This is a genomic window from Streptomyces sp. NPDC088124, assembly GCF_040685895.1.
Lineage (GTDB): Bacteria > Actinomycetota > Actinomycetes > Streptomycetales > Streptomycetaceae > Streptomyces.
The window spans coordinates 1-55513 of sequence record NZ_JBFBJB010000005.1 but is presented as its reverse complement, the minus strand read 5'-3'; the positions used below and the strand labels follow the sequence as shown (position 1 = coordinate 55513).

Genomic DNA, 55513 nt, shown 5'->3' with positions numbered 1-55513 from the left:
ACTGGTCGAGGCGGCCGGCCGGCGGCTCTCGGGCACGGGCCGGGACCCGCGCGAGGGGTTCGGCAAGCACCGCCGCTCGCACGAGGCGAAGCTGTCCGGGCAGGTCAGGGCGGCACGCGAGCGGCTGGAGCGGCTGCGCCGCGCCCCGGTCCCCGCGCCGCCGGAGCCCCTGCGGTTCACGGCCACGCTGCGCGCCGCGCCGCCGGTGGGCACGTCTCCCGACGATGCCACGGTCCCGGGTCCGGTGGCCGGACTGGACGACGTGGTGGTCGGTGACCGGCTCCGGGTGGCGGCCCTGAGCGTGAAGGCGGGCGACCGCCTCCTCGTCACCGGGCCCAACGGCGCCGGCAAGACGACCCTGCTCCGGCTGCTGGCGGGCGATCTGCGCCCGGACAGCGGTACGGTCACGGGCCCGCCCGGCGGCCCCGCCCGGATCGGCTACCTCCCGCAGGAGCTGCCCGCCGTACCGTCCCGGCGCCCGCTGCTGCACGCGTACGCGGCGGGCCGCCCGGGGCCGCCGGAGGAGCACGCGGACGAACTCCTCGCCCTCGGTCTCTTCCGGCGGGAGGATCTGGCGGTGCCGGTGGGCGCGCTCTCGGTCGGCCAGCGCCGCAGGCTGGAACTGGCCAGGCTGGCGGCCCGTCCCGCCGATCTGATCGTCCTGGACGAGCCGACGAACCACATCGCGCTCAGCCTGGTCGAGGAGTTGGAGGAGGCGCTGCGGGGCTACCCGGGCGCGGTCGTGGTGGTCTCGCACGACCGGCGCTTCCGGCGCGCGTTCGAGGGCGCGCGGCTGGAACTGCGCGCCGGGCGGGTGGTGCCGGAGGCGGACCGGGCACCGGAACCCCCGCCACGGGCCCGGGCCTGACGGCACCGGCCCCCACGACGACCGCCACCGGATCGTCGTGGGGGCCGACCCTCATGGGGGCCGAGCCTCATGAGGGCCGAGCCTCATGAGGGCCGAGCCTCATGGGGGCCGAGCCCCGTGGGGCCCCGAGGCGGATCCCCCGCCTCACGCCGCCTGGAGTGCCGGCGTCGGGGACAGGAGTGAGGCGCTAACCGCCGGGTACAGGCCCGCCACCGTACCGATCAGGAGCGTCGCCGCGAAGCCGCCGCCCACCGCCCACAGCGGGACCACCCACGGCAGCCCGCCCGTGTACGCGTAGACGGCCGTCGCCGCGCCGCCCAGCGCCACGCCCGCCAGGCCGCCACCGCCCGCGCGTGCGGCGCCTCCAGCACCGCCAGACGCCGCGACTTGGCGTGCCACTCCCGCCGCGAACGGTAACCGCCCGGCGCACGCCCGGTGCCCTTCTCACCGACCGGCGGCGTCTGACGGTCACGGTGTCGTTCCCGGCGCTCCTCTAGTCTGACCCGGTGCGGATGAGCGAGCGTACGGCGGCCGGGCGGAGCGGAGATATACCGACGGGACTGACGGGACCGCCCGCCCCGGAGGCGGTACGGGAGCCGGACCGCGAGCCGCGGCCGCCTCGGCAGCCGTGGTGGCGGGTGCCGCTGATCGCGACCGGGGCCGTCGTGCCGCTGTACGCCGTGTGGGTCGTCGTCCTCGCGACCGGCGGGGGCGATCTCGCGGCGCAGTTCGCCTGGGCCGGATTCATGGCCCGCCACCCGGGCTCCGCGTACAACCTCTCCTGGTACGGCGGTACGCACACCGCCAACTACAGCGTGCTGGCCCCTCCCCTGATGGCGTTCCTCGGCGTCCGGACGGTCTCCGTGCTGGCCGGGCTGGCCGGGAGCTGGGCGCTGGGCCTGCTGCTCGTGCGTACGGGGGTGCGGCGGGCGGTGTGGCCGGCGCTGCTCGGCTCGGTCGCGCTCTGGTGCAATGTCGCCTCCGGGCGGACGACGTTCGCGCTGGGGGCCGCGATCGGGCTGTGCGCCGTACTCGCCACGCTCGGGCCCCGCCCCTCCCTGCCCCGTACCTCCCTCCCCCGTACCGGCCGTTCGGTGTCCGCGCGGCTGCTCGTTCTCGCCTGGCTGCTCGCCGCTTCCGCCACCCTGGCCAGCCCCGTCGCCGGGCTCTTCCTCGTCGTCGTGGGGGCGGCGTATCTGCTGGACCGGCAGTGGGCACACGGGGCCGCGCTGGTCGTGCCGCCGTTCCTGGTCGTCGCGGCGACCACACTGCTCTTCCCCTTCGAGGGCGAGCAGCCGATGAGCCCCGGCAAGCTGTGGATGCCGCTGGTGACCTGCGCGGCGCTCTGTCTGGCGGCGCCGCGGAGCTGGCGTGTGGTGCGGTACGGGGCGTTCGTGTACGCGGCGGGGGTCGTGCTGACCTTCTCGGTCTCCTCGCCGATCGGCACGAACGTGGAGCGCCTGGTGGGCCTGGCCGGGCCACCCGTGCTGCTGGCGGCACTGCTGACCCGCGGGCCGGGGCCGCTCCGGGCGCTCCGGGCGCCCGCGCGCCCGTCAAGGGCGCCCGCGCGCCCGTCGAGGGCCGTCGTGCTTCCGCTCGTCCTCCTGGTGACCGTCTGCGTCAACACCTACTGGTTGCTCAGCAAGACGGAGGACGATCTCGTCGTGTCCACGACGGTGCCCGCCTGGGCGGCGCGCACCGAGGGCGTCGTCGCCGCGCTGGACCGGCTGGGCGCCGACCGCACCCGCGTCGAGGTCGTCCCCGCCCGCAACCACCGCGAGGCCGATGTCCTCGCCCCGTACGTCAACATGGCGCGCGGCTGGAACCGGCAGCTCGACGTCGAGCGCGGGCGTCTCTTCTACGACGGCCACGGCGGCGCCCGTACCCTCGACCCGGCCGCGTACCGCGCCTGGCTGGACCGCTGGGCCGTCGGCCTGGTGGTGCTGCCGCACGGAAAGCCCGACAGCCCGGCCGCCGCCGAGGCCGCGGTCGTCGCGGACGCGCCGGAATGGCTGACCCCGGTCTGGCGGGACAGCCACTGGACGGTCTACCGCGTACGGGACGCTGTCCCGCTGGTGACCGCGCCCGCCGAGGTCGTACGGAGCGATGCCGCGTCGATGACCGTCCGGATGGAGGCGGCGGGTGCGGTGACGGTACGGATCGCCTACTCGCCCTGGCTCAGGGCCCCCGGCGGCTGCGTGACGCGCGCGGGCGACTGGACCCGGCTGACGGTCCCGGCGGCGGGCGAGTACCGGCTGGACTCGGCGTACCGGCTGCCCGGGGCGGGGGCGTCCGGCTGCCGGGACTGAGGTGCCACGACCGCTACAGCTTGGTCCGGAACACCCCGGCCGGACGCTCACGGCGGTATCCGAGCGCCTCGTTGACGGCCAGCATGGGCCGGTTGTCGTCGGCGACGGTGGTGCTGATCTCCCGTATGCCGGGGCGGAGTTCGTGGAGCCGTTCCAGATGGTGGCGCTTGACGGCGCGGGCGAGGCCGCGGCCCCGGTGGGACGGGACGACCAGGGTGTCGTACTGGACCGCGCGGACGTCCGAGGGCGCGGGCAGGGCGACCTCCGTGTACGCGACGACCTCGTCGCCGTCGTTCGTGTCCAGGACCGCGGAGGTGAACAGCGTTCCGCCGCGCTCCTCGACCAGCCGGGCCGCGGCCCGTATCCGGTCGGTGTCCCAGCAGGGGGTCCGCTCGTCGAGCTGGCCCCGCTGGAGGTCGCTCAGCGGTGCGTGGGCGCGGGTGAAGGCCTCGGCCAGGCGGTCGGGGACGACGCCCTGCCAGTCGGTGAAGCGCAGCCCGTCGGGGAGCGCGGGGTGGGCGGGCAGCGGTATGCCCTCCAGGACCTGGCGGACCCGCTGGAGGTACCGGCCGAGGGGCAGGACGTTGGTGAAGCCGAGGCTGTCGACGAACGCCTCGCCCGCGCCGCCGAGTTCGAGGACGGTGGAGACGGAGGTCCGTCCGTCGGCGGCGAGTTCGGCGCGGAGGGCCGCCCAGAGCGTGGCGCCGATGCCGTGCCGCCGGGCGTCGGGGCGGACGATCAGGGTGTCGAGGAAGGCCGTGTGACGGTTGTTCCGCTCGGTGAACAGGACCAGGGAGGCGACGCCCTCGTACGCCCCGTCGGGAGCCACCGCCGCGAGATGCAGGCTCCGCCCGCCCACCGGCGGCACGCGCAGCTTCCCCTCGGTCTCGACCCGGCTGCGCTCGGGCACCGACGCGGGCAGATCACGGGCGTGCGCCGCGGCGACGACTCCGTACCAGGATTCAGTCTCGGCATCCGAGGGCGGACTTCCCAGAGTGATCAGCATGGACCGAACCTACGCGTGCGAGAGGGGCGACGCCCCCGTGTTAGGAGGACATCCGGGCGGACTGGCGAGTCGAGGAGGACACTTGCGCCCCGGGAGTCACAAGGACTCCCGGAGTCACAAGTGCCCCGAACGGCACTGTCGGCACTGCTGTACGGCACGGACCTGAGGCATGGGCGCACGGCATAGTCGCGCGCTTCAACCGCGGTTCTCTCAGACGGTTTTACTTCAGGAAGCGCCGCTTCGGAAGGCGTTGCCGGAGATGCGGCGGAAAGCGTCGCGTCAGGCGGCCGTGTTCTCGGTGACGGTGACCCGGCCCTTGCGGATCGTGGCGAGCCGTGGGGCGCGACGGGCGATCGAGCTGTCGTGCGTGACCATGACGAAGGTCAGGCCGTGCTCCTTCCAGAGGCCCTCCAGCAGCTCCATGATCTCGTCGCGCATCGACTCGTCGAGGTTCCCGGTGGGCTCGTCGGCGAGCAGCACCTTGGGCCGCTTCACGAGCGCGCGGGCGATGGCGACACGCTGCTGCTGACCTCCGGAGAGTTCGCCCGGCACATGCCCGAGGCGTTCCCCGAGCCCGACGGACTCCAGTGCCCGCGCCGCCCGTTCGCGCCGGGCGGCGCCCTTGAGGCCGAGGGGTACGAGGGCCGTCTCGACGTTCTCCTGCGCGGTGAGGGTGGGGATCAGGTTGAAGCTCTGGAAGACGAACCCGATGGACTCCGCCCGCACCTTGGTAAGTCGGGATTCGGACAGTCCGGCCAGATCCACCCCGTCGAATTCCACGCTTCCCTCGGTGGGCCGGTCGAGACCGCCGAGCATCTGGAGGAGGGTGGACTTACCGCCGCCGGTGGGTCCCTGGATGACCAGCCGGCCGCCGTCCTCGATGGTCAGATCGACGCCGGCGAGCGCGTCGACGGTCTGCTTGCCGCGCGCGTAGCGCTTGGTGACGCCTCTGAGCTGGTACACGGTTCAACTCCTGCTGTACGGAAGACGGAAGGCTGTACGGACCGCGGGGGCGGGGACCCGGGCGGGGGAGGAGGGGAGTGGGCTCCCGGCGCCCCGTCACTCGACGCGGCGCAGCGCGTCCGCCGGGCGCAGCCGCGAGGCGCGCCAGCCGCCGAAGCCGCCCGCGATCAGGCCGCCCGCGACGGCGAGCGCCACGGCGACACCGATGGTGGAGACGGAGACGGGCGCGGTCAGGGCGATGTCGAGCGCCTTGGAGGCCGCCTGCCGGCCCGGTCCGCCGCCGCCCATCGGGCCCCCGCCGAAGCCGCCGGCCAGGCCGCCCGCGCCGCCCGCTCCGCCCGTGGAGCCGAGTTCCGCGGTGAGGGTGGGGCTGATCGCGGTGACCAGGTAGGCGCCGCCGAGGCCCAGCGCGATGCCGAGCGCCCCGCCGAGCAGACCGTTGACCAGGGCCTCGCCGACGACCTGCCGGGTGACCCGGCCGCTCTTCCAGCCGAGCGCCTTCAGCGTGCCGAACTCCCGCACCCGGCGGCTGACGGCCGAGGAGGTGAGCAGTCCGGCGACCAGGAAGGCGGCGATCAGGACGGCGATGGAGAGCCACCTGCCGACGGTGGTGGCGAGGTCGGAAGCGGTGGAGAGGGAGCCGGAGACGGTGTCCGCGAGATCGGCGGAGGTGGTGACCGTCGTGTCCGGGATGTTCTTCTGGATGGCGGACTTGACGGAGTCGATCTGCTGCGAGTCGGCGGCCTTGACGTAGACCGTGGTCACCTTGTCCTTGGCGTCGGCCAGGGTCTGGGCCTTCTTCAGCGGGATGTAGAGGTTGGCGGCGGAGTCCCCGCTGTCGGCGGTCGCGATGCCGACGACCGTGAACATCACCGAGGAGATGGTGACGGTCCCGCCGACCGCGAGGCTCTTCTCCGTGGCGTACGCGCTGTCGACGACGGCGACCGCCGCGTCCGTCTCGGTGCTCTTGAAGGTACGGCCCTTGGTGATCTTGGAGGAGGTCAGCGGACCGAGCGCGGGTGAGGTGACGTCCGTACCGTAGACGGAGTACGAGTCGACGTCGAACGCGGCGCCACCGCCCGTCACCGTGCCCCCGGAGCCGCCCGAACCGCCGCCCGTGCCGCCCCCGCCGCCGCCCGTGGCGTCGCGCTGCTGCGGGGCGAACTCGCCGCGCCGGAACTCCCCGTTCACCTTGAGGACGTTGAGGCTGAGCCCGCCCACGGCCGTCGCGACGCCGTGCTGTTCGCCGACTTCGGTGACGGTCGAGGAGGCCAGGGTCTGGAAGCCCTGGACCATCACCCGGTCGCTGCTCTGCTCGGCGTCCTCGTCCGAATCCGAGCTGTCCCGCGCGTCGAACTCGAAGCGGCGGCGGTTGGTGTCCCCCTCGCCGGGCGGGGTGGCGGCCTTGGTGACCGTCATGTCCGTGCCGAGTCCGTACAGCGACTGCAGGACCTTGTCCTGGGCCCGGCCCATGCCGGCGGAGACCGAGCTGACGACGATCACCAGTGCGATGCCCAGGGCGAGCCCCGAGGCGACGACGAGCGCCGCCTTTCTGCGACGGCGCAACTCGCGCCGGAGGTAGGTGAAGAACATGGGCGTGAAGCTAGGCGCCCGTGGTGATGGCCGGATAAGTCCGGGGTGAGAGCGGGATGAGAACGCGGACGGCGGCGGCACCGGGAGGGTGCCGCCGCCGTCCGTGCGACAGATGAGGCGCGACGCGAGCGTGTGGCGCCTCGGCGCCTCAGCGCCTTACGTCAGCCGCGCCAACGGTGCGTCAGGCGTTCGAGCCGGCCTGCCACTCGGCCCAGTCCATGTTCCAGCCGTTGAGCCCGTTGTCCGGCTTGATGGTCTTGTCGTCCGAGTTCTTGACGATGACCACGTCACCGATGAGCGAGTTGTCGTAGAACCACGCGCCGGGCTGGTTGGGGTCTCCGGCACCCTTCACGTCCGCGAGGCCGACACAGCCGTGGCTGGTGTTGACGTTGCCGAAGACCGAGCGGGCGCCCCAGTAGTTCCCGTGGATGAAGGTGCCCGAGGTGGACAGCCGCATGGCGTGCGGGACGTCCTTGATGTCGTACTCGCCCTTGCCGTCGTCGTCCGTGAAGCCGACCGTCGCGCCGTTCATCCGGGTCTCCTTGAACTTCTCGGAGATCACCATCTGACCGTTGTACGTCGTGTTCTCGGGCGAGCCGGCCGAGATCGGGATGGTCTTGACCGTCTTGCCGTCACGGGTGATCGTCATCATCTTCGACTTGGCGTCGACGGTGCTGACCTGGTTACGGCCGATCTTGAAGGTGACGGTCTTCTGCTGGACGCCGGTGACCCCCTGGGCGCCCTCGACACCGTCCAGGGCGAGCTTCAGGGTGACCGTCGAGCCGCCCTGCCAGTACTGCTCGGGGCGGAAGTCGAGACGCTGCCCGCTGAACCAGTGGCCGACGACCTCCTGGCCGCTGCTGGACGTGACCGTGATCGCGTCCTGGACGGCCTTCTTGTTGGTGATCGCCTTGTCGAAGTTGATCGAGACCGGCATGCCGACGCCGACGGTGGAGCCGTCCTCGGGGGTGAAGTTCCCGATGAAGCTGTTGCTGGGCGAGACGGTGGTGAAGGAGACGTTCTCGTGGGCCTGGCGGCCCTTCGCGTCCTTCGCCGTCGCGGCGATCTTGTAAGCGGTGGAGCGGTCGAGCTGCGCGTCCGGCTTCCAGCTCTTGGCATCGGCTGCCAGCGTGCCCTTGACCTCGGTGCCGTCGGCGGTCGTCATCTTGACGTCCGTGAGCTCACCCTTGGTGACGGTGACCTTCGCGTCGTTGTTGATGCCGACATTCGTCGCGCCGTTCTTCGGCGCGACGGCTATCTGGGCCTCGGAGGTCTCTTTGGCAGCCGCTTCGTCCGCCTGGACCTGTGAAGAAGTCTTCGAGCTCTCGGCGCCGGTCTTCTCGCCGTCGCCGCCGCCGCTGCACGCAGAAAGCACCAGAACGCCGCCGAGCACCGCGGACGCGGCCGCGAGGACCTTGCGCCGCTTGCTGTCCTTCATCACACGCTTCTCCATCATCGCCGCTTACCCTGCCGATAACCCTTAAGAACGCCTGTATCCGTTCTTCCGGTTCCGGATCAGCCGGCAGTGTGGTGAACACCACGTCACGGCCGGGAAGCAGGCCGGCCCCGGTCCGCCGGCTGCTGCGGACCGAGGCCTACCAGGGTTGCACGCTCACGCGTCAGCGCCGACCAGCGGTGACCTCCCCACCGCCGATGACGCCTCCGACCTGCTCCGACGCCTCGTCATCCAGATCCTCGTCGTCCCCCGTGAGGTCCCATTCCACCGAGTCCGGGTCGTAGTCGATCAGCTCGCTGCTCCACGACGCCTGGGCGAGACCGACCCCGGGGATCTGCTCGATCAGGTCGTGGGGCTCGACGAGGTACGCCAGGGCCTCCGCCTCGTCGCCCCGCACCGCCGCCCGGGCCCGCGCCCGCTCGTCGTCGGGGACGGAGACGTCGCCGTCGATCCGGGCGAGGGCGGCGGAGCCGAGGCGCTCGGGGTCCTCGACCTCCAGCACCAATTCGACCGTTACCCGCACATACCGTGATGTTTCTGTAGTGGTCATACGACGGAGGGTACGGCTCCGGAGCCCAATACCGGCCGCACGGCACCGGCGAACCTGGCGGCGACAAAACGGGCTCCGTGCAATGACGGGCGAGAAGTTGGCTAGCATCTCCCCCACTCACCCAATTCGGCGCTGCCACAAGGGGGATCCATACGTGTCCGTCGCACGGCGACCGCTGCTGACGGCTACCGCGGCCGGAACGCTGCTCTGCGCTCTCTGGTTCGTCCCGTCCGCCAACGCCACCGGTGACCGGGGCGCCGCCCCGGCGCAGGGATCGGCGCCCTCCGCCCAGAGCCTGAGCGCCGACGGATCAGAGGTCTCCGAGGTCACGGACAGCACCGACAGCTCGGTGGGCCCGGCCGGACCGGCCGGGCCCCCGGCGTCCGCCGAGGCCACGCCCCTGGCCGACACCGGCTCCGGCTCCGGTGGGCCGAGGCTCGCGGACACCGGTGGCGTGGACACCACGCCGTACGTGCTCGGCGGGAGCGTGTCGCTCGCCATCGGCGTCTCGTTCGTCGCGTACTCGGTGCGCAGGAGCGCCCGCGAGTTCTGACGTACGCGGGGCGCTCCGGTCCACGGGTTCCGCGCACCGACTCCGCAGATCGTCCCCACGTACCGGCCCCGCGTACCGGCCCCGCGCCGCTCAGGCGAGCGGGCCCGTCACCGGCTCCACCGCCGCGATCAGCAGCCCCTCCCGTACGAAGGCGTCCGCCCCGGCCAGATCCGGGGAGAGGAAACGGTCCGGCCCCGGCCCCGCCACCCCCGCGGCCCGCAGCGCGTCGATCACCGCGCGGGAGGCGGGCGCGGGGGTCAGCCCGTCCCGCAGCTCGATGGCGCGGGTCGCCGCGTACAGCTCGACGGCGATGATCCGGGTCAGGCTGTCGACGGCGGTACGGAGCTTGCGCGCCGCCGACCAGCCCATCGAGACATGGTCCTCCTGCATCGCGGAGGACGGGATCGAGTCGACGGAGGCGGGGACCGCGAGCCGCTTCATCTCGCTGACCAGCGCGGCCTGCGTGTACTGGGCGATCATCAGCCCCGAGTCCACCCCGGGGTCGTCCGCGAGGAAGGCCGGCAGCCCGTGGGAGCGGTTCTTGTCGAGCAGCCGGTCGGTGCGGCGCTCCGCGATCGAGCCGAGGTCGGCGGCGACGATCGCGAGGAAGTCGAGGACGTACGCGACGGGGGCGCCGTGGAAGTTGCCGTTGGACTCCACACGCCCGTCGGGCAGCACGACCGGGTTGTCGACGGCCGAGGCCAGCTCCCGGTCGGCGACGATCCCGGCGTACGCGAGGGTGTCCCGGCCGGCCCCGGCGACCTGCGGGGCGCAGCGCACGGAGTACGCGTCCTGGACGCGCGGGGCGGCGTCCGCCTGGAAGTGCCCGGTCAGCCCGGACCCGGCGAGCACCCGCAGCATGTTGTCGGCGCTGGCGCCCTGGCCCGGATGGGGGCGGATGGCGTGCAGTTCGGGGGCGAGCACCCTGTCCGTACCGAGCAGGGCCTCCAGGCTGAGCGCGGCGGTGATGTCGGCGGAGGTGTAGAGCCGCCGCAGATCGGCGAGGGCCATGATCAGCATGCCGAGCATGCCGTCGGTCCCGTTGAGCAGCGCGAGCCCCTCCTTCTCGCGCAGCTCGACGGGCGCGATGCCGTGGGCGGCGAGCAGTTCCCCGGCAGGCCGCACCACCCCATCAGGCCCCTCGGCATCCCCCTCCCCCAGCAGCGTGAGCGCGCAGTGCGAGAGCGGCGCGAGATCGCCGGAGCAGCCGAGGGAGCCGTACTCGTGGACGACGGGGGTGATGCCCGCGTTGAGCACGTCGGCCATGGTCCGCGCGACCTCGGGGCGTACGCCGGTGTGCCCGGAGGCGAGCGTCTTGAGCCGGAGGAACATCAGCGCCCGTACGACCTCCCGCTCCACGCGCGGCCCCATTCCGGCGGCGTGCGACCGCACGATGTTGCGCTGGAGCCGCCCCCGCAGCTCGGGCCCGATGTGCCGGGTGGCGAGCGCCCCGAACCCGGTGGAGACCCCGTACACGGGCTCGGGCTTGGCGGCCAGCGCGTCGACGACCTCCCGGGCGGCGGCGAGCGCGGCCAGGGCCGCGGCGGAGAGCTCGACGCGGGCGTGGCCGCGGGCCACGGCGATGACGTCCTCGGCGGTCGTCCCTGACGTCCCCACCACGACGGTATGCATATCCATATTCAGGAGCGTACGTACTGTATCTCGGGGTGTCACCCTCCTGACAGGGCGTCGCGGTTGACCCACACCCGCCACCACTGTGCCGGGGCACGGGGCTCCGGCACCCCCGGAGCCGGAGCCCCGGATACCACCCCGACCCCCGTCTTGCACACCGCGCCTCGCACCCCATAAGTTACCGACAGGTAGCCCGCCAGGCGTGCGGCGGTTCCTGCGTCGACACTGCGGCCCCGCGGCGCCCCGCCCAGTCCGAAGGAGTCGCCATGCCCTCGCTCGACCGTCAGGACACCGTCTTCGTCCTCGACCTCGGAGACGGAGACGGAGAGAACCGCTTCCACCCCGACTGGGTCACCGCCGTCGGCGCCGCGCTCGACGAGGTGGAGCAGGCGGAGGGACCTCGCGCCCTGGTCACCGCCGCCACGGGCAAGTTCTGGTCCAACGGGCTCGACCTGGACTGGCTCTTCGCCCACGCCGACCGGCAGCAGGAGTACGTCGCCTCCGTCCAGGGGCTGTTCGCGCGGATGCTCTCGCTGCCGGTCATCACGGTGGCCGCGCTGCAGGGGCACACCTTCGCCGCCGGCGCGATGTTCTCCCTCGCCCACGACTTCCGCGTCATGCGCGCCGACCGCGGCTACTGGTGCCTGCCCGAGGCGGAGATCAACATCCCCTTCACCCCCGGCATGGCCTCCCTCGTCCAGTCCCGGCTGACCCCGCGGACCGCGCACGAGTCCATGCTCACGGCCCGCCGCTACGGCGGCACCGACGCCGCGGCCGCCGGCATCGCCGACCGGGCGGTCGCCGAGGACGCCGTACGCTCCACCGCCGTCGAGATCGCCCGGGCGCAGGCGGGCAAGGCCGGCGACACCCTCGCCACCATCAAGTCCCGTATGTACGGCCCGGCCCTGACCACCCTGCGCGACACCTCCGCCCCGCTGGGCTGACCGCCCTCGCCGGTGAGGCGCGGTCGACCGGGGTGAGCCCTCCGTGCCGGGTCAGATGGCGGCGCTGGTGCGCAGGCGTTCCGCGTACTCCCACAGCGCGCGTTCCCGGTCGGGGTCGTAGGACTCCTCGGAGGACCGCACGGCCCGGGTGCGGTCGATGTATGACCCGGTGGGTGCGGTGGCGCCACCGAGGATGACGTCGGCGAGTCTGCGGCCGGCGGCGGGCACGGAGTCCAGCAGGGGCGTGGCGGCCAGCGGTCGGGTGACGTACCGCATGAATATCCGGGTGAGACCGCCGTCGCGGGACAGACCGGTTCCGGGCACGAGAGCGGGGTTGTAGGCGACGATGTCCACGCCATCGGGCGCCTGCCCGATGTCCACGCCATCGGGCAGGCGCCGGGCCCATTCGTGTACGAGGTAGATCGCGGCGAGCTTGCTGGTCGCATAGGCGCTGCGGCCCGCGCTGGAGGCCCCCGGACGCGGGAACGCACCGGGCCGCGCGAGGACGTCCGGGTCGGACCAGCGCAGCTTGAACAGGCCGCCACCGTGCTTCAGATCACCGAAGTGGGTGTCGCTGACGGTGATGACGATGCGGGCGGGGGACGTGAGGCCGGGCGCGAGTTCGCCGAGGAGCATGTGGTTCGCGAGCACGTTCACGGCGAACGTGGTCTCGTAACCGTCGGGCGTGGACCGCTGGGCGTCGTTGAAGGAGACACCGGCGTTGCCGACGATGCCGCCGAGCGGAGGTAAATCGCCGCTGTCCAGCCGCCGCCGGACCGTCTCGGCAGCGGCCCGGACACTCGCCGCGCTCGCCAGGTCGGTTTCCACGAGGGTGACGTCGGAGCGTATGGACTGCAGTTCCGTCAGCGTCACGCGTCCTGTTGCGCCGCGGGCCAGCATCACCAGATGGAGCTGTGCGTCGCGCCGCAGCAGTTCGGCGGCGGCCTCTCGGCCGATGCCGCTGGTGGCTCCGGTCATGAGCAGTGTGTACATGATCGTTTCGTTTCGGGCCGTGTGTACGCCGGGCCGGGACCACAGGCACCGGCTGATTTCAGTTGACAGCGAAAACAGAATGACACGCGTTGATCTCCCGGCCGGGCGGTCCCCGGCCTACGGAGGCGGTGCGTCGCGGAAGCGGCGGCGGTCGCGGGCCGGGAGGGCCGGGGCGTCCGCGAGGCGGACCACCGCGCCGTCGCGCCCCGCCACCACCGGGCCCGCCGCCCGTACCGCCTTCGCCCGGTACTGCGCCGCGTCCGCCAGCCGGAAGAGCCGGCGCGCCGAACTCACCTCGCCGATCGGGTCGCCCGTCGAGGCGAGCCCGCACGCCACCCCCTCGCCCAGCTCCAGCTCCGCCGCCCGCGCGCGCGGCGGGCACACTGCGACGGGGCACCGTCCACCATCGTCCGGACGGGGCAATGGCGCCCTCGGGACCGCCCCCGAGGTAAGAGCGCTCATCACTCCCCCCCGTTCCGGGGCGGAGGCCCGGGGCGGCCGACTCTCGAAGGCCGGCCGACCCGGGAACCGCAAGAGCTCTACGAGGACGGATGATCCCCCCAGGAACCCTCTGCTCTCAGTCGGACCACCAGGGACTCCCACTCAGCCGATTCCCGCTACCGTCGAATGAGCCGTGCCAGCGGGATTGGGCCGAGGAGGTCACTGTCAAGGCTGCAACAGCCCCACTCGCAACGCCCGGAACAGGACTGGGCGAGGACGGCTCTCACGTATCCACGCGAGCATCGGACCGGGCCCGGCATCAAGGCCCCGAGCAAACCGAGAGCGTGAAGGACCGCAGTGCGGCTGCGCGTGATCACGCACCACACCCGCCGCTCACTCAGCATGTGGGACCCCGCCGCTCGCACTGGGCGCCGAAAGCAGCGCCCATACGACCTTGCCGACCCCATCACGGTCACTGACACCCCATTGCTCGGCCAGCGCCTCCACAAGCATGAGGCCCCTGCCACCGCACTCGTCCAACTCAGGCACTCGCTGTCGTGGCTGTTCGGACGACGCGTCATGCACTTCCAGTCGCAGGCCACCGGAGGCCGGGAGAAAGTGAGTCTCGATCTCCCGCCCCGGTGACACGCGCGCATGCCGCACGGCATTGGTGACCAATTCGGAAAGGACAAGGAGTGCCGGCTCCTCCAGCGCACTCAATCCCCAGTCCGACAGGATCTTGCACAACTCCCACCGCGCCAGCCCGGCAGAACTCGCGTGACGGTTCCACCGCAGCACCACCGGAAGTCCACTGTGATCCGTGGGACAGCTCATCGGCCGACCTCCACACCATGGATCACACGCGGCCCCGCATCGACACCGTGGAAGGCAAGCCACAACTCCCGCCGTCGCTGCCGACGCCGCCGCTGCTCCACCCGCTCCCAGCGCTCGAACTCACCCCGGAGACAGGGCAACAGCAGCGCATCATGTGTTCCACACGCGGCGGTTCGGCATCCGTGCACGAAGACCACCGCCGGACGGAACACCACCCGTCGCGGCGGCGAAATGTCCAGCCGATGACGGCCCCCAGCCGGAAACAAGCCACGCAACAGTGGCTCGAAGAGACGAACGATAAGCTTGACCATGTCGACGCTCCTTCAAAGCGTTGGCCACACCCCCGGACCCGCCCAGGTCGCGGGGGTGCTTTTCGTGGGCGGCAATGCGAAGCCACCAGAATCACCACCAAGTGACCTTCACATCACTTCCAGTGACCAGAGGTCAGGATGCCCTCACATCACCTACTTTCGCAACCGAACCAGAAGGAAAATGTTCCAAGATCTATAAAGCTGGCTACCCTGGGCTCTTCACCATCGCGCGAAGGGAACAACTCATGGCCGAACATCGCCCATCCGTCCGACGCCGACGGCTTGCCGCGACGCTCGTCAAGCTTCGCGAAGCCACGGGGAAGTCGCCGGACGAGGCTGCGGATCGCATCGGATGCCATCGCTCGAAGATCAGCCGGATCGAGAACGCCCGCCTCGGAATCTCTCTCGGCGAGTTGCGCGACCTGCTGGCGTTCTACGAGGTTGACGACCCAGGGTTCGTGGAGGACCTGGTAGACCTCGCCCGGCGCGGGACCGAGCGCGGATGGGTCCGGAACCTGAGCAGCACATTGCCCGCGTACGCCGATCACATTGACTACGAGCAGACGTCGGATTACATCCGGTCATTCCAACCGCTGCTGATCGCCGGACTGTTCCAGACTCCCGACTATGCACGTGCCCTGTACCGCGCCAACCCGGAAATGCTCAGCGACAAGCAGATCGACGCCCTGGTCGACATGCGAATGCAACGTCAAGAAGTGCTTGAGCAGGACCAGCCGCCACGGATCTGCGTCATCGAAGGAGAGGCTGCCCTCCGGAGCCAAGTGGGTGGCAGCACCGTCATGGGGCCCCAACTCGATCATCTGCTGGACATCGCCGACCGCCCCCACATCGACGTACAGGTTCTCCCGCTCGGCGTGGGCGCCCACGTGGGGCTCGTCGGCGCCTTCGTAGTCTTCGCGTTCCCCACTCCCGCCTTCTCCGACGTGGTCTGCGTCGAGCACGTCACAGGGTCGTTGCACATGGAGACCCCTGAAGAGACAAGCAGGTATACGCTCGCGTTCGACTCGCTGAGATCAGCGGCGTTGAGCCCCGCGCTCAGCCTTGACCAGATCCAGCAGGCCAAGCGCGAGCTGTGAACTCCGAGAAAACGAGGTCTCCTTCATGTCTGCCCCCGAACTCAGCGGCTCCATATGGCAGAAGAGCAGTTACAGCGGTGGTGGTTCAAGCGGCGGCGACTGTGTCGAGGTTGCCCGATTCACCAAGTCCGCCGCCGTACGGGACAGCAAGGCCCCCAGCGGTCCCGCGCTGCCCTTCACAGACCAGGCGTGGGCGGCTTTCACCACCGAGATGAAGCGCTCCGCCTGTTGAGTGGGGGTGTATGCGCCGAGCAATTCACTCTGGTCGAACCGGGTAGGACCTGGCCGTCATCAGCCCGTACCTGAACGACCACATCTTGTTTCAGTACCTGCGCCGCCCGAGCTGACCGTTCGCCCGGACGCGTGCAACCCTCACCTGGACATCGAGTTCGAGACCAGGCAAGGACAGTAGGCCACCGTGTGAGGGACCGGCGAAGAGCCCGCCGGGCCGGAGACAGCAGGCCGAAGACCTGTGGGCCACGCGTCAGCGCAGAATGATCGGCTCCTCGGGCAGACCTTCGGCCGGTATGCCGGTGACGAGTTCACTGAGGCCGAGAGGGTAGACCGTCTCCCGGGTGGCCCGCAGATTCTCCAGTGTCCACCAGCGCTGGGATCGGATGTTGTCTGTCTGGGTGGCACGGACCGGGGCGATGTCGGCGGGCGCGACGCGCGCGAGGAAGTACTTCTCGACTTGGCGGACCTGGAGGCCGCCGACGGGGTGGTCCTTGCTGCGTTCCGCGATCTGGGCGCCGAGGTCGACCTTTTCGGCGCCGAGTTCCTCGCGCAGTTCCCGGAGCACGGCCGTGGTGTAGTCCTCACCCTGCTCCAGGCTGCCGCCGGGGGCCCAGAAGCCGTCGTTCTCGTAGTAGCGCAGCAGCAGGACGCGCTGGTCGGTCAAGAACGACGGCTCGGCGGCCGGTCCGTACAGCAGTGCGTGGAGCGACCGGTCGTCGGCGTCCAGGGTGCATGCGGCCGACGCGACGCCGGGAACGGCCAGGGCCAGGGCGGTCAGCAGGTGGTAGCCCTGCCACAGCAGGATCTTCAGCGCGGCGTGCTGGTCCGGGCCAGGGTGGTGCGGCATCCGGACCGGTCCTGCACGGACGCGGAGGAACGGCTTGTCCCTCTTGGCTCAGAGTCCCCGTAGCACCGCAGCGCGCTGCTACGGTCCCCGCATGACGCACTCGGTCTCCACTGTTCGCGCTGTCGACCTCCGAGTCGAGCCGGTCGACAAGCTACTTGATCGCGTCGAGCGCTCCCTTCGGACACGCTTGGATCCGGGCACGGTGGTGCGCAAGCGCCGGTCCGTCGGCGCCCGGACCGAGCGCGAGACCTGGGTACGAGTGGAGCGCCGCCCGCTCGACAAGATCACCGACCAGGGGTGGAACGGTACGGAGAGCGCCGCCCGGCTGGAAGGGGTCACACAGCCGACGTGGCAAGGGTGTGTGGTCTGGCGGGACGCGGACGCACCGGTGATGTGGCGGGCCGACGAGACCAGGCTCCTCCCCGGCGAGCCGATCGGGGTCGCCGTGTTGAGCGAGGAACCCGCGCTGTCCGAAGAGTGGTGGCGGGCCTTCGGAGCTTCCCTGGACGCGCTCGCGCGGAACACCACCCACCGAGTGGCGACCCCGGACACCGTCACGATCACCCAGGACCTGGTCACCGAGTCGATCCGCGGTGTGTTCCCCGAGGAGATCGACACGATCGTCGAGCGGTGGGTACCGGCCCACGCCGACCTGAACTGGGCCAACATGAGCGCGCCCGTCTTCTGCATCTTCGACTGGGAGGACTGGGGCAACGCCCCCCGGGGCCTCGACTCCGCCACCCTGTGGGCCGCCTCTCTGGCCGTCCCGGCTCTCGCCGACCGCGTACGGAGCGAGCGGCGGTATGACTTCGCGAGCCGGGACGGCAAGTTGATGACGCTGTTCGCGGCGTCGAAGATCCTCGGGCCGGACGCTCACCCGGAGGACCCCCGGATCAAACCCGCCCGGCACCTGGCGCGGCAGGTCATCGCGGAGCTTCAGACGGGCTGACCGCTCGGCCGTTCCCGGAGGAGTGCGCGGTACTGGTGGATCATCCGCCCGTCGGCTTCGGCGGCGAGGGCGTCGAGCAGTTCGGCCAGATGGGCAGGGTCGTCCGTACCGACGGCCAGGGTGCCGACTTGGGGGAGGCAGTAGGCAGCCCGGAAGACCGCCTGGGTGCGGGAAAATCCGTCACCGTTCCGGAGGAACGTCCGGGGATCGACTCGGTCCCACACCGGGTCTGCCATGCTTCCCCCGAAGGGGCTCATGCCCCATACGCTGCCACTTGCCAGGCCCCAGGCCGCAATGAGGGCATCCACGGCGTCGAGCGTTCTGACGCCGACCAGCAGACCGGCTCTCGTCATGAGGACCGACGGCCTCGGTGTGGTCGGATCGACCAGGTCGACCAGCGGAGACGGGTCCCAGGAGGAGAGGCCCCAGGCACCGCACAGCCCCTTCGAGGCGGCATCGTCCAGGGCCGCGCACCCCTGGGCGAGTGCTTCCCGCCCAGGGCCACCGGTGTCGCGGAGGGAGTGTTCGGGGTTGTGGAGGAACACCAGGTCAGGCTCTCGCCCGAGGTCCCGGGCGGCTTGCTCCACGGCCTCGTACAGCCGTACCGGCTCCAGCGAGTGCTCCGCGCGCTCCGGCCCAGGGAAGTAGCCCACTTTCGTGGAGACCGTGAGCCTCGGCAGCAGGTCGCCGACCGTCCGAGCCAGGACCGTGTGCGAGCGGAAGCCAAGATAGTTGGTGCTCGTGTCGATCGAGGTGACGCCGAGATCCAGCGCGCCGGTCAGGAGGCGGCGTTCGTGACGAGACCGGTGTAGCCCGAGGACAACTCGGGGGTGAGCACCGCGCACAGTTCCTCCTTCACCAAAATCTCGGCGACCTCCGCCACCTCGGCTCCGACCACGGAGGTCGCGCGGTCCAGGGGGACGGGCCTACCGCTCAGCAGCAGCCGCAGCGAGGGCAGTGCCTTGGCCGTGAAGGTCAGCTTCTTCCCCGAGGCCAGGACATCGACGGTTTCGCCGTTCTCCTCGATACGCGGAAGGAAGTGGGTGGTGCACACCACGGCGTCGAGCGATCCGAAGATGTCCAGGAAGGGGACCTGCCGGGGAAGCGGCATCACCTGCTCATACGCGGCCAGGAAGTCGGCCGGGGTTCGCTCGGCGATAAGCTCACCAGCGGCCTTCGTCAAGGAACGGAAATCCGCTCCGGGAAGGCGGTCCAGGTCGTGCCGGAAAATCTCCTGCTCTCGGCACCAGTCGCCCAGCGATGCCAGCCAACTCGCTCCGGTGCGCTTGGTGATCCCGAAGGTGACATGGAGGCTCTTTCCCGGCCCGTGGCTGTCGCGGGTCGCCTGGTGCCAGTGGCCACGGGGGATGTGCATCACATCACCGGCCTTCATCACTCCCGACCAGATGATCTCTTCGCTCGGAGTGTCGTTGGGGTCGGCGTCCCGGTACAGGGGCACGGCCCGGGACGTACCGCGAACCTCCCAGCCCTTCTCGCCGGCCAACTGGACGATCACCACGTCGTGGTCGTCCCAGTGCAGCGGGAATCCCGATGCCTCGTTCGTCGTCAGATACGCGTTGACCTGGACGCGCTCGTGCGACCACCACTGGAGTGCCCGGCAGGCGACCTCCATCGTCGGGTCGAAGACGTTGGCCTGGTCAAGGATGACCGTGGCCCCCTCGCCCAGCAGCCGACCGAGGCTGTGCATGTTCACCATGGGGATGCTCTGGCCCCGAGGGCTGATGCTGTCGGTGACGTAGACGGCCGGGTGAACCTCCTTGCTCTCCTGGAAGACCCGGAACTGCGGGCGGTTCAGGCTCCGGCGCATGACGATGTCGACCATGCGGTTCGGGGTGAGTACGCGGGAGATCAAGCCCGGGTCGTTGAGGCTTCCTCGTCCGAAGTCCTTGCCGAGTTCCCCCGCACCGCTCCACCCGAGCGCCATCTCGATGGCGCTGATCAATCGGTGTTCCATCATTTCCTCCTCATGAGATCGGCTGCCAGGGAGCGGCGGGGTCCGTACGGAGAACCGGGCGGACCCCGCCGCCTCCCGCTACTCGCTGTCGTGCAGGTTGCCGTCGCCTCCGGGCCACGGCGAGTCACCGGAGCTACCGGCGTTGTCCGACCGGAGGCTGTCGTACCGGTCGTGGACGGACGTCAGCTCCTCGACCGCCACCAGAAGACCACTCCGGGCCGACGGCGTCGTCGTGCTCTCTGCCATCTCGTTCTCCTTCCTCTTGGGTTCCTCCGCCGGGTTTCCGACGGAGGAAGGGGGCCGCACTCCTGCTGGTGCTGGATTCCTCGTCCAGGGAGCCCTCCCACGCTCGGACCCTCTCCGCGATCGTGTGTCGGGCGAAGGTGCGCATGCGGTCCGAGGACGACTGATGTCCAGTCAACGGCTCCGGCCTCGGGTGCGGAACGTTTCTGGGGGGTTCCTCCAGGGGACGCCACCCTCGTACACCGGGGTGGAATGCAGTCGACGTCCGCCCTGTTGGGATTCGGCAGGAGTGATGACGTGCACGGTGAGTCCTTAGCTGTCCACCCCTTGACCTTCGTCCGCCAGTCGCGCGGATGGGGAAAGGCCGAGTTCGCCCGGCTCATGCAGGTGCGCGGAAAGCTGCTCGGCATCCCCCTGGCGACGAACCGCACGACGGTCTGGAAGTGGGAGCAGGGGCAGGAGCCGGACGCGGACGCCCAGCGGGTACTCAGCGACCTCCTGTCCGTGCCGTACGAACGGTCACGGGCGGAGGGATGGCCCCGGTGGCTTCCGGTCTGGGAGGTGACGGGCCTCACCGCACCCTGGACCGAGGCCGGCACCGTCGAGGCGCTGGCCGATCTTGTGGGGAGTGGACGGTTGGACCGACGAGGCTTTCTCACCATCACAGGCGCCACCCTGACGGGGCTCGCGGCGAGCTGGGTCGAGGCGTCCTCCGCGTTCGCCTCGGCGATCAACGGCGACCGCGTCACCGACGTCATGGTCTCGACGATCGAGCAGCGCGTCAGCACCCTCCGTACTCTTGACGATCAGCTGGGAGGCGCCCGGCTGCTGGAACAGGCACGAGGTGACCTCTCCCTGGTCACGGGCCTGCTCAGCGGTGGCCGGTACACGGACAGCATCCGTGTCCGCCTGTACGCGCTGGCGGCCCGGACATCGCATCTCACTGGCTGGATGGCGTACGACGCGGGGCTGCGGTCCGCAGGCCAGCGGTACTACGTCGGGGCGCTGCGCAGTGCCCGTACAGGCGGCGACGACGCCTTCGGGGCCTTCATCCTCGCCGAAATGGGTGTCCACGTCTCCGAAGCCGGACGCACTGCCGAGCGGGTCGACCTGATCTCCACCGGCATCGACAACGCTCCCCGTACGCTGCCGCCATCCGCTCAGTGCTTTCTCTACCTGCACAAGGCCGAGGCGCTGTCACGCGACGGTGATCACCAGAGGGCCGGCACAGCTCTCAACCGTGCCGCCTCCCTCTGGGAACGCCAGACGGTGGGGGACGCCCCGGACTGGCTCGACTGGTTCGGCGAGGCACAGGTGAAGTCGACGGAGGGCAAGGTGCTGCTCCGCGCGGGGCAGGTGGAGCGGGCAACGCGTTCCCTGGAGACCTCCGTCGAGCAGGCGGCACCCCGGGACAAGGCGGTTCGCTCCAGTCGGCTGGCGGAGGCCCGGCTGGCCGGTGGCGACCTGGAGGGAGCACTGGACGCCGCGAACTACGGGGCCGCGCTTCTGGAAGACAAGGTCAGCTCCGTGCGGGCACTCGACCGGTTAAAGGAGTTCTCCGCGCAGCTCGAACCCCATAGGGCCGTTCCGACCGTCCGGGAGTTCCGCGAGCGTCTCCAGGCGGTGCCCGTAGCGGCCTGATCGTCGCGGCCTCGGTGCAGGCTCGCCCCTCGGAACGACGGTCCAGGGGTGCCAGGATGGGCGGCATGACGGTGATCAACGGTGAGGTCGCGGCAGGTTTCGAACCAGTAAGAGAGGCGTTCACGGCGAACTTCGCCCAGCGCGAGGACATCGGCGCGGCGGTCTGCGTCTACCAGGACGGCCGGCCGGTGGTGGACATGTGGGCCGGAATCGCCGACCCGGACACCGGCCGGCCGTGGGAACGGGACACGCTCCAGCTCGTCTACTCGGCGACCAAGGGCGCTACCGCCACGGCGGCGCATCTGCTGGCCCAGCGCGGGGAGCTGGACCTGGACGCCCCAGTGTCCGCCTACTGGCCGGAGTTCGCCGCGAACGGCAAGGCGGAGATCCCGGTGCGCTGGCTGCTGTCCCACCAGGCCGGCCTGGTCGCCCTTGACCGGCCGGTGCCGCTGGATGAGGCACTGGCCTGGCACCCCATGGTGGCGGCCCTGGCCGCCCAGCGCCCGCAGTGGACTCCGGGAACGGCGCACGGGTATCACGGCCGGACCTGGGGCTGGCTGGTCGGCGAGGTGATCCGCCGCGCGTCCGGGCGTTCGCCAGGTCGCTTCTTCGCCGAGGAGATCGCCGCTCCGCTTGGGCTGGACTTCTTCATCGGCCTGCCGGCCGGAGAACGGAACCGGCTCAGCCGCATGGTGTACCGGAAGCCGGACGTCGACCTCACCACCCTGCCCGAGGAGTCGATCCCCGAGGAGCTGCGTGACCTCGTCGCCGCCTGGCGCGACCCGAACTCTCTCAGCAACACGGCGTACGCCATCACCGACCCGGCGAACGTCGACTTCGATTCCCCGAAAGTCCAGGCCGCGGAACTCCCCTCGTCCAACGGCATCGGCACCGCACGCGGGTTGGCGCGCATGTACGCGGCGCTGATCGGCGAGGTGGACGGGGTTCGCCTATTCACCCCGAAGACGCTGGCCTCAGCGACCAAAGAACAGGCCAGCGGCCACGACCAGGTGATGCTGGTGCCCAGCCGGTTCAGTACCGGATTCATGCTGCCCACCGCGACCATCCCCATGACCGGCCCGAGCGCCTTCGGTCACACAGGCCGTGGGGGCTCACTCGGCTTCGCCGACCTGGAACGAGGCATTGCCTTCGGCTACGTCATGAACCACATCGTCAGCGGCTCGGACGATATGCGAGCGACGGCCCTCACCGATGCGGTAAACAAGTCGCTGGGAAGGCTATGAGGGCCGAAGCAGCCCCAATTCATCCACCCGCTCCACCCACTCCCACCACCCGTGCTACCTGCGCGCCCCTACGGCGGCGGCGCGTCGCGGAAGCGGCGGCGGTCGCGGGCCGGGAGGGCCGGGGCGTCCGCGAGGCGGACCACCGCGCCGTCGCGCCCCGCCACCACCGGGCCCGCCGCCCGTACCGCCTTCGCCCGGTACTGCGCCGCGTCCGCCAGCCGGAAGAGCCGGCGCGCCGAACTCACCTCGCCGATCGGGTCGCCCGTCGAGGCGAGCCCGCACGCCACCCCCTCGCCCAGCTCCAGCTCGGCCGCCCGCGCACACAGCTCGGCGGCGACCGCGATCACCTCGTCGGCGGTCGGGCCCACCGCCAGCAGGCAGAACTCGTCCCCGCCGAGCCGCGCCGACAGCGCGCCGGGCAGCCGCGCGCCGCAGACGGAGAGGAGCGAGGCGAACCGTTCCAGCAGACGGTCGCCGACCGCGTGCCCGAGCGTGTCGTTGACCTGCTTCAGCCCGTTGAGGTCGCAGACGACGAGGCTGACGACGGCCCCGTCCGCCCGGTACGCCGCGATCGCCTGGTCGAGCCGCGCGTCCACCGCGCGCCGGTTCGCCAGCCCCGTCAGCGGGTCGGTGAAGGCGAGGCGCCGTACCTCTTCGAGCCGCTGCGTCTGGGCGAGCCCCGCCGCCACCACGGACGCGATGACGGTCGCGAAGTCCGCGTCGTCGGCGTCGAACACCGGCGCGCCCAGCGGCCGCGCCACGTACAGCTCGCCCCACGCCCGGCCGTGCAGCACGATCGGCGCCACCACACAGCACCCCCGGCCACGCCGGCGCAGCGCCGCCACGCGCTGGTGGCAGTAGCCGGGCGGCCCGGAGGTCCGGGTCCCGCCGCCGATCGGGACCTCCGCGGAGCCCGCCGCGGTCTCGACCCAGGCGTTGGGCCCGCCGCCGCCCGCCCAGCGCTCGTGCAGGAACTCCGCGATCTCGGGGAACTGGTGCACGGGATACGACTCGTCCTCGGGGAACTCCTCCTCCCCCGCGACCCGGTCCCCCACGTTCACCAGGACCTTGAGCCGCCCCAGGTCCCGCTCCCACACCGACAGCGCCGCGAAGCTCCCCGCCAGCGCCGTCCGGGCGCCCCGCGCCGCCGCCCGCCAGGACTCCCGCGCCGTCGGGGCCGCGGCCATCGCCTGGGACAGTGCCACCATGGCGCGCAGACGCCCATCCACTCCCATCACCCCACCTTAGGGCGCTTTGGGGCGATTTCATCGCCTGCGGCGACGGGGTATCACCCCGCGCCCGGCCGGCCGTCCCGTCCGGCCGTCGTCAGGCGCCGGGCCACTGCGGCGCCCGCTTCTCGTTGAACGCCGCCACGCCCTCCGCCCGGTCCCCGGAGAAGGCGACCTCCCGCCAGGCGGCGTCCTCGACCTCCAGGCCGGCCCGCAGGTCGAGCCCGTGCCCGAGCCGCAGCGCGCGCTTCGCGGCCCGCACCCCGACGGGCGAGTTGGCGGCGATACGGTCCGCCAGCGCCAGCGCCTCGTCCCGGTCGGCCCCGTCGTCCACCAGCAGGTCCACCAGCCCGATGCCCGCCGCCTCCGCCGCCGGCACCCGCCGCGCCGTGAAGATCAGCTCCGCGGCGCGCGCGGCCCCGACCCGGCGGGGCAGCAGCTGCGTACCGCCGCCCCCGGGGATCACCCCGACCGACACCTCCGGCAGCCCGACCACCGCGGACGGGTCGGCGACGATGAGGTCACAGGCGAGGGCCAGCTCGAACCCGCCGCCCAGCGCGTAGCCGTGCACCGCGGCCACGACCGGCATCGGCAGCTCCAGCACGCCGGTGTACGCGGCGCGCGCGAGGGGCCGCGTCGCCAGCAGCTCGGCGTCGCTCAGCGCGTTCCGCTCCTTCAGGTCCGCGCCGACACAGAAGGCGCGCGGGTGCGTGGAGGTCAGCACCGTGACCCGTACGCTCCGGTCGGCCTCCAGCTCCGCACAGGCGGCGGCCAGCGAGCGGGCCAGCTCGACGGAGACGGCGTTCATGGCCTTCGGCCGGTCGAGCACCAGCTCGGCGACATGGCCGCCCGCGCCGTGCCGCCGTACGGCGACGGACTCCCCGAACCTCTGCTCGCTCCCGGCCACGACGGCTTCCTCCCAGTCGGTCGGCGGTCGACGGAGTCCCCACTGACGGGAATTCCGTTAACGACGGTTCACCAGGGGTGATCCTAGGTGGCGCGCCGTCCCAGGTGCCAGGGCTCCACCACACCCAGACCGCGCACCGGCCGCTGCCACATCGGCTGGAGCCCGAAGCGGTAGGCGGGCGGCACCTCGCCCTCCTTCTCGGCCCGCGCCGCGGCCTCCGCCGCCTGCGTCTCCGAGGCCGGGGCGTCTCCCGTACGGATCAGCTCCTCCGCGAACGCGCCGTCCACCAGGACGGTGTCCTTGGGCGCTATGGAGGTCAGCCGGCTCGCGAGGTTCACCGTCGTGCCGAAGACATCGCCCATCCGCGTGGTGACCGTGCCGAACGCGATGCCGACCCGCAGCGCCGGCATCGTCTCGTCGTGCGTCATGGTCTCTATGAGCCGCAGCGCGATCTCCGCGGCCGTACCGGCGTCGTCCGCCGCGTACAGCACCTCGTCGCCGAGGGTCTTGATCAGCCGGCCGCCGTGCGCGGCGACGAGGTCGGCGGAGGTCGTCTCGAACGCCTCGACCAGCTCGCCCAGCTCCTCCTCCTCCAGCCGCCGGGTCAGCCGGGTGAATCCGACGAGGTCCGCGAAGCCCACGGCGAGCCGCCGGTCGACCATCTCGTCGTCGTCCGCGGCCTGCACCACGCGCCCGGTCGCCGCGGCGAGCTGCCGCCGCCACACGTAGACGAGGAACTCCTCCAGCTCCGGCAGGAGCAGCTCGATCAGGGGGTACGTGACCTCGGTGCGGGTCATCCCCGGCTCCGGCGGCTCCGTCAGCCCCTCCAGGAAGGAATCGATCTGCCACTCCGCCAACCGGGCGGTGGTCTGCCCCGTCGACCGGGCGACCTGGATGGCCATCGGCTCGCTCAGCAGCCCCGCCTCGACGAGACCGGAGAGCCGTCGCAGCGCCAGCACGTCCGCCTCGGTGAGTGCCTTGGCCTGGCCGATGTCGGCGAAGCCCATGGCGCGCCAGAAGCGGGAGGCGAGATCCATCGAGACGCCGGCCGTGCGGGCCGCCTGGAAGGGCGTGTAGCGGCGCTCCGCACCGAGGATGAGCTGTTCGAGACGGATCGCGAGGGGGTCGTCGGTCGGCTCCGCCGTGTGATCGACGACATGGTGCGGGGTCGGGTGGCCCGAGGGGCCCGGCGGCGGAGTCTCCGCGCCGGAAGCCGAATCATCGACGGTCACCAGCCGCCTCCTGCCCGTTCCCTGCGCACTGCCCTGCCGATCTGTCGTGGACCGCCTCAACGATACGGCAGATGTGCGCTGTCTCACGTCCCCGGGTGGTATGAGACGGTCCGTCCTGAGGTACGGGCGGGCGCGTGCGGAGCACGCCGTACCGCCACCGACCGCCCCCGTGCCACGACCCGGCCGGGGAATCACCCGCGGTGCCCCTGGACTATGCCCCGCGTACGTGCACGCCCTACGCCCCGCGTACGGGAACGATGACGTGCGCGCGCTACGCCCCGCGTACGTGCACGATGTCGCCCGCGCCGACCGGATGCCGTCCGCCGTCGTCCGTCCCGACCACGAGCCGGCCGTCACCGTCCACCGCCACCGCCTCGCCCACCAGCTCGCGGCCGCCGGGCAGCTCCGCCCTGACCCGCCGTCCCAGCGTGGCGCAGCCCGCCGCGTACGTCTCCTGGAGCCGGGAGGCGGCCGGGTCGCCGCCGGCCTCCCGCCACTGCCCGTACCACTGCTCCAGGGAGCGCAGTACGGCGCGCAGAAGCGTCTCCCGGTCCAGGGAGACCGCGTTCGCCAGGGCCAGCGATCCCGCCGTCGGTACGGGGAGTTCGCCGGCGCGCAGCGAGACGTTGAGGCCGACGCCCACCACGACCGCGTCGGCGCCGGCGCGCTCCGCGAGGATGCCGCCCGCCTTGCGCTCCTCGCCGTCCACCGTCACCAGCAGGTCGTTCGGCCATTTGAGGGAGATGTCCACGCCCGCCGCCCTCGCCAGCCCCGTCGCGACCGCCACCCCGGTCAGCAGCGGCAGCCAGCCGAGCCGCTCGGCCGGGACCCCGGGTCCCGGCCTGAGGAGGACGGAGAAGAAGATCCCCGAGCGCGCGGGCGCCGACCAGCGCCGGTCGAGCCGGCCGCGCCCGGCGGTCTGCTCCTCGGCGACGAGCACCGCGCCCTCCGCCGCGCCGGCCGCGGCCCGCGCGGCCAGATCGGTGTTGGTGGACCCGGTCGTCTCGACCACGTCGAGCGAGGTCCACAGCCCGCCCGGCAGGATCAGCCCCCGGCGCAGCGCGCGCGGGCCGAGCGGGGGGCGTTCGAGGTCGGTCCAGCGGCCGGCGGGGTGACCGCCGGGAGGGTTATGGGGCTCCGTCATGCAAGCCACCCTAGGTGTGGCAAACGCCGCACTGCCGAACGGTATCCGCGCCGATACGCTACGGATCAGTAGCGCCCGCTCCGTCCCACCTGTACACCCCACACGTCCCGCATCCTCCGTATCCGCCGCATCGTCCACCCCTCCACCCGCCCCGCACCCCGATTCACACCCGTGACCCGCAGGGAGCCGCATCCCGATGTCCGAAACGGAAATCGCCCAGGGAACCACCGCAGGAAGCAACGCAGGAAACACCGCAGGAACGAGCGCGGGAAGCAGCGCGCACACCACGGCGGGCAAGCTCGCGGATCTGCGCCGCCGTATCGACGAAGCCACGCACGCCGGCTCCGCACGCGCCGTGGAGAAGCAGCACGCCAAGGGGAAACTGACCGCGCGCGAGCGGGTCGGCCTCCTCCTGGACGAGGGGTCCTTCGTCGAACTGGACGAGTTCGCCAGGCACCGCTCGACCAGCTTCGGCATCGAGGCGAACCGCCCGTACGGGGACGGTGTCGTCACCGGCTACGGCACGGTCGACGGCCGTCCCGTCTGCGTCTACTCGCAGGACTTCACCATCTTCGGCGGCTCGCTCGGCGAGGTGTACGGCGAGAAGATCGTGAAGGTCATGGACTTCGCGATGAAGACCGGCTGCCCGGTCATCGGCATCAACGACGGCGGCGGCGCCCGCATCCAGGAAGGCGTGGTGGCGCTCGGCCTGTTCGCCGAGATCTTCCGGCGCAACGTGCACGCCTCGGGTGTCGTGCCGCAGATCAGTCTGATCGTCGGCCCGTGCGCGGGCGGCGCGGTCTACTCCCCCGCGATCACCGACTTCACGGTGATGGTGGACCGGACGTCGCACATGTTCATCACGGGGCCCGACGTCATCAGGACGGTGACGGGCGAGGACGTCGGCTTCGAGGAACTGGGCGGCGCCCGTACGCACAACACGACCTCCGGCGTCGCGCACCACATGGCGGGTGACGAGAAGGACGCCATCGATTACGTCAAGTCCCTGCTCTCGTATCTCCCGTCGAACAACCTCTCCGAGCCGCCCGCCTTCCCCGAGGAGGCCGAGCTGACGACGACGGACGAGGACCGCGACCTGGACACGCTGATCCCGGACTCCGCGAACCAGCCGTACGACATGCACACCGCGATCGAACGGGTGCTGGACGACGGCGAGTTCCTGGAGACGCAGGCGCTCTTCGCGCCCAACATCATCACGGGCTTCGGCCGGGTCGAGGGCTTCCCGGTCGGGATCGTCGCCAATCAGCCCCTGCAGTTCGCGGGGTGCCTGGACATCAACGCCTCGGAGAAGGCGGCGCGGTTCGTCCGGACGTGCGACGCGTTCAACGTGCCGGTGCTGACGTTCGTGGACGTCCCCGGCTTCCTGCCGGGCGTCGACCAGGAGTACGGCGGCATCATCCGGCGCGGCGCCAAACTGATCTACGCGTACGCCGAGGCCACGGTCCCGCTGATCACCGTGATCACCCGCAAGGCGTTCGGCGGCGCGTACGACGTGATGGGCTCCAAGCACCTGGGCGCCGACCTCAACCTCGCCTGGCCGACGGCGCAGATCGCCGTGATGGGCGCGCAGGGCGCGGTGAACATCCTGCACCGCCGCACGATCGCCGCCGCGGGCGACGACACGGAGCAGGAGACGCGGCGCGCCGAACTCATCCAGGAGTACGAGGACGCCCTGCTCAACCCGTACGTCGCGGCCGAACGCGGCTACGTCGACGCGGTGATCATGCCGTCGGACACCCGGGCGCACGTCGTGAAGGGGCTGCGCCAGCTCCGTACGAAGCGCGCGAGCCTGCCGCCGAAGAAGCACGGCAACATCCCGCTCTAGTGCGTGTCTTCGACCGGAAGGGAGAGTGACGATGATCAAAGTCGTACGGGGCAACCCGACCCGCGAGGAGCTGGCCGCCGCGCTCGCGGTGGTCCAGGCCCGCGCCGCGGCGCTGGCGGCCCCTCCGACCGCGGCGCCGGGCGCGGCCGAGCCGCCCGCCGAGTGGTCCGCCCCGACCCGTATCGCCCGCGGCCGGGTGCTGCGGCCCGGCCCGCGGGCGTGGGCCAGGACGTACTGGCCGGGCTGAGCCGGGTGAGCGGGGCGGGCCCGGGTGGAGCCGGGGTGAAGTGAGGGGGCGCCTGAGTACACGTACTCAGGCGCCGGGCGCCCGGCGGACGGAGTATCGAGTTCATGTTGTGGTCCGATCCCGAGAACAGGCCGCCCGAGGAACTGCGCGAGACGCAGTCCATGATGCGCCGGGCGGGGGTCCTGCTCGCCCTGGCGATGGTGCTGGCGATGCTCGTACTCGGCCTGCACTGACCGGCTGCGGCACCGGCACCGCGACCGGCCCGCACTGACCGGCCGGCACCGCGACCGGCCTCCGCCGACCGGCACCGCGACCGGCCCGTATCCGGGACCGGGGCGGACCGGCCGACGCCCGCCCCGGTGCGCTCCGTACCATGACCGGCATGACCGTTCAGCGACGCCGGCTCGTCCTCGCCTCCGCCTCCCCCGCCCGGCTCGGCCTGCTCCGGCAGGCCGGACTCGCGCCCGAGGTGATCGTCAGCGGCGTCGACGAGGACGCGCTCTCCGCCCCGACCCCCGCCGAGCTGGCGCTCGTCCTCGCCGAGGCCAAGGCGACCACCGTGGCCGCGCTCCCCGAGGTCGCCGGGGCACTGGTCGTCGGCTGCGACTCCGTACTCGAACTCGACGGCGAGGCGCTCGGCAAGCCCGCCGACGCGGAGGAGGCCACCTCCCGCTGGAAGTCGATGCGCGGCCGTACGGGGATCCTCAGGACCGGCCACTGCGTGATCGACACCGCGACCGGCCGCCGGGCCGGCGAGACCGCGTCGACGACGGTCCACTTCGGCACCCCGAGCGACGCCGAGATCGCCGCGTACGTCGCCTCCGGTGAACCCCTGCACGTCGCCGGGGCGTTCACGCTCGACGGCCGCTCGGCCCCCTTCGTCGACTCGATCGAGGGCAGCCACGGCAATGTCGTCGGCCTGTCGCTGCCGCTGCTGCGGACGCTGCTGCTGGAGCAGGGCGTGACGATCACCGACCTGTGGGCCTGAGCGCCGCCCTCCTCCGGGGCTCGCTCTCGTACGCCACCAGCGCCAGCACCACCAGCCCCATGATCGCCATCATGACCGCGAAGGCCGTCCACCCCACCAGACCGACCGTCAGCGCGCCCAGCACGCCGTGCACCACCGCGCACGTGATCAGCACGATCCGCCCGAAGCGGCCGGGGGCGCGGTCCCGTACCGCCGTACGCGCCAGGATCCCCGCACACACCACCAGATAGAGGCCGAAGACACCGCCGGTCACCCAGGTCCCGGCGAACATCGCGGCGGAGTCGACGCCGGCCAGGGACATCTGCTGGTTGTCGACCACCATGGCCAGCACACCGTTGACGAAGACGACACCGACCGCCTCCGCCACGAGCACGATCGCGGCCAGCCAGGCCATCGGTCCCCGGGCCACGGCCCCACCCTCTTCCCCTGTTTTCGCCTGTTACCAGCAGTACGTTCGCCATCGCGCACGGTACTGACCGGTAAACCCGGGGACAAGGGCCCGAGCGGAAGCAAAGAATCATTCCGCCATTCGTAGGGACTCCACAAAGAATCGCGATCGGCCGAGGGTCAGTCCGACAGAGAGCTGGACCACATCCGAGCGCTACTGTGCGACGGAGGATCGCGGCGTACCGTGGTGCCACAAGGGATTTCGCCCCGTGGGCGAGGATCGGAACACGCTCCGTGCGGTGCGGGCCACCAGCGCGGACAGTTCGGCGGCGCGTGTCGGCAGTCCCTAAACTCAGCTTGTTTCAAGGAGGGAGCCATCGTGCGCAAGGTGCTCATCGCCAACCGTGGCGAAATCGCTGTCCGCGTTGCCCGTGCCTGCCGGGATGCCGGAATCGCGAGCGTAGCCGTCTACGCCGACCCGGACCGGGACGCGCTGCACGTCCGTGCCGCGGACGAGGCGTTCGCCCTGGGCGGTGACACCCCGGCGGCCAGCTATCTCGACATGGCCAAGGTGCTCCAGGCGGCGAAGGACTCGGGCGCGGACGCGATCCACCCCGGCTACGGCTTCCTGTCCGAGAACGCCGAGTTCGCCCAGGCGGTCCTGGACGCGGGGCTGACCTGGATCGGCCCGCCCCCGCAGGCCATCCGCGACCTGGGCGACAAGGTCGCCGCCCGGCACATCGCGCAGCGCGCGGGCGCCCCCTTGGTGGCCGGCACCCCGGACCCGGTCGCCGGCTCCGCCGAGGTCGTCGCCTTCGCCGAGCAGCACGGGCTCCCCATCGCCATCAAGGCGGCCTTCGGCGGCGGCGGGCGTGGCCTCAAGGTCGCCCGTACGCTCGAAGAGGTCCCGGAGCTGTACGACTCCGCGGTCCGCGAGGCCGTCGCCGCCTTCGGCCGCGGCGAGTGCTTCGTCGAGCGCTACCTCGACAAGCCGCGGCACGTCGAGACGCAGTGCCTGGCCGACTCGCACGGCAACGTGGTCGTCGTGTCGACCCGTGACTGCTCGCTCCAGCGCCGCCACCAGAAGCTGGTGGAGGAGGCGCCCGCGCCGTTCCTGACCCCCGAGCAGAACGCCGAGCTGTACGCGGCGTCCAAGGCGATCCTCAAGGAGGCCGGATACGTCGGCGCCGGGACCGTCGAGTTCCTGGTCGGCACCGACGGCACGATCTCCTTCCTGGAGGTCAACACCCGGCTCCAGGTGGAGCACCCGGTGACCGAGGAGGTCACCGGACTCGACCTCGTACGCGAGATGTTCCGCATCGCGGACGGCGAGGAGCTGGGCTACGACGACCCGCCGGTGCGCGGTCACTCCTTCGAGTTCCGGATCAACGGCGAGGACCCGGGCCGCGGCTTCCTGCCCGCCCCCGGTACGGTCACCACCTTCGCGGCGCCGTCGGGCCCCGGCGTCCGGCTGGACGCGGGCGTCGAGTCCGGCTCCGTGATCGGCCCGGCCTGGGACTCCCTGCTCGCCAAGCTGATCGTCACCGGCGCCACCCGTGAGCAGGCGCTCCAGCGCGCGGCGCGCGCCCTGGACGAGTTCACCGTCGAGGGCATGGCCACGGCGCTGACCTTCCACCGCAAGGTCGTCACCGACCCGGCGTTCACCGCGGACCCGTTCAGGGTCCACACCCGCTGGATCGAGACCGAGTTCGTCAACGACATCCCGCCCTTCGCCTCCCCGGCCGGCCCGGAGACCGACGACGAGCCGGGCCGCGAGACCGTGGTGGTCGAGGTCGGCGGCAAGCGCCTCGAAGTCTCGCTGCCGGTCAGCCTGGGCATGTCCCTGGCCCGTACGGGGCTGGCCGCGGGCGCCAAGCCCAAGCGGCGCGCGGCGAAGAAGTCCGCGTCGGCGGCGTCCGGCGACACGCTCGCCTCCCCCATGCAGGGCACCATCGTCAAGGTGGCCGTCGAGGAGGGCCAGGAGGTCAAGGAGGGCGATCTGGTCGTCGTCCTGGAGGCCATGAAGATGGAACAGCCCCTGAACGCCCACCGCTCGGGCACCGTCAAGGGCCTCGCGGCCCAGGTCGGCGCCTCGCTCACCTCCGGCGCGGTCATCTGCGAGATCAAGGACTGACGCCACCCCCGCGCGGCGCACCCGCCCCCGCGCCCCCGCTCGACACCCTCGGCGCCCTCGGAGGCCCTGCCCGATCCGCGATCCCGGTCCACCACCGGATCCGGGATCCGGGCGGGGCCTCCGCCGTAGACTCACCGGGGAGACGGTGGGAGACAGGAGGTCCGCGCGATGGCGAGGAGTACGGCCCAGGCGCCGCCACGGCCCATGCGCGCCGACGCGCGCCGCAACTACGAGCGGCTGCTCGGCGAGGCCCGCACCAGCTTCGCGGAGCATGGTACGGACACCTCCCTGGAGGACATCGCGCGGCGCGCGGGCGTGGGGATCGGCACGCTGTACCGGCACTTCCCCAATCGGCACGCACTGCTGAACGCGGTCTTCCAGGAAGCGCTTGCCGACCTGCTCCAGCGCTCCCGCGACCTCGCGGAGTCGGCGAGTCCGTGCCGCGCGCTGACGGAATGGCTGCGCGCCGTCATCACTCATGCGGGTGAGTATCAGGGGCTCTCGCGGGCGCTCATGTCGGCGTCCAACGACGAGAGTTCGGCGCTGTCGGAGTGCAGCGGCCCGATGCGCGAGGCGGGTGCGCGCCTGCTGGCACGGGCTCAGGAGGCGGGGGACGTACGGTCGGACGTCTCCATCCGGGACCTGCTGCAGCTCACGAACGCGATCGCGCTGGCGGCGGAGCAGTCCCCGGACGACCCGAGACTGGCGGACCGGCTGCTGATGCTGACGTTGACGGGCCTGAGGGCTCCGACTTCGGCTTCGGCTCCGCAGGGCGGCTGCACGTCGTAGCCGGAACCGGCCCGTTGGGGCCGTGGAGAGGCCGTGGGGGGACAACACATGGCCGTGGAGGGGCCGTAGGGGGCGCGCCAGCACGCCCCGTACCCCCCATACCCCCCGTACGCCCCCGCACATACGCGTTGCCGGAGGTCAGGCGTGGGCGCCGGCGGCGCTACCGGCGCCGCAGATCCGCCACCCGCGCCCTCTCCCCCGTCTCCTGCGCGCCCAACGGACTCCCCGTGCCCCGGAGTTGCCCCCCGGGACCGCCGGGTCCGCCGGGACCGCCGGGGCCCGCCCCTGGCCCCGGCCCCGCGACATGCGTACGGCGCTGCCCCGGCAGGGGGACATCACGGCGGGTCCGGCCGCCCGGCGGCAGCACCTCGCCGCCCACGCCACCGCCACCGGCCCCGTCCGCGCCACCGGCTCCCGCGCCGGTCGCCGTCGCCGTACCGGCCACCGAGACCCGTACGCCCTGGTCGGCCAGTGCCTGGAGCTCCGCCCCCGCACGGTCGGCGCCCGCGGGCGGCTCGTCGGTCACCAGCCGGCTGATGAGGTCGGTGGGCACCGTCTGGAACATCGTGTCGGTGCCCAGCTTCGTGTGGTCGGCGAGCACCACGACCTCCGCCGCGGCCTGCACCAGCGCGCGGTCGACGCTCGACGAGAGCATGTTGGACGTGGAGAGCCCGCGCTCGGCGGTCAGCCCGCTCCCGGAGAGGAACGCGCGGGTGACCCGCAGCCCCTGGAGGGACTGCTCGGCCCCGCTGCCGACCAGCGCGTAGTTCGAACCGCGCAGCGTGCCGCCGGTCATGACGACTTCGACGCGGTTGGCGTGCGCGAGGGCCTGCGCGACCAGCAGTGAGTTGGTGACGACGGTCAGACCGGGGATCCGCGCGAGCCGGCGGGCCAGCTCCTGCGTGGTCGTACCGGCACCGACGACGATGGCCTCGCCTTCTTCGACGAAGCTCGCGGCGAGGTCGGCGATGGCGGTCTTCTCCGCCGTTGCGAGATGGGACTTTTGCGGAAAGCCGGATTCTCGCGTGAATCCACCCGGCAGTACCGCACCGCCATGCCGGCGGTCGAGGAGTCCTTCGGCCTCCAGCGCCCGCACGTCCCGCCGTACGGTCACTTCGGAGGTCTGGACGACGCGGGCGAGCTCACGGAGCGACACGGCCCCGTTGGCGCGCACCATTTCGAGGATCAATTGGCGACGTTCTGCAGCGAACACGAAACTGACAGTAACCCCAATGACCGTCTGCTTTCAGCAGTTTGCGCCGAATAACAGAAGTTGTGCACGAACGAACGCGCCTGATGGTATAGAGGCTTCATGCCCGCTCGGGCACGCTTCGAAGCCCGTAGAAAGGGCTTACGGGCAGCGCGGGGCCCCCACGGGCCCGCCCGGGCCGTGGGGGATCGGATCAGCCGGACCGGCTCAGCTCTCCTCGGCCGACTTCCGGGTGTGCAGCTGCCGCGCCACCTCGGCGATCGATCCCGACAGCGACGGGTAGACCGTGAACGCGTTCGCGATCTGCTCGACGGTCAGGTTGTTGTCGACGGCGAGCGCGATGGGGTGGATCAGCTCACTCGCGCGCGGCGCGACGACCACGCCGCCCACCACGATCCCCGTGCCGGGACGGGCGAATATCTTGACGAAGCCGTCCCGGATGCCCTGCATCTTCGCGCGGGGGTTGCGCAGCAGCGGCAGCTTGACGACGCGCGCGTCGATCCTGCCGCCGTCTATGTCCGCCTGGCTGTAGCCGACGGTGGCGATCTCCGGGTCGGTGAAGACGTTCGAGGAGACGGTCTTGAGGTTGAGCGGCGCGACCGCGTCGCCCAGGAAGTGGTACATCGCGATCCGGCCCTGCATGGCCGCGACCGACGCGAGCGCGAAGATCCCGGTGACGTCACCGGCCGCGTAGACGCCGGGCGCGGAGGTGCGGGAGACCCGGTCGGTCTTGATGTGGCCCGAGTCCTTGACCAGGACGCCGGCCTCCTCCAGACCCATGCCCGCGGTGTTCGGGATGGCGCCGACCGCCATCAGACAGTGCGAACCGGTGATGACCCGGCCGTCGGAGAGGGTCACCTCGACGCGGTCGCCGACCCGCTTGGCGGCCTCGGCGCGGGAGCGCGACATGACGTTCATGCCGCGGCGCCGGAAGACGTCCTCCAGTACGGCGGCGGCGTCCGGGTCCTCGCCGGGCAGCACCCGGTCACGGGACGAGACGAGCGTGACCCGGGAGCCCAGCGCCTGGTAGGCACCGGCGAACTCGGCGCCGGTGACGCCGGAGCCGACCACGATCAGTTCCTCGGGCAGCTCGTCGAGGTCGTACACCTGCGTCCAGTTGAGGATCCGCTCGCCGTCCGGCTGCGCGTCCGGGATCTCGCGCGGGTGGGCGCCGGTGGCGATCAGCACGGCGTCGGCGGTGAGGGACTCCTCCGTGCCGTCCGCCGCGGTCACGACGACCTGGCGCGAGCCGTCCACGGCCTGCCGGCCGGCCAGCCGGCCCCTGCCGCGCATGACACGGGCGCCGGCCCGGGTGACGGAGGCGGTGATGTCGTGGGACTGGGCGAGCGCGAGCCGCTTCACCCGTCGGTTGACCTTGCCGAGGTCGACGCCGACGACGCGGGCCGCCCGCTCGGACGGGCCCGCGGCGGAGCCGCTGTCGGACTCCGTGTCGGCGACGATGATGCCCAGCTCCTCGTAGGAGGAGTCGAAGGTGGTCATCACCTCGGCGGTCGCGATGAGGGTCTTGGACGGCACGCAGTCGGTGAGCACCGACGCGCCGCCGAGTCCGTCGCAGTCGACGACGGTCACCTCGGCGCCGAGCTGGGCGCCGACCAGCGCCGCCTCGTATCCGCCGGGTCCGCCACCGATGATCACGATCCGGGTCACGAAAAAGTCCGCCTCGCGTTGTCAACCCGGCCCGTCTGCCACCCCGGCCGGGGTTCCGGGGGTGCCCCGGGGGATGCAGTACGTACTCCATTGTCCCGCACGCTTCAAGTAGCTTCGCCCCGGGTCCCTCCATCCGGGCACCGCCCCCGCGGAACGGCCCGCTCCCCCACACGCTCCTCCCCTCTCTCTACCCCTACCCCTACCCCTTCCTCTCCCCTTACCTCTCCCCTTCCTCTCCCCGCTCGGACCGGTGCACCGGTCGCCACGCCCCCACCTCCCGTACCCTCAATCCCATGTCGCTCTACGCCGCGTACGCCGGCAACCTCGACGCGCGGCTGATGACCCGCCGCGCCCCGCACTCCCCGTTGCGCGGCACCGGCTGGCTCAACGGCTGGCGGCTCACCTTCGGCGGAGAGCAGATGGGCTGGGAGGGCGCGCTCGCCACGATCGTGGAGGCACCCCGCTCCCAGGTCTTCGTCGCGCTGTACGACCTGGCGCCGATGGACGAGGACTCGATGGACCGCTGGGAGGGTGTGGGGCTCGACATCTACCGGCGGATGCGCGTACGGGTGCACACCCTGGACGGCGAGGAGCCGACCTGGCTGTACGTCCTGAACGGGTACGAGGGCGGGCTGCCCTCGGCGCGCTACCTGGGCGAGCTGGCCGACGCGGCGGAGTCGGCGGGGGCCCCGCACGACTACGTGATGGAGCTGCGCAAGCGCCCGTGCTGACGGTCCGCTCCGCGGGGCAGACCCGCGGGGACCCGGGACCCGGAGGGCGCGGCGGGGCTGCCCCCCGGGACAGATCTACGGGGCAGATCCGGCCGATCTCACCCCCGCACCTGCCCTGAAAGAGCCCCGAATCCCCCTTCGCCGGGCCCTTTCGTCTCCTTTCGCCGGAAACGACAACACAACGATATGGAGACCGTGCTCAATACATCTACGCGCGTAGGGCATGACCGGCTACCCTCATCCGCGTGAACGCATCTGTTATCCCGGCCAACGCCGAAGGACCCGCCGACCCTCTTGCCACCGCCGACGCCGCCGCCGCCCGGCTGCGCGAGCTGACCGGCGCCGAGACCCATGACGTCGCGCTGGTGATGGGTTCCGGCTGGGCACCGGCCGTCGAAGCGCTCGGCGCGCCCGAGGCGGAGTTCCCCGTGACCGAGCTGCCCGGCTTCCCGCCGCCGGCCGTCGCGGGCCACGGCGGCCGGATCCGCTCGTACCGGATCGCCGAGAAGCGCGCCCTGGTCTTCCTCGGCCGTACGCACTACTACGAGGGCCGCGGCGTCGCGTCCGTCGCGCACGGTGTCCGTACGGCCGTCGCCGCGGGCTGCAAGACGGTCGTCCTGACCAACGGCTGCGGCGGTCTGCGCGAGGGCATGCGCCCCGGCCAGCCCGTGCTGATCAGCGACCACATCAATCTGACGGCCGTCTCCCCGATCGTCGGCGCGAACTTCGTGGACCTGACGGACCTGTACTCGCCGCGGCTGCGCGCGCTGTGCAAGGAGATCGACCCGGAGCTGGAGGAGGGGGTGTACGTCCAGTTCACCGGCCCCCACTACGAGACCCCCGCCGAGATCAACATGGTCCGCGCGATGGGCGGCGACCTCGTCGGCATGTCCACCGTCCTGGAGGCCATCGCGGCCCGCGAGGCGGGCGCCGAGGTCCTCGGCATCTCCCTGGTCACCAACCTGGCGGCGGGCATCTCGGGCGCTCCCCTCAACCACGAGGAGGTCCTCCAGGCGGGCCGCGACTCGGCCACCCAGATGGGCGCGCTGCTGGCGCAGGTGCTGGACCGCGTCTGACCGCCCGCCCCGGCCCGCCCGGAGTCCCGGCTCCGCCTCCCCACCCCGGCGTTCCCGCCTCCCACGCCCCACCTCCGCCTCCACCGCCGTCGCCACTCGCCACTCGCCACCACCACGCAGGAGCTGGCCCATGCACCAGAACGCGCCTCAGGACCCCGCGCGGCAGGACCCCGCGCACCAGGACCTCCTCGCCCGCGCCAAGACCTGGCAGGGTGAGGACCCCGACGGCGAGACCCGGGCGGAACTGGGCGAACTCATCAAGGGCGCTGACGCCGGGGATGTCGACGCCCTGGCGGAACGGTTCGCCGGGACGCTCCAGTTCGGTACGGCCGGGCTCCGCGGCGAACTGGGCGCCGGGCCGATGCGGATGAACCGCGCCGTGGTCATCCGCGCCGCGGCCGGCCTCGCCGCGTATCTGACGGCACGGGGCGACGGGGACGGCCTGGTCGTCGTCGGGTACGACGCCCGCTACAAGTCCGCCGACTTCGCCCGGGACACCGTGGCCGTGATGACCGGCGCGGGGCTGCGCGCCGCCCTGCTGCCCCGGCCGCTGCCCACGCCGGTGCTGGCCTTCGCCGTACGGCACCTCGGCGCCGTCGCCGGTGTGGAGGTCACCGCGAGCCACAACCCGCCCAGGGACAACGGCTACAAGGTCTACCTCGGCGGCGACTCGGGTGGCTCGCAGATCGTGCCGCCCGCCGACACGGAGATCGCCGCCCGGATCGCCGCGGTCGGCGCGCTGGACACGGTGGCCCGCCCGGACTCCGGGTGGGACGTCCTCGGCGACGAGATCCTGGCCGCGTATCTGGCCCGTACGGACGCGGCCCTCACGCCCGGTTCCCCGCGCACCGCGCGCGTCGTCCACACGGCGCTGCACGGCGTCGGTACGGAGACGCTCCTCGCGGCGTTCGCCCGCGCCGGCTTCCCCGCGCCCGTCCCCGTACCGGAGCAGGCCGAGCCCGATCCGGCCTTCCCGACGGTCGCGTTCCCGAACCCGGAGGAGCCGGGAGCGATGGACCTGGCCTTCGCGACCGCGCGCCGGGTCCGGCCCGACCTGATCATCGCCAACGACCCGGACGCGGACCGCTGCGCCGTGGCCGTCCCCGACGCGACGGCCGGGGCGGGGTGGCGGATGCTGCGCGGCGACGAGGTCGGCGCGCTGCTCGCCGCGCACCTCGTCGCGAAGGGCGCGACGGGCACGTTCGCCGCGTCGATCGTCTCGTCCTCCCTCCTCGGCCGGATCGCCGCGGCGGCGGGGCTGGGGTACGAGGAGACGCTGACCGGCTTCAAGTGGATCGCGCGCGCCGAGGGGCTGCGGTACGGGTACGAGGAGGCGCTCGGCTACTGCGTCGACCCCGACGGCGTACGGGACAAGGACGGCATCACGGCGGCGCTGCTGGTGGCCGAACTGGCCTCGGAGCTGAAGGAGTCGGGCCGTACCCTCACGGACCTGCTGGACGACCTGGCCGTCGCCCACGGCCTGCACGCCACGGACCAGCTCTCCGTCCGCGTCCGGGACCTGTCGCTGATCGCCGACGCCATGCGCCGGCTGCGCGAGCACCCGCCGACCGAGCTGGCGGGCCTGCGCGTCACCAGCACCGAGGACCTGTCGGCCGGCACGGACACGCTCCCGCCGACGGACGGGCTGCGCTACCACCTGGACGGCGCGTACCGGGCGCGCGTCATCGTCCGCCCGAGCGGCACGGAGCCCAAGCTCAAGTGCTACCTGGAGGCGGTGATCCCGGTCGCCGACGCACCGGCGCTGCCGATGGCCCGTACGACGGCGGCGGAACTGCTGGCGGCGCTGAAGCGGGGGCTGGCGGAGGCGGCGGGCATCTGACGGCGCGGGCGCCACGGCTCCGCGGCCGACCGGGCGGTGCTCAGACGGTGGCCCGCTCGATGAAGGCGTGCACCCGTTCCGGGGTGTAGATCCCGTCGACCAGCAGATGGGTGAGCCCGAGGATCCCCGCGTGCGGGTCCAGGCTGCTGCGGACGATCTGCAGGTTGCGGGTGGCCAGGGGCAGCGAGCGGCGGTAGACGACCTCACGGATGCCGGAGCTGTTCGTCGGTGTGGGCCAGCTGGCCGCCGATGGCGATGACCCCGGGGTTGAAGAGGTTCACCGTGTCGGCGATGGCGCCGCCGAGGATCCGAGCCGCGCGCCGGGCCAGGCGTACGGCGGTGAGGTCACCGGACCGTATGAGCTGTACGGCGTCATTGACGGTGGCCACCTGTCGGCCGGCCGCCCTGAGGTCCCTGACCAGGGCCCAGCCGCCCGTGTACGCCTCCACGCAGCCGGTGTTGCCGCAGCGGCACAGCGGCGGGTCCGCGACACCCTCGACGGTCACCTGGATATGGCCGACGTCGCCGGCCGCCCCGTCGGCGCCCCGGTGCACGCGGCCGCCGGCGATCAGGCCCCACGTAATGGAACACCGGCCAGGCGGGCCCCGGAATGCCCGGGACCTGTCCGGGCCAGGAGGATTCACATGGCAAACGCAACGCTGGCGGCGCCCGGCCGCGGGGCCTGGTCGGCACGCCTGCGCGATGTCGGCTTCTGGGCCGACTGGGCAGCCCTGGTAGGGCTCGTCGTTCTCGTCGTGGTCTTCCAGGCCGCGAATCCGACCTTTCTGAGCAGCGGCAACGTCCAGTCCATGCTGGTGGCCGCGGCGATCCTGATCATTCTCGCGGTAGGGCAGACCTTCGTCATCGCCACCGCGGGCATCGACCTGTCGATCGCCTCCACCATGACGCTGGGCGCGGTCGCCTTCGGCAAGGCGTACGCCGCGGGCTGGGGTCTCGGCCTCTCCTGCCTGGTCGCCGTAGTCGCATCGACCGTGGTCGGTGTGATCAACGGGCTGATCGTCGCCAGGGGCAAGATCGCCGACTTCATCGTCACCCTCGGAACCCTGTCCGCCGCCTCCGGGCTCGCGCTGATCATCTCCGACGGCAAACCCGTCACGATCATCGATCCGGCGCTGCTGCGGCTGTCCACCGGCGGGATCGGGATCCTCGGCTGGACCTTCCTGATCGCCGCGGGCATCGCGGTCATCGCCCATGTGATGCTCTTCCACACCCGTACCGGCACCCATGTACTGGCCACCGGCGGGGCCCCCGAGTCGGCCACCGCGATGGGCATCTCCACCTCACGGATCAAGACCGCGGTATACGCGGCTTCGGGCCTGCTGGCCGGGGTGGGCGCCATTCTGCTCGTCGCCAGGGTCGGTGCCGCCGAACCGGCCGCCAACACCTCCTTCCTGCTCAACTCGGTCGCCGCGGTGGTGCTCGGCGGGGTCAGCCTCTTCGGCGGGCGCGCCACGGTGATCGGCCCGATCATCGGCGCGCTGCTGCTGACCGCGCTGGTCAACGGGCTCACCCTGCTGGGCGTCTCGCAGTTCTACCAGCCGTTGTCCGTCGGCATCGTCGTGGTGCTGGCCGCTCTCCTGACGAGGTTCCAGCGATGACCACCGACCCGAGCACCGCCAAGCCCGCCGCCACCGGAATCGCCGATGTCACCGCCGTCGGCGAGACGCTGCTGGAATGCGAGGGCGTCTCGCTCTCCTTCGGCAGCGTGCGCGCCCTGGCCGACGTCTCGCTGACCCTGCGCCAGGGCGAGATCACCGCCCTGGTCGGTGACAACGGGGCCGGGAAGTCCACCCTGGTGCGCTGCTTCTCCGGCATCCACCGCCCCGACAGCGGCCGGATCACCTTCAACGGCCGCCCCGGCGACTTCCACTCCCCCGAGGACGCCCGCGAGGCGGGCATCGAGACCGTCCACCAGAATCTCGCCCTGGTGGAGGACCTCACGGTCTGGCAGAACCTCTTCCTCAACCGGGAGCTCGTCCGCCGCCTGGGCCCCATCGCCCTGCTGGACCGCAAGGCCATGCAGGCGCGCGCCCAGGAGATGGTCTCCACCCTGGCGGTCAACGTCCCGGCGGTGAAGTCGCGGGTGCGCCGGCTCTCCGGCGGGCAGCGGCAGGCCGTGGCGATCTGCCGGGCGTCCGGCTTCAGCTCACAGCTGGTCATCATGGACGAACCCACCGCCGCGCTCGGCGTCCAGGAGACCGAGCGGGTGGAGGAGCTGATCCTCAAACTCCGTGACGACGGCCACGCCGTGCTCCTCATCAGCCACAACTTCGCCCAGGTCATGCGGCTCAGCGACCAGGTGTGGGTGATGCGGGCCGGCCGCTGCGTCGGCGGGCGCCGGGCGCCGGACACCACCGGCGAGGAGATCGTGGCGCTGATCACCGGCGCCAGGACCGCGTAGTACCACCGTCCCGTACGCTCCCACCACCTCCACCGGGAACGCGGGCCCGGTCTCCCGGACCACGCTCCCGGATCCGGTCTCCCTGACCACGCTCCCGGACCCACGGACAAGGACACCCCTGATGACCAGCACCCCCCTCGGCAACCCCATCGGCGTACACGCCCTGGTCTGGGCGGGCGACACCTCGCCCGCCTCGCTGGCCCACGCCGTCGAGATGACCAGGGCCACCGGCTTCGACCTGCTGGAGCTTTCGCTGCACGACTCCGTCAACCTCGACGTGCCCGCCGCCAGGCAGCAGCTGGAGGCCGCCGGGATCGCGGTGGCCTGCTCACGCGGACTCGCCTTCGACGCCGATGTCTCCAGCGCGGACACCGCCACCGTCGAGCGCGGCGAACAACTGCTGCGTGACTCGCTCGCGGTCACACACGCCCTGGGCGGTACGCACTTCACCGGTGCTCTGTACAGCGCGCTCGGCAAGTACGGGCAGCCGCTCAGCGACGCCGGCCGCCGCAATGTCGTCGCGGTGCTGCGCCGGCTCGCCCAGGAGGCCAAGGGCCTGGGCATGACGCTGGGCCTTGAGATATGCAACCGCTACGAGACCAATGTCATCAACACCGCGCACGACGCGCTGGTTCTCGCCGACGACATCGGCGAGGACAATGTGCTGATCCACCTGGACACCTATCACATGAACATCGAGGAGGACGACCTCGTCCGCCCGGTACGCGAGGTGGGCGACCGGCTCGGGTACGTGCACATCGGCGAGAACCACCGCGGCTACCTGGGCTCCGGGCACCTGGACTTCACCGCCTTCTTCCACGCGCTGGCCGACATCGGGTACCGGGGCCCCATCACCTTCGAGTCCTTCTCGTCCGCCGTGGCCGCCGAAGGCCTCTCCAACGACCTGGCCGTCTGGCGCAATCTGTGGACCGACGCGGAGGACCTCGCCCGGCACGCGCACGGCTTCATCACCCACCAGCTCTCCGCCGCGGGTCCGCGCCGATGACCGTCGAGGACTTCCCCGGTCTCGACGGACTGGCGGAACGGGCCCGCGCACTGGTCCGCCCCGGCCGACGGGCGCTGCTCGGGATCACCGGCAGCCCGGGGGCCGGCAAGACCACGCTCGCCGAGCAGCTGGTCGCCCGGCTGCTGGCCGCGCCTCCGGCGGGCGCGAACGGCCCCTGGGTGGCGCATGTCCCGATGGACGGCTTCCACCTCGCCGACACCGAACTCGGCCGCCTCGGCCGCCTCGGCCGCAAGGGCGCGCCCGACACCTTCGACGCGGCCGGCTACGCGGCGCTGCTGCGCCGGCTTCGCGAGGACGAGGACGAGGTGATCTACGTCCCCGGCTTCGAACGCGAACTGGAACAGCCGATCGCCGGCGCCCTGCCCGTGCCGCGCAGCGCCCGCCTGATCGTCACCGAAGGCAATTACCTGCTGGTCGACGAGGGCGACTGGGCGCGGGTCCGGCCCCGGCTGGACGAGGTCTGGTTCTGCGCGCCGGCCGAGGAGGAGCGCATCCACCGGCTGGTCGCCCGGCACGAGCGATTCGGCAAGGCACATGATGAGGCGGTCTCCTGGGCGCTGGGTCCTGACCAGCACAACGCGGAACTGATCGCCGCCACCCGTGCGCGAGCCGATCTGGTGCTCTCGCCCCGGTAGTCCGGGACGACCGGGCATCCGCCTGCCCCGGAAGCGGTGTCACCCGTCCCGTACCCGTGTCTCATCGTCCCCGTCACCCCAGCGACAGCAGCACCACCAGCACCACCAGGCCCGCGAGTGACGGGGCGATGACCTCGTAGGCCCAGCGGACCACCGGGTCGCCCTGGGCGGTGGCACGGGAGGCGGAGCGCTCCGCCAGGTCCCGGAGGTCGGCGGTGGTGCGGTCCGCCGTGGCCATCCTGGCCTGGGAGTCCGTGACGTCGGCGTGGACCGAGGTCCTGCCGTGCGGGTCGTCGCCCGCTCTGCGGGTCTGCTGACGGGCGGCGCGCTTGCGCTGGCGGAGGGAGACCGGGACCGCCCAGAGCTGGAACTTCCCGCTGTCCCGCGTGAACGCCTCGCACGAGTACGAGGCCCGTATGTCCGTGATCGCCCCCCACGGGAGGACGATCGTCCGGAACGGGTTCCTGATCCGGAGCCGGTCCGCGCCCGCGAAGACCGCCGGGCGCAGGCTGAACGCGACGATCAGCGGTACGACGCAGAGCATCCCGGCGAGCGCCAGCCACGGGGTGCGGCCCGTGCCCCGCACGAGCGCGTCGACGCCGATCCACAGGACGATCGCGAGCAGCAGGCCGCCGCCCACGATCCCGCCCCCCGACCGGAAGACCCGGTCGGCGTAGCCGGGCTCGGCGGCCTCGGGGCCGGACGCGGACCCGGCTCCGGAGCCGGACTCGGCGCCGGGGCCGGTCGCGGACTCGGCGCCGGAGCCGGAGCCGGTCGCAGGCTCGGACCCGGACTCGGCGCCGGGGCCGGACGCGGAGGAGTCGTGGTCGGGGGCAGGGCTCGTCATACCTTCGATTCTGCCGTACGCCTCCGGCAGTGGCGGCAGCCGTCCCCGCACGGGTCACAGCTCGGGAACAGCCCGCCGCGAGAACCTCACACCCCCTGTACAGGTCGCTACGCGCGTAGATATGCTCATCTGGTGACCATGCCCACCATCACCCCCGCATTCGCTGACGTGACCGCGTCCGACAGCACACTGCGCCGCTTCCTCCACGGGCTGCCCGGCGTCGACGCCGTCGGCCTGGAGGCCCGCGCCGCGGCGCTCGGCACGCGTTCGATCAAGACCACGGCCAAGGCGTACGCCATCGACCTGGCGATCTCCATGATCGACCTGACGACGCTCGAAGGCGCGGACACCCCGGGCAAGGTCCGGGCGCTCGCCGCCAAGGCCGTACGGCCCGATCCGACCGACCGTACGACCCCCGCGACGGCCGCCGTCTGCGTCTACCCGGACATGGCGGAGACCGCGGTCGCCGCGCTCGCCGGCTCCGGGGTGAAGGTCGCCTCCGTCGCCACCGCCTTCCCGGCCGGCCGCGCCGCGCTCGGCGTGAAGCTCGCCGACACGCGCGACGCCGTGGCCGCGGGCGCCGACGAGATCGACATGGTCATCGATCGCGGCGCGTTCCTCGCGGGGCACTTCCTGAAGGTGTACGAGGAGATCCGCGCCGTCAAGGAAGCGGCGGGCACCGCCCGGCTCAAGGTGATCTTCGAGACCGGCGAGCTGTCCACGTATGACAACATCCGCCGCGCCTCCTGGCTCGGCATGCTCGCGGGCGCGGACTTCATCAAGACGTCGACCGGCAAGGTCGGGGTCAACGCCACCCCCGCCAACACCCTCCTGATGCTGGAGGCCGTGCGCGACTTCCGCGCGGCGACCGGCACGCAGGTCGGGGTGAAGCCCGCGGGCGGCATCCGCTCCACGAAGGACGCGGTCAAGTTCCTGGTGCTGGTCAACGAGACCGTGGGCGCGGACTGGCTGGACAACCACTGGTTCCGCTTCGGCGCTTCCAGCCTGCTGAACGACCTGCTGATGCAGCGTCAGAAGCTCAGCACCGGCCGGTACTCCGGCCCCGATTACGTCACGGTGGACTGAGGCAGAGATGGCATCACAGAGCACACCCGAGAACCCGTTCACGTACGCGCCCGCCCCCGAGTCCCGCTCGGTCGTCGACATCGCGCCCTCCTACGGGCTCTTCATCGACGGCGAGTTCGGCGAGGCGGCCGACGGCAAGGTCTTCAAGACCGTCAGCCCGTCCACCGAGGAGGTCCTCTCCGAGGTCGCCCAGGCCGGTGCCGACGACGTCGACCGGGCCGTGAAGGCCGCCCGCAAGGCGTTCGAGAAGTGGTCCGCCCTGCCCGGCGCCGAGCGCGCCAAGTACCTCTTCCGTATCGCGCGGATCATCCAGGAGCGCTCGCGCGAACTGGCCGTGCTGGAGACCCTCGACAACGGCAAGCCGATCAAGGAGACCCGCGACGCGGACCTCCCGCTGGTCGCCGCGCACTTCTTCTACTACGCGGGCTGGGCCGACAAGCTCGACCACGCCGGCTACGGAGCCGACCCGCGGCCGCTCGGGGTCGCCGGGCAGGTCATCCCCTGGAACTTTCCGCTCCTCATGCTCGCGTGGAAGATCGCCCCGGCGCTCGCCACCGGTAACACCGTGGTGCTGAAGCCCGCCGAGACGACCCCTCTCTCCGCGCTCTTCTTCGCGGACATCTGCCGCCAGGCGGGGCTCCCCAAGGGCGTCGTCAACATCGTCACCGGCGACGGCACGACGGGCGCGGCGCTCGTCGGGCACCCGGGCATCGACAAGGTCGCGTTCACCGGTTCGACCGCCGTCGGCAAGGCCATCGCCCGTCAGATCGCCGGTACGGGGAAGAGGGCCACGCTCGAACTGGGCGGCAAGGGCGCGAACATCGTCTTCGACGACGCCCCGGTCGACCAGGCCGTCGAGGGCATCGTCACGGGCATCTTCTTCAACCAGGGGCAGGTCTGCTGCGCGGGCTCGCGGCTGCTCGTCCAGGAGTCCGTCCACGACGAGGTGCTGGACGCGCTGAAGCGCCGGCTGTCCACCCTGCGCGTGGGCGACCCGCTGGACAAGAACACCGATCTCGGCGCGATCAACTCCGCCGAGCAGCTCGCCCGGATCCGGGCGCTGGCCGAGACCGGCGAGGCGGAGGGCGCGGAGCGCTGGTCGCCCGCGTGCGAACTGCCGTCCGCCGGCTACTGGTTCGCGCCGACGCTCTTCACCAACGTCACACAGGCGCACACCATCGCGCGGGACGAGATCTTCGGCCCGGTGCTGTCGGTGCTGACGTTCCGTACGCCCGACGAGGCCGTGGCCAAGGCCAACAACACGCAGTACGGCCTGTCGGCGGGCATCTGGACGGAGAAGGGCTCGCGGATCCTCGCGGTCGCGAGCAAGCTCCGGGCGGGTGTCGTCTGGGCCAACACGTTCAACAAGTTCGACCCGACCTCGCCCTTCGGCGGCTACAAGGAGTCGGGTTACGGCCGCGAGGGCGGTCGCCACGGCCTGGAGGCGTACCTCGATGTCTAAGGAATCCACCGGCGCCGGCACCGGCCGTCTCAACGTCTTCAAGACCTACAAGCTGTACGTAGGGGGCAAGTTCCCCCGGAGCGAGAGCGGTCGGGTGTACGAAGTGACCGACACAAAGGGCGGCTGGCTGGCCAACGCCCCGCTGTCCTCCCGCAAGGACGCCCGGGACGCGGTCGTCGCGGCCCGCAAGGCGTTCGGCGGCTGGTCGGGCGCGACGGCGTACAACCGGGGCCAGGTCCTCTACCGCGTCGCCGAGATGCTGGAGGGCCGCCGGGAGCAGTTCGTACGGGAGGTGGCGGAGGCCGAGGGCCTGTCGAAGCCGAAGGCGGCGGCCGTGGTGGACGCGGCGGTCGACCGCTGGGTCTGGTACGCGGGGTGGACGGACAAGATCGCTCAGATCGCGGGCGGGGCGAACCCGGTCGCGGGACCCTTCTTCAACCTCTCCACGCCCGAGCCGAGCGGTGTCGTCGCGGTCCTGGCCCCGCGCGAGTCGTCGTTCCTGGGGCTGGTCTCGGTGATCGCACCGGTCATCGCGACGGGCAACACGGCGGTCGTCGTGGCGAGCGAGACGTCCCCGCTGCCCGCGCTCTCGCTGGGCGAGGTGCTGGCCACGTCCGACGTGCCGGGCGGGGTGGTCAACATCCTCTCGGGCCGGGCGGCGGAGATCGCTCCACCGCTCGCCGCGCACCAGGACGTCAACGGGATCGACCTGACCGGCGCGGACGAGGCGCTCGCCAAGGAGCTGGAGATCGCCGCGGCGGACAACCTCAAGCGCGTACGGCGCCCCGGCGCCACGGACACCGCGGACTGGACGGCCGCCCCGGGCACGCACCGGCTGACGGCCTTCCTGGAGACGAAGACGGTCTGGCACCCGACGGGCAGCCTGGGCGCGTCGGGCTCGGCGTACTGAACCGTCCACGCGGAAGCCCTGTTTTCCCTCGTCCGTGGGAAAGCAGGGCTTCTCCAATGCGCCCCCGTGACCCGGCTCACCGCGGCAGCAGCCCCACCACCTGCCCCACCAGCGGCATGTCCTTGAGCGATCCGCTTCCCTTGGTCAGCGGGTCGGTGAGCACGGCCGTCGAGACCGGCTTGAAGTCGGCCACCTGGGTGCCCAGCGCGTTGTCCAGCGGGTCCACGCCCGTGCCGGCCAGGGGGTTGAGCTTGAGGGACGTGACCGGGTTCAGGGCGCCCGCCGCCGCGTAGCCGAGTGCGCCGGTGAGGGCCTGGCCCGCCGCCTTTCCCGATTCGGCGATCTGCGTCTCCGTGTCGGACGAGGAGGCGGGCGCGGGCGCCGGGGCCGCGTGGGCCGCCGCGCCGCCCAGGCCGAGGGCCGCGCCCGCCACCGAGAGGGTCAGGCCGGCCCGCAGCAGGGTGCGGCGCCGGGTGGGAGGAAGTGCGTGACGTGCCATGGGATGTCCTGCCTGGCCGGGGCGTTCAAGCCGGGTCGATGGTGACGAGCGACGTACGGTTTACGTGACCGTGCGAGCACTCAGCGTAGTCGAGACGGTGGGCGCGATGCCAATAACCCGCCAAATCGACCGCTGGAACTCGCCTGATCGCCCCCAGGGGTTCACCGCGCGGACGGATGCCGCACACTGGTGTCCCGTGACCTCTCCCACCCTTCCGGCCCGAGTCGTGCTGCTCGCGGGGCCGTCCGGCTCCGGAAAGTCGTCTCTCGCCGCCCGTACGGGGCTGCCCGTACTGCGCCTCGACGACTTCTACAAAGAGGGCGACGACCCGACGCTGCCCCTGGTGCCCGGCAGTGCGGACATCGACTGGGACTCCGTACGGTCCTGGGACGCGGACGCGGCGGTCGCGGCGATCGTCGAGCTGTGCCGTACGGGCCGTACGGCCGTTCCCGTCTACTCCATCGCGACGAGTTCGCGGGTGGACGCGGAGGCGATGGAGATCGGGCGCGCCCCGCTCTTCCTCGCGGAGGGCATCTTCGCCGCGGACATCGTCGCGCGCTGCCGGGAGTTGGGGGTCATGGCCGACGCGCTCTGTCTGCGGGGCCGTCCCTCGACGACGTTCCGGCGACGGCTCGCGCGCGATCTGCGCGAGGGGCGGAAGTCGGTGCCGTTCCTGCTGCGGCGCGGCTGGCGGCTGATGCGGGCCGAGCGCGCGATCGTCAGCCGGCAGGCGGCGCTGGGCGCGCATCCGTGCGACAAGAGGGAGGCGCTGGGCCGGATCGCCGCCTCGGCCGCCGGGGAGCGTCTCACGCCAAGTCTCACTCCGCGTCTCACGCCACGCGGCGAACGCGACGCCGGGCGCGCGGCGGAGTCCACCTCCGCGGCGGGCCGTACCGGCAACCCCACCTGACGCGGGGCACACGAAAGCGGGGCCGTACCGGCCCCCCAGCCCGTACGGTCCCGCTTCCTTTTTCGTGCTCCCCCAGAGCGCCGCAGTTCCCCCGCGGCTTTTACGCTCCCCCCATATCCCCCGTATCCCCCGTGATTTCCCCTTGTTCCTCCGGGTTCTCCCCCCGAATCCCCCGGATTTCCCCCCCGCTACCGCCGTCTCCCCCGAAACGACGGTCCCCCCGCATCCCCCGTGCTTCCCCCCACTGCCCTCAGGCGACCAGTTCGCCGAAGGACTCTTCCTCGTCACGGCCGAAGCTGAGGACCTCGTCCTCACGCAGCCGGCGGAGCGACCGCCAGATGCTCGACTTCACCGTGCCGACACTGATGTCGAGGATGTCCGCGATCTCCGGATCGGTGCGGCCCTCGTAGTAGCGCAGGACGAGCATCGTCCGCTGGAGTTCGGGCAGCCGGGCGAGCGCCTGCCAGAGCACGGCGCGCAGCTCCGTGCCGCGCATCGCGTCCGTGTCGCCCGCCGTCTCCGGCAGCTCCTCCGTCGGGTACTCGTTGAGCTTGCGCCTGCGCCAGGCGCTGATGTGCAGATTGGTCATGGTGCGGCGGAGGTAGCCCCCGACCGCCGCCTTGTCGCTGATCCTGTCCCAGGCGCGGTACGTGGAGAACAGCGCGCTCTGCAGCAGGTCTTCGGCCTCGAACCGGTCCCCGGTCAGGTGGTAGGCCGTCGCGTACAGGGAGGCGCGGCGCTCCTGGACGTAGGCGGTGAACGCCGCTTCGGCGTCCCCCGTCCCCGCCGGAACCTTCCGCTCCCCCGTGGCCCCCGTGGCCTCCCTGTACGCGACTCCTCCGCTGCCCGCCTGGGGCGCGTCAACCACCGTCATGTACGACGGCTTGTGCTGACGCCCGGCGCCGCGAACGCACCCCCGCCCGTTCACGGCGCCGGACTTCTCGTTGCTCCTGCTGACGTCGTGAAGACGCGTGACCACTGCGCTTGAGGTCGTTCCGTGCAGTGCGTTCATCCCGCGCCCCCCGTCGGTTGGAGTCTGCTTCGTTCCGTGTGGCAATGAGCTTGCCGGGGCAGTTTCATGGACCTGTCCGCCGACTGTCACAGCCGTGTCACAGGGGCCTGTGGCACGCAACGGTCGAACTCCGGTCCCCCATGGGACAGAATGACCTCCGTGCCTTTTCTGCTGCTGATCGAGGACGACGACGCCATCCGCACGGCCCTCGAACTCTCCCTGTCACGCCAGGGCCACCGGGTGGCCACCGCGGCGACGGGTGAGGACGGCCTGAAACTGCTCCGCGAGCAGCGGCCGGATCTGATCGTGCTGGACGTGATGCTGCCCGGGATCGACGGATTCGAGGTCTGCCGCCGCATCCGCCGTACCGACCAGTTGCCGATCATCCTGCTGACCGCCCGCAGTGACGACATCGACGTGGTGGTCGGGCTGGAGTCGGGCGCGGACGACTATGTGGTGAAACCGGTGCAGGGCCGGGTGCTGGACGCCCGGATCCGCGCGGTACTGCGGCGCGGCGAGCGGGAGTCCACGGATTCCGCGACGTTCGGCAGCCTGGTGATCGACCGTTCCGCGATGACCGTCACCAAGAACGGCGAGGACCTTCAGCTCACGCCGACCGAACTGCGGCTGCTGCTGGAGCTGAGCCGGCGGCCCGGTCAGGCGCTGTCGCGGCAGCAGTTGCTGCGGCTGGTGTGGGAGCACGACTATCTCGGTGACTCGCGGCTGGTGGACGCGTGCGTGCAGCGGCTGCGCGCGAAGGTGGAGGACGTACCGTCCTCGCCGACGCTGATCCGTACGGTCCGCGGGGTGGGCTACAGGCTGGACGCGCCTTCGTGAGTGACGTACCCAAGGGGAACGGCCCGCCGGACGCCGGCCCGCCGCCGAAGAACAGCGCCTCCGGCGAGGACGGTCCCGCGCGTGCGGAAGCCGCGCGGACGGAAGATTCGCGTACGGAAGAGGCGCGTGCGGAAGCCGGGTGTACGGACCGGACCTGCGCGGACCAGCCCGTCGACCCGTACGTCCCGCCGCGTCGCGGCGCCGAGGACGGCAAGGGCGGCGGCGCCGGTGGCAAGGACGGCCGGGCCAGGAAGGCGTTCCTCGCCGGGCTCCGGTGGACCAGTCTGCGGCTGCGGCTCGTCATCGTCTTCGGTGCCGTCGCACTGACCGCTGCCGTCTCCGCGTCGGGGATCGCGTACTGGCTCAACCGCCAGGCGGTGCTGACCCGTACCCAGGACTCGGCGCTCAACGACTTCCAGCAGGAGATGCAGAGCCGCGCCGCCGAACTCCCGCTGTGGCCGCGGCAGAGCGATCTGCAGAACACCGCCGAGCGCATGGCGGGCGACAACGCCGGTTACAGCGTGGTGCTGATCGCCGCGCGGGACAAGGGGAAGCCGATCGTCGGCGCCTCCGACCCCGACATGTTCACCATGGACGATGTGCCGAAGTCGCTCAAGGACGCGGTGAACGACCGGCAGAAGGTCACGGCGTCCAACAAGTACCCGTACCACGTGTTCTGGCAGCGCACCGAGCGCGGCGGCACGCCGTATCTGGTGGGGGGCACCCGGATCATCGGCGGGGGGCCCACCGGTTATCTGTTCAAGTCCCTCGACCAGGAACGGGCGGATCTCAACTCGCTGGCCTGGTCGCTGGGGATCGCCACGACGCTCGCGCTGATCGGCTCGGCGCTGCTCGCGCAGGCCGCCGCGACGACCGTGCTCAAGCCGGTGCAGCGGCTCGGTGAGGCGGCGCGGCAGCTGGGCGAGGGCAAGTTCGGGACGCGGCTGCGGGTGTCGGGGTCGGACGAACTGGCCGATCTGTCGCGTACGTTCAACAACGCCGCGGAGTCCCTGCAGAAGAAGGTCGCGGACATGAGCGCGCGGGAGGAGTCGAGCCGCCGCTTCGTCGCCGACATGTCGCACGAGCTGCGTACCCCGCTCACCGCGCTCACCGCCGTCACGGAGGTCCTGGAGGAGGAGGCCGACAGCCTCGACCCGATGATCGCGCCCGCGGTGACGCTCGTGGTGAGTGAGACGCGGCGGCTCAATGTGCTGGTCGAGAACCTGATGGAGGTCACCCGCTTCGACGCGGGTACGGCCCGTCTGGTCCTGGACGACGTCGACGTGGCCGACCAGGTCACGGCGTGCATCGACGCGCGCGCCTGGCTGGACGCGGTGGAACTGGACGCCGCGCGCGGCATCGTGGCCCGGCTCGACCCGCGCCGGCTCGACGTGATCCTGGCGAATCTGATCGGCAACGCGCTCAAGCACGGTGGTTCGCCGGTACGGGTGGCGGTGCGGACCGAGGGCGACGAGCTGGTGATCTCGGTACGGGACCACGGCCCCGGTATCCCCGAGGACGTACTGCCGCACGTCTTCGACCGCTTCTACAAGGCGAGCGCCTCCCGGCCGCGTTCGGAGGGCAGCGGGCTCGGGCTGTCGATCGCGATGGAGAACGCGCACATCCACGGCGGGGACATCACGGCGGTGAACGTGCCGGACGGCGGCGCGATGTTCGTGCTGCGGCTGCCGCGCGACGGCGCGTTGGGACCGGACAGCGGCCCCGGGGGCGGGGACACGGAGCCGGGAGAGGCGGACGAGAGACCGTGAGGCGCTGGAACAGGACCGGCCCGATAGCCGTCCGTACGCGGGTGCCCGTGCGGGGACGGCCGGTACCCGTACGCGTGCGGCCGGCCGTACGGGCACCGCTCGCCGTCCGTACGGCCGGGCGCCTCGCCGGTGTCGTGGCGCTCGTCGCGCTCGCCGCCGGCTGCGGGATCAGGACCACTTCCGTGCCGGTGGACGCCGGGCCCGCGCCGTCGCGGATGCCGTGCGAGGTCGCCGGGAAGGACGTCATCACCCAGTCGGAGTCCGGGATTCCGGTCCGGGTCTATCTGGTGTGCGCCTCCGGCCTCGCGTCGGTCGAGCGCGCGGCCGGGATCCCGGCGGGCGGATCGGCCGGCGACCGGCTCGGGGCCGCGCAGGCGCTGCTGGACGAGTTGCAGGCGGAGCCGTCCGCCGCCGAGCGCGAGGCCGGTTTCACCACCTCCGTAAGGGGACCGCTGGTCGTCTCGGCCGCGCACGCCGGCGACCCGGCCGGGGCGCTGCGGCTCAGCCGCCAGCCGGAGGACCTGCCGGCGGCGGCGCTCGCCCAGATCGTCTGCACGTTCGCGGAGGGCGTGGCCACGGACGGCCGGGTCGTGCTCGGCGGTCCCGGCAGCTACGCGACGCGTACGTACGGCTGCGACCAGGACACCAGGCGCCACCCGGACGCCGACCTGCCGACCCTGGCACCGAGCACGGGCACCGCCCCCTGAACCCACGGACCGCGCCGCCGCGGCCGGCGGGTGATGCCGGTCTCATGCACGCGTTGCTCCCGCACATCCGGAACCGATGTCCCGGCGTACCGCGTCTTTGAGGGCGTGCGTCAAGGTCCGGGCGGCAACGCCGTCTTCCGCTTCCGTATGGCGGGGCTCGTTCTCCTCCTCATACATCTGTCGCTGGTGGGGTGGGTGACGCTCCGCCCCCTCGACGTCATGTGGGTGAACGCGGCCAATCTGACGCCGTTCGCCGGGATCAGGGCCGATCTGGCCCTCGGTCCGCTGGAGGCGGCCCGCCGGATCGGTGAGGGGCTGCTGCTGCTCGCCCCGGTCGGGGTGCTGCTGCCCGTGGTGGACGGCCGGATCGCCGTTTCCTTCTGGGCTTCCCTGACCCGTACGGTCACGGCGGGGGCGCTGCTCTCCCTCGGGATCGAGATGGCGCAGACCGTGGTGCCGGGACGCGTCGTCGACGTGGATTCCCTGCTGCTCAACACCGTCGGGGTGGCGCTCGCGCATCTCCTGGTGGTGCCCGCGGGCCGGGCCAGGCTCCGCCGGGAGCGGGAGGCACGGCGGGAGCGGCGGGAGGGGCGGGAGGGACGCGGCGGACAGGACCGGCGGGAGAACCTCTTCCGTACGGTACGTCGCGGACCGACGATGCCCCGTACCGCCGGGCGGAAGGCCATCGGCGCCGAGACGCCCCTGCGGGGGACGAAGGACCGCGCGGAGACCGTCGCACGGGATGAGACCCCTCAGGGGGCTACCCCGACGATTCCCAGGGTCGGGATCGCCCCGTAGAGCGACGTTTCATCCCTTCCGGCGGAGCACCATGGAGTCATCGGGAGCACGGACAAGAAGCGCTCCCCCGATGGTCTCGTGAAGGAGCCCACCATGGCCGGTCTGGTCCGCCCCCGCGAGGGACGCATGCTCGGCGGGGTGTGCGCGGCGCTGGCACGGCGCTTCGGCACCTCCGCCAACACGATGCGGGTCATATTCCTGCTCTCGTGCCTGCTGCCCGGCCCCCAGTTCCTGCTGTACCTGGCGCTCTGGGTGCTGCTGCCGGGCGAGAAGTCGGCCTCGGCCTCCACGGCCTGGTAGGCGGCGCGCTAAGCCGTGCGTGCGTCCGTAACGCCGTAGATGCCGGTACGGGCGCACGCACACACGACGGTGGGGCCGCGTACCCCGGATCACCACATGATCACGGCTCGGCCACCATTCGGTATCGCACGAGCCCGCCATGTGGCGGGCTCCCTGCGCATGCTCTGGCTGGCCGCGCTGT

54 protein-coding genes and 3 pseudogenes (1 of these 57 cut by a window edge) are annotated in these 55513 nt (G+C 71.8%); 31 read left to right on the top strand and 26 right to left on the bottom strand.

Annotated elements, in window-relative coordinates; genetic code table 11:
- Positions 1-868: the 3' portion of a ribosomal protection-like ABC-F family protein gene (gene abc-f / locus AB0P17_RS05410; RefSeq protein ID WP_365807784.1), read on the top strand. 824 nt of this gene lie to the left of the window's left edge; the window shows 868 of its 1692 coding nt (coding positions 825-1692); its start codon lies beyond the left edge, outside the window; its stop codon occupies positions 866-868.
- Between the two features lie 144 nt (positions 869-1012).
- Here abc-f and AB0P17_RS05405 read toward each other — a convergent pair.
- Positions 1013-1219 (bottom strand): annotated as a pseudogene (locus AB0P17_RS05405) (ABC transporter permease); the annotation flags it as partial.
- Between the two features lie 287 nt (positions 1220-1506).
- Here AB0P17_RS05405 and AB0P17_RS05400 point away from each other — a divergent pair.
- Positions 1507-3177, top strand: a complete 1671-nt coding sequence (locus AB0P17_RS05400; protein ID WP_365808101.1) for a hypothetical protein — start codon at positions 1507-1509, stop codon at positions 3175-3177.
- Between the two features lie 13 nt (positions 3178-3190).
- Here the strand turns inward: AB0P17_RS05400 and AB0P17_RS05395 are convergent, their stop codons facing one another.
- From AB0P17_RS05395 to AB0P17_RS05375, 5 genes are all read right to left on the bottom strand, one after another.
- Complete coding sequence (locus AB0P17_RS05395) at positions 3191-4183, bottom strand: GNAT family N-acetyltransferase (protein WP_365807782.1); 993 nt, start codon at positions 4181-4183, stop codon at positions 3191-3193.
- A 279-nt stretch (positions 4184-4462) separates the two neighbouring features.
- Positions 4463-5146 (bottom strand): ABC transporter ATP-binding protein, encoded by a 684-nt coding sequence (locus AB0P17_RS05390; RefSeq protein WP_365807780.1) that lies wholly within the window; start codon positions 5144-5146, stop codon positions 4463-4465.
- 96 nt (positions 5147-5242) lie between these two features.
- The gene (locus AB0P17_RS05385; RefSeq protein ID WP_365807778.1) at positions 5243-6739 is read right to left on the bottom strand and encodes an ABC transporter permease; all 1497 of its coding nucleotides are present in this window, start codon (positions 6737-6739) and stop codon (positions 5243-5245) included.
- 181 nt (positions 6740-6920) lie between these two features.
- Entirely contained in the window at positions 6921-8192 is a 1272-nt protein-coding gene (locus AB0P17_RS05380; RefSeq protein ID WP_365808099.1) for an Ig-like domain-containing protein, read from the bottom strand.
- 166 nt (positions 8193-8358) lie between these two features.
- Positions 8359-8745 carry a hypothetical protein gene (locus tag AB0P17_RS05375; protein ID WP_365807776.1) on the bottom strand — a complete coding sequence of 129 codons (387 nt, stop codon included), beginning with the start codon at positions 8743-8745 and terminating at the stop codon, positions 8359-8361.
- A gap of 154 nt (positions 8746-8899) precedes the next feature.
- Between AB0P17_RS05375 and AB0P17_RS05370 the strand changes: the two genes are divergently transcribed.
- Complete coding sequence (locus AB0P17_RS05370) at positions 8900-9298, top strand: cell wall protein (RefSeq protein ID WP_365807774.1); 399 nt, start codon at positions 8900-8902, stop codon at positions 9296-9298.
- Positions 9299-9388: 90 nt separating this feature from the next.
- Here AB0P17_RS05370 and hutH read toward each other — a convergent pair whose 3' ends face one another.
- Positions 9389-10930 (bottom strand): histidine ammonia-lyase, encoded by a 1542-nt coding sequence (gene hutH, locus AB0P17_RS05365; protein ID WP_365808097.1) that lies wholly within the window; start codon positions 10928-10930, stop codon positions 9389-9391.
- 266 nt (positions 10931-11196) lie between these two features.
- Here hutH and AB0P17_RS05360 point away from each other — a divergent pair, with 266 nt between their 5' ends.
- On the top strand, positions 11197-11874 hold the full coding sequence (locus AB0P17_RS05360) for an enoyl-CoA hydratase-related protein (RefSeq protein ID WP_365807773.1): 678 nt from the start codon (positions 11197-11199) through the stop codon (positions 11872-11874).
- Between the two features lie 51 nt (positions 11875-11925).
- On the opposite strand, the gene AB0P17_RS05355 is transcribed toward AB0P17_RS05360, so the two are convergent.
- The 4 genes and pseudogenes from AB0P17_RS05355 to AB0P17_RS05340 form a co-directional block, all read right to left on the bottom strand.
- A complete protein-coding gene (locus tag AB0P17_RS05355) occupies positions 11926-12852 on the bottom strand; it encodes an SDR family NAD(P)-dependent oxidoreductase (RefSeq protein ID WP_365807772.1) in 927 nt (308 codons plus the stop codon).
- A gap of 132 nt (positions 12853-12984) precedes the next feature.
- Positions 12985-13233, bottom strand: a pseudogene (locus tag AB0P17_RS05350) (diguanylate cyclase); the annotation flags it as partial.
- Between the two features lie 468 nt (positions 13234-13701).
- A complete protein-coding gene (locus AB0P17_RS05345; protein WP_365807770.1) occupies positions 13702-14142 on the bottom strand; it encodes an ATP-binding protein in 441 nt (146 codons plus the stop codon).
- Positions 14139-14453 carry a hypothetical protein gene (locus AB0P17_RS05340; protein ID WP_365807768.1) on the bottom strand — a complete coding sequence of 105 codons (315 nt, stop codon included), beginning with the start codon at positions 14451-14453 and terminating at the stop codon, positions 14139-14141. Before AB0P17_RS05340 ends, AB0P17_RS05345 begins: the two co-directional genes overlap by 4 nt.
- A gap of 245 nt (positions 14454-14698) precedes the next feature.
- On the opposite strand from AB0P17_RS05340, the gene AB0P17_RS05335 reads away from it, so the two are divergent.
- Positions 14699-15550: a helix-turn-helix transcriptional regulator gene (locus tag AB0P17_RS05335; RefSeq protein ID WP_365807767.1), complete on the top strand. Its 852-nt coding sequence runs from the start codon at positions 14699-14701 to the stop codon at positions 15548-15550.
- Between the two features lie 25 nt (positions 15551-15575).
- Positions 15576-15782: a DUF397 domain-containing protein gene (locus tag AB0P17_RS05330; protein WP_365807766.1), complete on the top strand. Its 207-nt coding sequence runs from the start codon at positions 15576-15578 to the stop codon at positions 15780-15782.
- Positions 15783-16034: 252 nt separating this feature from the next.
- Here the strand turns inward: AB0P17_RS05330 and AB0P17_RS05325 are convergent, their stop codons facing one another.
- Positions 16035-16631: an NUDIX domain-containing protein gene (locus AB0P17_RS05325; protein ID WP_365807764.1), complete on the bottom strand. Its 597-nt coding sequence runs from the start codon at positions 16629-16631 to the stop codon at positions 16035-16037.
- Between the two features lie 91 nt (positions 16632-16722).
- On the opposite strand from AB0P17_RS05325, the gene AB0P17_RS05320 reads away from it, so the two are divergent.
- Positions 16723-17580, top strand: a complete 858-nt coding sequence (locus AB0P17_RS05320) for a hypothetical protein (protein WP_365807762.1) — start codon at positions 16723-16725, stop codon at positions 17578-17580.
- On the opposite strand, the gene AB0P17_RS05315 is transcribed toward AB0P17_RS05320, so the two are convergent.
- The 3 genes from AB0P17_RS05315 to AB0P17_RS05305 form a co-directional block, all read right to left on the bottom strand.
- Positions 17568-18425, bottom strand: a complete 858-nt coding sequence (locus AB0P17_RS05315; RefSeq protein WP_365807761.1) for an aldo/keto reductase — start codon at positions 18423-18425, stop codon at positions 17568-17570. The two genes, AB0P17_RS05320 and AB0P17_RS05315, sit on opposite strands and share 13 nt — an antisense overlap.
- A complete protein-coding gene (locus AB0P17_RS05310; RefSeq protein ID WP_365807760.1) occupies positions 18359-19555 on the bottom strand; it encodes a cupin domain-containing protein in 1197 nt (398 codons plus the stop codon). The genes AB0P17_RS05315 and AB0P17_RS05310 overlap by 67 nt, the downstream gene beginning before the upstream one ends.
- A 78-nt stretch (positions 19556-19633) precedes the next feature.
- Positions 19634-19801: a hypothetical protein gene (locus tag AB0P17_RS05305; protein ID WP_365807758.1), complete on the bottom strand. Its 168-nt coding sequence runs from the start codon at positions 19799-19801 to the stop codon at positions 19634-19636.
- A gap of 249 nt (positions 19802-20050) precedes the next feature.
- On the opposite strand from AB0P17_RS05305, the gene AB0P17_RS05300 reads away from it, so the two are divergent.
- Complete coding sequence (locus AB0P17_RS05300) at positions 20051-21439, top strand: transcriptional regulator (protein WP_365807756.1); 1389 nt, start codon at positions 20051-20053, stop codon at positions 21437-21439.
- A 65-nt stretch (positions 21440-21504) separates the two neighbouring features.
- The gene (locus AB0P17_RS05295) at positions 21505-22683 is read left to right on the top strand and encodes a serine hydrolase domain-containing protein (protein ID WP_365807754.1); all 1179 of its coding nucleotides are present in this window, start codon (positions 21505-21507) and stop codon (positions 22681-22683) included.
- A gap of 68 nt (positions 22684-22751) precedes the next feature.
- On the opposite strand, the gene AB0P17_RS05290 is transcribed toward AB0P17_RS05295, so the two are convergent.
- The 4 genes from AB0P17_RS05290 to AB0P17_RS05275 form a co-directional block, all read right to left on the bottom strand.
- Positions 22752-23918 carry a sensor domain-containing diguanylate cyclase gene (locus AB0P17_RS05290; protein WP_365807752.1) on the bottom strand — a complete coding sequence of 389 codons (1167 nt, stop codon included), beginning with the start codon at positions 23916-23918 and terminating at the stop codon, positions 22752-22754.
- 91 nt (positions 23919-24009) lie between these two features.
- Complete coding sequence (locus tag AB0P17_RS05285) at positions 24010-24819, bottom strand: enoyl-CoA hydratase-related protein (protein ID WP_365807750.1); 810 nt, start codon at positions 24817-24819, stop codon at positions 24010-24012.
- Between the two features lie 83 nt (positions 24820-24902).
- Complete coding sequence (locus AB0P17_RS05280) at positions 24903-26051, bottom strand: adenylate/guanylate cyclase domain-containing protein (protein WP_365807748.1); 1149 nt, start codon at positions 26049-26051, stop codon at positions 24903-24905.
- A gap of 271 nt (positions 26052-26322) precedes the next feature.
- Complete coding sequence (locus AB0P17_RS05275) at positions 26323-27195, bottom strand: biotin--[acetyl-CoA-carboxylase] ligase (RefSeq protein WP_365807747.1); 873 nt, start codon at positions 27193-27195, stop codon at positions 26323-26325.
- Between the two features lie 307 nt (positions 27196-27502).
- On the opposite strand from AB0P17_RS05275, the gene AB0P17_RS05270 reads away from it, so the two are divergent.
- The 4 genes from AB0P17_RS05270 to AB0P17_RS05255 all read left to right on the top strand — a co-directional run bounded on the left by AB0P17_RS05270 (position 27503) and on the right by AB0P17_RS05255 (position 30276).
- Positions 27503-29041: an acyl-CoA carboxylase subunit beta gene (locus AB0P17_RS05270; protein WP_365808095.1), complete on the top strand. Its 1539-nt coding sequence runs from the start codon at positions 27503-27505 to the stop codon at positions 29039-29041.
- A gap of 31 nt (positions 29042-29072) precedes the next feature.
- Positions 29073-29288: an acyl-CoA carboxylase epsilon subunit gene (locus tag AB0P17_RS05265; protein ID WP_365807745.1), complete on the top strand. Its 216-nt coding sequence runs from the start codon at positions 29073-29075 to the stop codon at positions 29286-29288.
- Positions 29289-29392: 104 nt separating this feature from the next.
- Positions 29393-29521, top strand: coding sequence for a hypothetical protein (locus tag AB0P17_RS05260; protein WP_365807743.1), 129 nt, complete (start codon positions 29393-29395; stop codon positions 29519-29521).
- Between the two features lie 140 nt (positions 29522-29661).
- Positions 29662-30276, top strand: a complete 615-nt coding sequence (locus AB0P17_RS05255) for a nucleoside triphosphate pyrophosphatase (protein ID WP_365807741.1) — start codon at positions 29662-29664, stop codon at positions 30274-30276.
- Here AB0P17_RS05255 and AB0P17_RS05250 read toward each other — a convergent pair.
- Positions 30257-30670: a hypothetical protein gene (locus AB0P17_RS05250; protein ID WP_365808093.1), complete on the bottom strand. Its 414-nt coding sequence runs from the start codon at positions 30668-30670 to the stop codon at positions 30257-30259. The two genes, AB0P17_RS05255 and AB0P17_RS05250, sit on opposite strands and share 20 nt — an antisense overlap.
- Before the next feature lie 372 nt (positions 30671-31042).
- On the opposite strand from AB0P17_RS05250, the gene AB0P17_RS05245 reads away from it, so the two are divergent.
- Positions 31043-32797 carry a biotin carboxylase N-terminal domain-containing protein gene (locus AB0P17_RS05245; protein WP_365807739.1) on the top strand — a complete coding sequence of 585 codons (1755 nt, stop codon included), beginning with the start codon at positions 31043-31045 and terminating at the stop codon, positions 32795-32797.
- 168 nt (positions 32798-32965) lie between these two features.
- On the top strand, positions 32966-33586 hold the full coding sequence (locus AB0P17_RS05240) for a TetR family transcriptional regulator (protein ID WP_365807737.1): 621 nt from the start codon (positions 32966-32968) through the stop codon (positions 33584-33586).
- A 160-nt stretch (positions 33587-33746) separates the two neighbouring features.
- Here AB0P17_RS05240 and AB0P17_RS05235 read toward each other — a convergent pair whose 3' ends face one another.
- Positions 33747-34799: a DeoR/GlpR family DNA-binding transcription regulator gene (locus AB0P17_RS05235; RefSeq protein WP_365807736.1), complete on the bottom strand. Its 1053-nt coding sequence runs from the start codon at positions 34797-34799 to the stop codon at positions 33747-33749.
- Between the two features lie 204 nt (positions 34800-35003).
- A complete protein-coding gene (locus tag AB0P17_RS05230; protein ID WP_365807734.1) occupies positions 35004-36464 on the bottom strand; it encodes an NAD(P)H-quinone dehydrogenase in 1461 nt (486 codons plus the stop codon).
- Between the two features lie 293 nt (positions 36465-36757).
- On the opposite strand from AB0P17_RS05230, the gene AB0P17_RS05225 reads away from it, so the two are divergent.
- The 3 genes from AB0P17_RS05225 to AB0P17_RS05215 all read left to right on the top strand — a co-directional run bounded on the left by AB0P17_RS05225 (position 36758) and on the right by AB0P17_RS05215 (position 40111).
- On the top strand, positions 36758-37195 hold the full coding sequence (locus tag AB0P17_RS05225; protein WP_329828899.1) for a gamma-glutamylcyclotransferase: 438 nt from the start codon (positions 36758-36760) through the stop codon (positions 37193-37195).
- Between the two features lie 245 nt (positions 37196-37440).
- The gene (locus AB0P17_RS05220) at positions 37441-38271 is read left to right on the top strand and encodes a purine-nucleoside phosphorylase (RefSeq protein ID WP_365807732.1); all 831 of its coding nucleotides are present in this window, start codon (positions 37441-37443) and stop codon (positions 38269-38271) included.
- A 130-nt stretch (positions 38272-38401) separates the two neighbouring features.
- On the top strand, positions 38402-40111 hold the full coding sequence (locus tag AB0P17_RS05215) for a phospho-sugar mutase (RefSeq protein ID WP_365807730.1): 1710 nt from the start codon (positions 38402-38404) through the stop codon (positions 40109-40111).
- A gap of 203 nt (positions 40112-40314) precedes the next feature.
- On the opposite strand, the gene AB0P17_RS05210 is transcribed toward AB0P17_RS05215, so the two are convergent.
- The gene (locus AB0P17_RS05210) at positions 40315-40755 is read right to left on the bottom strand and encodes an ROK family protein (protein WP_365807728.1); all 441 of its coding nucleotides are present in this window, start codon (positions 40753-40755) and stop codon (positions 40315-40317) included.
- Between AB0P17_RS05210 and AB0P17_RS05205 the strand changes: the two genes are divergently transcribed.
- The 4 genes from AB0P17_RS05205 to AB0P17_RS05190 all read left to right on the top strand — a co-directional run bounded on the left by AB0P17_RS05205 (position 40756) and on the right by AB0P17_RS05190 (position 44195).
- Positions 40756-41730: an ABC transporter permease gene (locus AB0P17_RS05205; RefSeq protein WP_365807727.1), complete on the top strand. Its 975-nt coding sequence runs from the start codon at positions 40756-40758 to the stop codon at positions 41728-41730.
- Positions 41727-42533 (top strand): ATP-binding cassette domain-containing protein, encoded by an 807-nt coding sequence (locus tag AB0P17_RS05200; protein ID WP_365807725.1) that lies wholly within the window; start codon positions 41727-41729, stop codon positions 42531-42533. Before AB0P17_RS05205 ends, AB0P17_RS05200 begins: the two co-directional genes overlap by 4 nt.
- A 121-nt stretch (positions 42534-42654) precedes the next feature.
- Positions 42655-43539 (top strand): sugar phosphate isomerase/epimerase family protein, encoded by an 885-nt coding sequence (locus AB0P17_RS05195; protein ID WP_365807723.1) that lies wholly within the window; start codon positions 42655-42657, stop codon positions 43537-43539.
- On the top strand, positions 43536-44195 hold the full coding sequence (locus tag AB0P17_RS05190; protein ID WP_365807721.1) for a nucleoside/nucleotide kinase family protein: 660 nt from the start codon (positions 43536-43538) through the stop codon (positions 44193-44195). The genes AB0P17_RS05195 and AB0P17_RS05190 overlap by 4 nt, the downstream gene beginning before the upstream one ends.
- Before the next feature lie 73 nt (positions 44196-44268).
- On the opposite strand, the gene AB0P17_RS05185 is transcribed toward AB0P17_RS05190, so the two are convergent.
- Positions 44269-45042 carry a PH domain-containing protein gene (locus tag AB0P17_RS05185; RefSeq protein ID WP_365807719.1) on the bottom strand — a complete coding sequence of 258 codons (774 nt, stop codon included), beginning with the start codon at positions 45040-45042 and terminating at the stop codon, positions 44269-44271.
- 138 nt (positions 45043-45180) lie between these two features.
- On the opposite strand from AB0P17_RS05185, the gene deoC reads away from it, so the two are divergent.
- The 3 genes from deoC to AB0P17_RS05170 are packed head-to-tail and all read left to right on the top strand — an operon-like array spanning position 45181 to position 48500.
- Entirely contained in the window at positions 45181-46128 is a 948-nt protein-coding gene (gene deoC, locus AB0P17_RS05180) for a deoxyribose-phosphate aldolase (RefSeq protein WP_365808091.1), read from the top strand.
- Positions 46129-46135: 7 nt separating this feature from the next.
- Positions 46136-47590, top strand: coding sequence for an aldehyde dehydrogenase family protein (locus tag AB0P17_RS05175; protein WP_365807718.1), 1455 nt, complete (start codon positions 46136-46138; stop codon positions 47588-47590).
- Entirely contained in the window at positions 47583-48500 is a 918-nt protein-coding gene (locus AB0P17_RS05170) for an aldehyde dehydrogenase family protein (protein WP_365807717.1), read from the top strand. Before AB0P17_RS05175 ends, AB0P17_RS05170 begins: the two co-directional genes overlap by 8 nt.
- A 76-nt stretch (positions 48501-48576) precedes the next feature.
- Here the strand turns inward: AB0P17_RS05170 and AB0P17_RS05165 are convergent, their stop codons facing one another.
- Positions 48577-48999 (bottom strand): hypothetical protein, encoded by a 423-nt coding sequence (locus AB0P17_RS05165; RefSeq protein ID WP_365807715.1) that lies wholly within the window; start codon positions 48997-48999, stop codon positions 48577-48579.
- 196 nt (positions 49000-49195) lie between these two features.
- Here AB0P17_RS05165 and AB0P17_RS05160 point away from each other — a divergent pair, with 196 nt between their 5' ends.
- A complete protein-coding gene (locus AB0P17_RS05160) occupies positions 49196-49909 on the top strand; it encodes an ATP-binding protein (protein ID WP_365807714.1) in 714 nt (237 codons plus the stop codon).
- Positions 49910-50159: 250 nt separating this feature from the next.
- On the opposite strand, the gene AB0P17_RS05155 is transcribed toward AB0P17_RS05160, so the two are convergent.
- A complete protein-coding gene (locus tag AB0P17_RS05155; protein ID WP_365807712.1) occupies positions 50160-50921 on the bottom strand; it encodes a SigE family RNA polymerase sigma factor in 762 nt (253 codons plus the stop codon).
- 159 nt (positions 50922-51080) lie between these two features.
- Here AB0P17_RS05155 and afsQ1 point away from each other — a divergent pair, with 159 nt between their 5' ends.
- The 5 genes and pseudogenes from afsQ1 to AB0P17_RS05130 all read left to right on the top strand — a co-directional run bounded on the left by afsQ1 (position 51081) and on the right by AB0P17_RS05130 (position 55332).
- On the top strand, positions 51081-51758 hold the full coding sequence (gene afsQ1, locus AB0P17_RS05150; RefSeq protein ID WP_173476453.1) for a two-component system response regulator AfsQ1: 678 nt from the start codon (positions 51081-51083) through the stop codon (positions 51756-51758).
- Positions 51759-52042: 284 nt separating this feature from the next.
- The gene (locus tag AB0P17_RS05145; protein ID WP_365808090.1) at positions 52043-53527 is read left to right on the top strand and encodes a HAMP domain-containing sensor histidine kinase; all 1485 of its coding nucleotides are present in this window, start codon (positions 52043-52045) and stop codon (positions 53525-53527) included.
- Positions 53524-54234 carry a hypothetical protein gene (locus AB0P17_RS05140; protein ID WP_365807710.1) on the top strand — a complete coding sequence of 237 codons (711 nt, stop codon included), beginning with the start codon at positions 53524-53526 and terminating at the stop codon, positions 54232-54234. Before AB0P17_RS05145 ends, AB0P17_RS05140 begins: the two co-directional genes overlap by 4 nt.
- Before the next feature lie 147 nt (positions 54235-54381).
- Positions 54382-54792, top strand: a pseudogene (locus AB0P17_RS05135) (VanZ family protein); the annotation flags it as partial.
- Positions 54793-55125: 333 nt separating this feature from the next.
- Complete coding sequence (locus tag AB0P17_RS05130) at positions 55126-55332, top strand: PspC domain-containing protein (RefSeq protein WP_365807708.1); 207 nt, start codon at positions 55126-55128, stop codon at positions 55330-55332.
- Positions 55333-55513 lie beyond the last annotated feature (181 nt).

Excerpts from the sequence above, each read along its gene's own strand:
- AB0P17_RS05395 (WP_365807782.1), bottom strand. The coding sequence starts at position 4,183 with ATGCTGATCACTCTGGGAAGTCCGCCCTCGGATGCCGAGACTGAATCC.
- AB0P17_RS05385 (WP_365807778.1), bottom strand. The coding sequence starts at position 6,739 with ATGTTCTTCACCTACCTCCGGCGCGAGTTGCGCCGTCGCAGAAAGGCG.
- AB0P17_RS05380 (WP_365808099.1), bottom strand. The coding sequence starts at position 8,192 with ATGGAGAAGCGTGTGATGAAGGACAGCAAGCGGCGCAAGGTCCTCGCG.
- AB0P17_RS05375 (WP_365807776.1), bottom strand. The coding sequence starts at position 8,745 with ATGACCACTACAGAAACATCACGGTATGTGCGGGTAACGGTCGAATTG.
- hutH (WP_365808097.1), bottom strand. The coding sequence starts at position 10,930 with ATGCATACCGTCGTGGTGGGGACGTCAGGGACGACCGCCGAGGACGTC.
- AB0P17_RS05360 (WP_365807773.1), top strand. The coding sequence starts at position 11,197 with ATGCCCTCGCTCGACCGTCAGGACACCGTCTTCGTCCTCGACCTCGGA.
- AB0P17_RS05355 (WP_365807772.1), bottom strand. The coding sequence starts at position 12,852 with ATGACCGGAGCCACCAGCGGCATCGGCCGAGAGGCCGCCGCCGAACTG.
- AB0P17_RS05345 (WP_365807770.1), bottom strand. The coding sequence starts at position 14,142 with ATGAGCTGTCCCACGGATCACAGTGGACTTCCGGTGGTGCTGCGGTGG.
- AB0P17_RS05340 (WP_365807768.1), bottom strand. The coding sequence starts at position 14,453 with ATGGTCAAGCTTATCGTTCGTCTCTTCGAGCCACTGTTGCGTGGCTTG.
- AB0P17_RS05335 (WP_365807767.1), top strand. The coding sequence starts at position 14,699 with ATGGCCGAACATCGCCCATCCGTCCGACGCCGACGGCTTGCCGCGACG.
- AB0P17_RS05330 (WP_365807766.1), top strand. The coding sequence starts at position 15,576 with ATGTCTGCCCCCGAACTCAGCGGCTCCATATGGCAGAAGAGCAGTTAC.
- AB0P17_RS05325 (WP_365807764.1), bottom strand. The coding sequence starts at position 16,631 with ATGCCGCACCACCCTGGCCCGGACCAGCACGCCGCGCTGAAGATCCTG.
- AB0P17_RS05320 (WP_365807762.1), top strand. The coding sequence starts at position 16,723 with ATGACGCACTCGGTCTCCACTGTTCGCGCTGTCGACCTCCGAGTCGAG.
- AB0P17_RS05310 (WP_365807760.1), bottom strand. The coding sequence starts at position 19,555 with ATGGAACACCGATTGATCAGCGCCATCGAGATGGCGCTCGGGTGGAGC.
- AB0P17_RS05305 (WP_365807758.1), bottom strand. The coding sequence starts at position 19,801 with ATGGCAGAGAGCACGACGACGCCGTCGGCCCGGAGTGGTCTTCTGGTG.
- AB0P17_RS05300 (WP_365807756.1), top strand. The coding sequence starts at position 20,051 with ATGCAGTCGACGTCCGCCCTGTTGGGATTCGGCAGGAGTGATGACGTG.
- AB0P17_RS05295 (WP_365807754.1), top strand. The coding sequence starts at position 21,505 with ATGACGGTGATCAACGGTGAGGTCGCGGCAGGTTTCGAACCAGTAAGA.
- AB0P17_RS05290 (WP_365807752.1), bottom strand. The coding sequence starts at position 23,918 with ATGGGAGTGGATGGGCGTCTGCGCGCCATGGTGGCACTGTCCCAGGCG.
- AB0P17_RS05275 (WP_365807747.1), bottom strand. The coding sequence starts at position 27,195 with ATGACGGAGCCCCATAACCCTCCCGGCGGTCACCCCGCCGGCCGCTGG.
- AB0P17_RS05265 (WP_365807745.1), top strand. The coding sequence starts at position 29,073 with ATGATCAAAGTCGTACGGGGCAACCCGACCCGCGAGGAGCTGGCCGCC.
- AB0P17_RS05260 (WP_365807743.1), top strand. The coding sequence starts at position 29,393 with ATGTTGTGGTCCGATCCCGAGAACAGGCCGCCCGAGGAACTGCGCGAG.
- AB0P17_RS05255 (WP_365807741.1), top strand. The coding sequence starts at position 29,662 with ATGACCGGCATGACCGTTCAGCGACGCCGGCTCGTCCTCGCCTCCGCC.
- AB0P17_RS05250 (WP_365808093.1), bottom strand. The coding sequence starts at position 30,670 with ATGGCCTGGCTGGCCGCGATCGTGCTCGTGGCGGAGGCGGTCGGTGTC.
- AB0P17_RS05240 (WP_365807737.1), top strand. The coding sequence starts at position 32,966 with ATGGCGAGGAGTACGGCCCAGGCGCCGCCACGGCCCATGCGCGCCGAC.
- AB0P17_RS05225 (WP_329828899.1), top strand. The coding sequence starts at position 36,758 with ATGTCGCTCTACGCCGCGTACGCCGGCAACCTCGACGCGCGGCTGATG.
- AB0P17_RS05215 (WP_365807730.1), top strand. The coding sequence starts at position 38,402 with ATGCACCAGAACGCGCCTCAGGACCCCGCGCGGCAGGACCCCGCGCAC.
- AB0P17_RS05205 (WP_365807727.1), top strand. The coding sequence starts at position 40,756 with ATGGCAAACGCAACGCTGGCGGCGCCCGGCCGCGGGGCCTGGTCGGCA.
- AB0P17_RS05200 (WP_365807725.1), top strand. The coding sequence starts at position 41,727 with ATGACCACCGACCCGAGCACCGCCAAGCCCGCCGCCACCGGAATCGCC.
- AB0P17_RS05195 (WP_365807723.1), top strand. The coding sequence starts at position 42,655 with ATGACCAGCACCCCCCTCGGCAACCCCATCGGCGTACACGCCCTGGTC.
- AB0P17_RS05190 (WP_365807721.1), top strand. The coding sequence starts at position 43,536 with ATGACCGTCGAGGACTTCCCCGGTCTCGACGGACTGGCGGAACGGGCC.
- AB0P17_RS05185 (WP_365807719.1), bottom strand. The coding sequence starts at position 45,042 with ATGACGAGCCCTGCCCCCGACCACGACTCCTCCGCGTCCGGCCCCGGC.
- deoC (WP_365808091.1), top strand. The coding sequence starts at position 45,181 with ATGCCCACCATCACCCCCGCATTCGCTGACGTGACCGCGTCCGACAGC.
- AB0P17_RS05175 (WP_365807718.1), top strand. The coding sequence starts at position 46,136 with ATGGCATCACAGAGCACACCCGAGAACCCGTTCACGTACGCGCCCGCC.
- AB0P17_RS05170 (WP_365807717.1), top strand. The coding sequence starts at position 47,583 with ATGTCTAAGGAATCCACCGGCGCCGGCACCGGCCGTCTCAACGTCTTC.
- AB0P17_RS05165 (WP_365807715.1), bottom strand. The coding sequence starts at position 48,999 with ATGGCACGTCACGCACTTCCTCCCACCCGGCGCCGCACCCTGCTGCGG.
- AB0P17_RS05155 (WP_365807712.1), bottom strand. The coding sequence starts at position 50,921 with ATGAACGCACTGCACGGAACGACCTCAAGCGCAGTGGTCACGCGTCTT.
- AB0P17_RS05130 (WP_365807708.1), top strand. The coding sequence starts at position 55,126 with ATGGCCGGTCTGGTCCGCCCCCGCGAGGGACGCATGCTCGGCGGGGTG.